Here is a 56350-nt window from a genome sequence, read left to right as displayed (position 1 = left end):
CCAGCGGGTGCAAAGCAAAACCATGTTCTCCACCGGCACCGTGGCGGCCGCGGTCCGGCCCAAGCTGGCGATGCTGGTGTCCCGGACCCCGGTGTACCGCGCGGTGCTGCGGCAGATCGCGTTCGGCAACCGGGGGATCCAGCTGCGGGCGGACCTGCTGTCGCATTGACCCCGTATTGACCCCAGACGCGGACCGGGGCACGTGAGTCGAGACCGTGCCCCGATCCGTCACTCCACGTGGGCTTTGACCGCGCGCAACCGGTCCGCCTGCTCCGCCGAAAGGGCCACCCGCAGCTTCTCCTGCGCCGCCACGATCCCGGCCGCGTCCAGGTCACCCGGGGCGAGCCGCACAAGCTGACTGGCGCGAACCAGTACGCCGTCCCGGTGCTCAGTGAGCGTCCACCGGCCGAGATGCGCCTCGACGGAGTCCGGCAACCGCAGCTGTTTGTACGCGATTTCGTTCGGCGGCAAGAGAACCCGAGCCAGCACCGGGCCGGGCGCTCCCCCTTCGATCGCCGGACCGACGTCGGCCGCCCGGCGGCTCAGGAACGCATAGACCGCTCCAGCCGGTCCCGCGACAAACTGCGAGGTCTCGACCGTCGTGGTCAGCCGAGCGATCTCGGCGCGGTTCTCCACCGCCCGCTTGAGAGTGCCGAGGTAGTCCCGGCTGCCGCGTTCCAAACCGGTCACGAGGGCACCGGTCTTCGGCAGGTCCTCCTCGGCGACAGCGAACTCATGCAGCATGCCGACCAGCGTCGTCCCGTCCGGTTGCGGCTCGACTGTCCATCTGCCGGTCCGCGCGTCGTCGGTTTCGCTGGCGAATTCGATCCGGGACGAGCCCGGTTCCCACTTCCGGCGAATCAGCCGGGAATTGACCAGACCGTCTCCATTGGCCGCCCAGACCTCGACAAGATCCTCGCGGTCGTGCCTTTCCCGGTATTCCGCGTGCACGGTCCGGCGGTGGACCGACGGCCACGCGGCCATGTCCAGCAGGGCCGCCCGCACCTGGCCGGCCGCGGCCGCGATCTCGATCCGGACATCGGTGGTGAACGTCTTCTTCACGGCGGCATTTCCCTTCGCGGACGAGGACCCGGATGACGCCGGGAAGTCTACGAAGAGCCGTTCAACGCACGGCAGAATTCGCGCGGCTGACCATTTTCACACTGCGGAGAAGCGCGCCGAATTACCGCGGAAAAAAGCCGGAGATTTATCCCTCAGGCGTGCCCGTCGTCGTCCGCCGCTTGCAGCTGCTCGTCGAGCTGGCCGCGCAGCGCGCGCAGCACCCGCAGCGTCGCCTTGAGGTCCGCGCTGGGAATCGGCTTGGCCAGCCCTTCCATCCACTCCCGTTCGATCGGGTCGAGGTCGTCGAGCGCCTGCTTGCCCTGCGGGGTCAGATGCACCAGCGGCGCGCGGCGGTCGCGCGGATTCGCCCCGACCTCCACCATCCCCTCGGCCTCCAGCCTGCCCACCGTCTGCTGCACGGCCTGCCTGCGCAGCCCGCGCTCCCTGGCCAGGTGGGCCACCGGGGACGGGCCGTCCTGCAGCAGACCCATCACCTGCCACCGCGCCGAGGTCAGGCCGACCTTCCCGGAGACCGCGTCACCCGTGCGGATGAACCGGCCGTTCACCGCGAAGACCTCGACCGCGATGTCGTTGAGCAGCTGTGCGTCTGGCGTGAGCCCGTGCATGGCCACACTCTAGCCTCCCCGGCCCGAGAAATCGACAAGGGCTTGTCAGATTTCGCCGGGGTCGCTACCGTCGTAAACGACAAGGGCTTGTCAATCTGCCGGAGCCGCCCACCGGACGGCGGCGACCGGAACGGGCTCGAGTCGATCCCTCCGGTGCACCGGCACCGGGAACCACGCACGGGCCGCGGCCCTCGAACACGAAGTTGGGCAAGCAATGACGAACTCCGCGCAAGCCGGACAGGCCACGGCGCGCGAGGACTCCGGGGGATTCACCCATCGGCAGATCCTCACCGCGCTGTCCGGCCTGCTCCTCGCCATCCTCCTGGGGGCGCTGGACCAGACGATCGTGTCCACCGCCATGCGGACCATCGCCGACCAGCTGCACGGGCAGACCGTGCAGGCGTGGGCGACCACCGGATATCTGGTCGCCTCGACCATCGCGATGCCGCTCTACGGCAAGCTGTCCGACATCTACGGCCGAAAACCGATGTACCTGGTCGCGATCGCCGTCTTCATCGTCGGCTCCATCGGCTGCGCCCTGTCCACCTCGATGGTGATGCTCGCCGTCGCCCGGATCGTCCAGGGTCTCGGCGGGGCCGGGCTGATGTCGCTGCCCACCGCGATCATCGGCGACATGGCGCCGATCCGCGATCGCGCCCGCTATTTCACCTACTCCACCGTGGTCTGGGTCGGGGCAAGCGTGATCGGCCCGATCGTCGGGGGCGTCTTCGCCGGCACCGCGTCCATCGCCGGGATCAGCGGCTGGCGCTGGGCGTTCCTCATCAACGTCCCGCTCGGCCTGCTCGCGCTGCTGACCGTGTACAAGCTGCTCAAGCTGCGGCATCAGCGAGTCGACCACCGCATCGACTACTGGGGCGGCGCGACGCTGGCGCTGGCCGTCATCCCGTTGCTCGTCGTCGCCGAACAGGGCATGACCTGGGGCTGGGGTTCCGGCATCTCGATCACGATGTACGCGCTCGCCGCCGTGGGCACCGTGCTGTTCGTCCTGCAGGAGCGGCGCATGGGAGAGGAGGGGATCCTTCCGCTGCACATGTTCCGCCGGGGCGGCATCACGCTGTGCCTCGCGGTCGCCTTCACCATCGGCGTGGGCATGTTCGGCACCGTCACGACGCTTCCGCTGTACCTGCAACTGGTGCAGGGCATGAGCCCGACCTCGGCCGGCCTGCTGATCATCCCGCTGATGGCGGGCGCGGTCGTCTCGCAGGGGACCGCGGGCGCGGTCATCAAGGCCACCGGCCGGTACAAGCCGATCGCGCTGGCCGGGCTCGGCTCGATGGCGGGCGGACTGCTCGGCCTGTCCTTCACCGGACCCGACACCCCGCTGTGGGTGACCATCCTCCTGGTCGCGTGGGTCGGGCTCGGCATCGGCGTCGCCATCACGACCATCATGCTGGCGGTGCAGAACGCCGCGCCCAAGAGCGAGCTGGGAGTGGCGAACGCGTCGGTGAGCCTGTTCCGCCAGCTGGGCGCCAGCATCGGGGTTTCCGCGCTGCTGACCGTCATGTTCACAGTGACCGCCGCCCGGGTCGGCGCGCTGTTCAGCGACACCACCGGCAACGATCCGTTCCATCAGGCACTGCGCGACCCGGACGTGATGAGCAAGCCAGCCAACAGCAAGCTGCACGAAGTCGCGCAGAACGCGAACGGCACCGGCATCGACCTGAACGACACCTCGTTCCTGCACCAGCTCGACCCGCAGCTGGCCCGTCCGGTGGTGGACTCGTTCGCCGCGGGCTGCCAGTCGATGTTCCTGGTCGCCAGTTTCGTGCTCTGGGTCGGCTTCTGCATGACCTGGTTCCTCAAGGAAATGCGCATCGAGGACCACGAGAAGCAGGCAGCCGAGCCCTCGCGCGCGGAAGCCTGACCCATTCCGCTCGACTCCGTCTCGAACATCCGCGGCTACGTTCGGGACGGAGTCACCAGGAAGCCATGTCCGGAAAACTCTCCGATAAAAGAGAGGACTTCGCCATGCCATTTTTCGCCGCGCCGAACGCTCGCGGAACGGAGTGTGCGCCATGATCGGCACCCTTCCCGCATTCCCATGGCACGCCATTGCCGAACACCGCAAGCGAGCGTCGGAACACGAGGACGGAATCGTCAACCTCGCTCTCGGAGAGCCGGTCGACCCGGTTCCGGACGTCGTGCAAAACGCACTGCGCTCGACGACCGACACCCCGGGCTACCCGCCGTGCGAGGGCATCCCGGAGCTGCGGAAAGCGGCCGCGGACTGGCTCGCGCGCAGGCACCGGGTCCCGGTCGATCCCGCCCACGTCATCGCCGCGGCCGGCGCGAAGGAACTGATCGCCTGGCTGCCCGCGATGCTGGGCACCGGGCCCGGCGACGTGGTCGCGCTGCCGGAGCTGTCCTTTCCGACCTACGAGGTCAGCGCGCGGCTCGCCGGCGCTTCGACCGTCGTCGCCGCGACGCCCATGGAGATCGCGGGAAGCCCGCCCCGGATCGTCTGGCTCAACTCGCCGTCCAATCCGGAAGGCCGGGTGCTTCCGGCCGCGAAGCTCCGGGAAATCGTCTGCTGGGCGCGGGAACGCGGGTCCATTGTGGTCAACGACGAGTGCTATCTCGAGCACAGCTGGGCAACCGAGCCGGCGTCGATTCTCGCGCCCGAGGTGTGCGGGGACGACCACGAGGGGCTGATCGCGGTCCATTCGCTGTCCAAACGGTCCAATCTGGCCGGGTACCGCGCGGGCTTCGCCACCGGAGATCCGCAGCTGATCGAAAGGCTGCTCACAGTACGAAGGCAGGCAGGACACGTCGTACCGGCGCCGGTGCAGGCCGCGATGATCGCCGCGCTCGGCGACGACAGCCATGTGGACCTCCAGCGCACGCGCTACCAGCGGCGGCGTGCCGTGCTGCGTTCGGCGCTGGAGTCGGCGGGCTTCCGGATCGACTGCTCGGAGGCTTCGCTTTTCCTGTGGGCGACCCGCGGCCAATCCTGCTGGGTCACCCTCAAGGAACTGGCCGAACTCGGCATTCTCGTCGCCCCAGGCGAATTCTACGGCCGGGCGGGCGCCAAGCACGTGCGAGTCGCGTTCACCGCGACCGACGAGCGCATCGACGCCGCCGCCCAGCGGCTCACCGCGGCATGACCGCTCATTGACTGACGACAGGCAGGGGAACCATGCAGCAGAGACACTGGTCAGACGATCCGCTGACTGACCTGAGCTACCAGCTTCACGGACAGCTGTTCGGAAGTTTCACCGGCCACATCATCAATACCTTCGTCGAAATCCGCATCGCCGACGTCCTCCACGGCGGGCCGATGTCGATCAGCGAGCTGTGCGCCGTGCTCGGGGCCGACCCCGTGAATCTGTCCAGCTTCCTTTCGGTGTGCGCGAACCTCGACCTGGTCCAGGCAGGCGAGGACGACACGGTCCGCCTGACCGAACGCGGACGGCTGCTGCGCTTCAACGCTTTCGACGCCAAATTCGCGCAATTCCTGACCGCGCCGGGAACGAACCGGATGTACGAACAGCTGCCCAGCCTGGTCCTCAGCGGCGCCCCGGCGCGCGGCCCCTCCGGCCGGAACCTGTACCAGCACTTCGAGGAGGACCTGACCGCGGGAGAAGCGTTCCAGGACGTGATGACGGAACTCTCCGGCGGATGCGTCGAGGGCCTGCTCGCCGCCTACGATTTCTCCCGGCACCGGAAGATCGTCGACCTCGGCGGCGGCAAGGGGGTGCTGCTGAGCAGCATCCTGCACCACACCCCTGGCCCGGACGGGCTGCTTTACGAGACGCCCAGCGTCATCGAGATGGCGCGGGCGTCGATCGAGCCGACGATCTCGCGGCGCATCGAATTCGTCGCGGGCAGCTTCCTGGAAAAGGTGCCCGCCGACGGCGATCTGTACCTTCTCAAGAGCATCTTCTGCGACTGGGGCGACCACGAGGTCGGCCGGATTCTCCGGAACTGCTATCGCGCTGTCCCCGAAGGAACCGCCCTGCTGGTGATCGACTGGTTCGGCCCCGACCGCTCGCCGACGGAACTCTCCTCCGACGAGTCCATTTTCCGCAATCTCTTCCTGCGCACCCTCTTCGGCGGCCGGGTGCGCTCGCAGCGGGAATTCCGCACGGCCCTCACCGGCGCGGGATTCCGGATCGACCAGGTGATCCCGGAATTCTCCGCCGGTTCCGCGTTCGGTCCCCCGTCGCCGTGGAATCTGATCGTCGCCCGGCGCTGACCCCCACCGCGACTCGAATCGACCTCGATTACCGGCATTTACCGTCATGCCATGAGCGACCCACAGAACGCCGTCGGCGAAGCAAGCACCGACGCTTACCGCCCGCTGATGTCACCCGAGCGCGCCGAACGCATCCGGCAATTTCACGAAGCCATGGTGAACACCACGAAGGCCGAGGACATCGAGACGACCTCGCTGTTCGGGCTGACCTTCGTGGTGCCGCCGGAGGTCAAGCGGATCGGCCCGCTCTCCAAACTGCTCGGCGAAGCCGTGCTGGCCGAGGTCAAGCGCGCGGACCGGGTGCTGGACATGGGAACCGGATGCGGCGTCAACGCCGTCATCGCCGCCACCAAGGCGACCGACGTCCTGGCCGTCGACATCAACCCGCATTCGATGAAGACGACGCACGAAAACGCGCTCCGCAACGGACTCGACGATCGCGTCGAGGTGCGCGAGAGCGATATTTTCAGCAATGTCGACGGCACCTTCGACCTGATCATCTTCAATCCGCCGTTCCGGTGGTTCGCCCCGAACACCATGCTGGAAGCCGCCACCTCGGACGAGAACTACCAGGCATTGACCAGATTTTTCCGCGAAGCGCGCCAGTATTTGGCCAAGCAGGGCCGGATGATCATTTTCTTCAGCAACGCCGGCGATCTCGCCTATCTGCAGCAGCTCATCGACACCGAGGGGTTCCGGCAGGAAGTCGTCTCCCAGGTCAGCCGGGTCGTCGAGGGCCTGGACATCAACTTCTTCGTCTTCCGCCTGTCGTAGGCGAGCGACGGAAACCAGGCACAACGCTCGTGCCCGGTCTCCCCGACGGGCGACCGGGCACAAGCGCCCCCGAGGGGGTAGCGGGGCTCAGGTTCGGCCGGCGCCGGCGCACTCCGCCGCCACCGCGCCTTCTCTTTTCTCCTTACCGGACAGCCGCTTTCTCGCACCCGAGAAGCCGTCGCGCGCGTCTTTCCCGCTCCCGCGGGAAGACGAACCCGGCCAGGAGCACCACTCCTCCGCAACCGCCGGTCGCCAGCAGCGCGACCGCCCGCCGAGGAGCGATTTCGTCGCCAATGCCTTGCCTGGCAACGAAGTACGCACCTTCCCCACCCCCGGCACCCACTCCGTCATCGACAAGACCTTGTCGATATAGACGGTATCGGAAGACCGCAACCTTGACAAGGTCTTGTCGAGTTTGTTAGGGTTCGGGCATCGGAAGGGCAATCGTGTCCTCGACCGCGACCACCGTCGAGGCCGTCGCCGGAACCAGCGCTCTCGCGCGGGAAACAATCCGGCGGGCCGTGTTCCGAAACCAGCCTGGGGGAACAAGTCACCACCAGCCCCGCTGTCCGTGGCCGGGATTCGCGCCGGATGCCGAGTGTTCCGGGCGAACTCGCCGAGAGAGAGGACTTCGACCGAGGAACCGCACTCGGCACCGCGAGCACCCACGATTACCGGAGACAAGCGCGAAGCCAGGCCGGATACCGGCAGAGCGGAAGTTCGGCCTGGGACGTTTCGCCGTTCCCCCAGGGTTGGAATATTCTCTCCGCAATTCCTGTCCGCTGTGATGCTGCTGGCCGCAATCATAAGTTTTTCTTCGATCAGGGGTGGCGAGCGAAACACCCGTACGCCCGCTTGCCGCGGTAGTGAAGGGCTTGTTCGCCTGCTACCCTTGACTGGGTCGGACTTAGCCATGGCCGCGACCGACCGCCAGGCCATTCCTGGGCGATCGTCGCAGGCCAGCAGCCGAGCCCCTGGGGGTGGGCCGTGAAACTCGACCTGGATACCGCGAAGGTGCTCCTGATCGAGAGACAGACACTTTTCCGCGAAATGCTGCAAGAAGTTCTCTCCATCGAAAACGATATTCAGATCATCGGCGACGCGGCGGACGAAGAATCCGCATTTTCCGCCATTGCGCAAAGCCGTCCGGACGTGGTCCTGGTGTCCCTGCGGGACCTGGGCGGGCTGTCCGGCATCATCGACCGGCTGCACACGGCGCATCCCGGCTGCCCGGTCATCGTCCTGACCGTGGCCGAGCAGCCCTTTCCCGCCGCCGACATCCTGGCCATGGGCGTGAACGGCTGCCTGGCCACGAACACCACGAGACAGGAACTGGTGATCGCGATCCGCTCGGTCATCGCGCGCGAGGACTGGTTCGTGCTGTCGGTGCCGAGGGAAAGCCTCGCCGCCCGCGGCGACCATCCCGGATCGCTGTCGGCCTCGCCGGCGAATCAGCTGTCGCGTCGTGAACTCGAAGTCCTCGAACAGGTTTCGGCCGGACTGAGCAACAATCAGATCGCCATCAGGTTATCCATCGCCGAGGGCACCGTCAAGCGGCACCTGCGGAACATCTTCGCGAAACTGGGTGCGGTGTCCCGGATCGACGCGGTGAACAAAGCGACGCTCGTTTTGCCTGTCGCGTGATCGCGTTCCCGGCGCTCCGGTCCGCCGCCGCGGGCCGGAGCGCTTCTTTTCCCCGGCGAATGGCCCGAAAGTGACATGCCCGGCGCGCCCGGTGGTACGCCGAAAGGCATCCTTGCCGGTGCCCGCGCGCCGCCGTTAGCCTCGATTCGACGGCACAATGCTCCCCCAGGAAAGGCCGGCTTAATGGAGTCGAGAGTATTAGGCCCCTTGCGGCTAATACACAACGAGCGAGACATCACCCCGCACGCGCCGAAGATCAGGCCCGTCCTCGCGCTTTTGCTGATGCACGCCAGACAGGTGGTCGGGGTCGACACGATCGTCGAGGAACTGTGGCAGGAGAACCCGCCGCGGAGCGCGGTCACGACGGCGCAGACCTACATCTACCAAATGCGGAAGACCTTCATCAACGAACTCGGCCGCAAGGCGGGCGAGCTGGTCATCCGGACCATTCCCCCCGGCTACGTTTTCGGCGGGGAAAACGAGCTGGACGTCACGCTTTTCGATCAGCTGGTCGGCGAGGCCCAGCGCTTCCGCGCGGCAGGCCGCCCGGAGGAATGCGCGAACCGTGCCCGGCGGGCGCTTTCGCTGTGGTCCGGGCCCGCGCTGGCCAACGTCGAAAAAGGGGAATTGCTGCAGAACTTCGCCACGCATCTGGAGGACAAGCGGCTCATGGCGCTGGAGCTGCGCATCGAGGCGGAAATGCTGCTCGGCCGGCATCGGGAACTGGTGTCCGAACTGCGCACGCTGGTCGCGCTGCACCCGTTCAACGAATGGTTTCACAGCCAGCTCATCACGGCGCTGAACGCGGGCGGCCGCCGCTACGAGGCGCTCGAGGCCTACCGCCAGGTCCGGACCCTGCTGGCCGACGAACTGGGGTTGACTCCTTCGATCGCTTTGCAACGCCTCCACCAGGACATCCTGGTGAACGGAATGCGCGACGACTCGCCGCTCGCGGTCCCCGGGCAACGAGCGGCCGGACGGCGCGAAGCACCGGTGCCCCGGCGGCAGCCGCAGTTCCGGCAGGCTTGCCCGAAGTAGATCGGCTGCCTGACGCGGCCTCCAGATCTCGCGGGCCAGGACCAAGAAACCGAAGCAGGCCTTCGGAAACCGAGGTGACCGCCCTCGCCGGGCGGCGAGGACGATCACCGGCGGGTCAGACCAGCAGCACCCGGCGGCCGCGGGTGTGCCCGGCCTGGCTGTCTGCGTGCGCCGCCGGCGCTTCGGCCAGCGGGTAGGACTTGTCGACCGGGATGTGGAGCTTTCCGAGCCCGATCAGGCGCACCGCCTCGGCCAGTGCCTCCGGCATGGTGCCGCCCACCCCGGCGAATCGGATGCCGAGCATGGGCGCCTCCAGGTCGGCGATGGTGAGCACCTTGTCCGGGTCTCCGGTCAGGTCGAGGAGCCCGCGGATCACGCCCGCGCCGTTGAGATCCAGGGCAGCGTCGACCTTGCCCAGCCGCCGCACCCGTTCGACCCATCCCTCGTCGTACGTGGTCGCGAGCGCGCCCAGGCTTCGCACATACTCCTGATTCGAAGGCCCGGCGGTGCCGATCACCTTGATTCCCTTGTCGCGAGCGATCTGCAGGACCGCGGATCCGACACCGCCCGCCGCGCCGCTCACCAGCAACGTCTGTCCAGAGTGGACACCGGAGAGCCGGATGGTCCGGAGCGCGGTCTCGACCACCGACGGGTACCCGGCCGCTTCGGCGAAGCTCAGCCCGGCGGGCAACGGCGCCCAGGACGACAGGACGGCGAACTCGGCGTAGGTGTTCGAGCCTCGGCCCAGCACCTCGTCGCCGACCGCGATCCCGGTGACGCCCTCGCCCACCTCGTCGACGACGCCGGACGCGTCCTGCCCGACGCCGGCGGGCAGTTCGATCGGGCGGATCCGCCGGAACTGGCCTTCCCGGGTCCGCCAGTCGTGCGGGTTCACCCCCGCCGCGCGCACGGCGACGCGGATTTGGCCAGGGCCGGCGTGCGGTTCGGGCACTTCTGCCAGGTGAAGGACGTCGGGGCCGCCGTATTCGGCGAAGCGCACTGCTTTCATGCCGCCGAACGTAACAACAACGGTTAGTGTTTTGCAACCGTTAGTGCTACGGTCGGCCGCAGCGAGCACAGCGCTCATCCGAATGGGAGTTCACCGTGCATCACCCCCGCATCGACGCTGGCATCGAAATGACGACCCGCGACGGCGTCACCCTCGTCGGCGATCTGTACCGGCCGGCCGAGGACGGCCGCTGGCCCGTGCTGCTGCACCGCACCCCTTACGACCGCGCGGGCGTGTTCCGCGTTTCCGGGCTCGTCGCCGATCCGGTGTGGCTGGCCCGGCAGGGCTTCGCGGTGCTGGTCCAGGACAGCCGCGGGCGGTTCGGGTCCGGCGGCCAGTTCGACTTCGTCACGCAGGAGTACAACGACTCCTCCGACGTCGTCGACTGGGCCGCGGAACAGCCTTGGAGCGACGGCAATATCGGGATTTACGGCTCGTCGTACCTGGGCATGACGGTGCTGCAGGCGGTCGCCGCGCGGAATCCGCGGCTCAAGGCCGCGGTCGGGCTGATCGGGACTGCCGACATGCGGCACACCGCGCGCCCGGGCGGGCTGTTCGAGTTGGGCTTTCTGACCCTGTACGCCCTCGAAATGGCGCAGGAAGGTCTGGACCACACCTCGTTGAGCACCGCCGAACGGGAGCAGGTGCGCAAGTCGCTCAACGAGGCCTTCGCGGATCGGCGCGCCGCGGTGAGCCAGTTGCCGCTGGACCGGATCGCCCCGCTGGCCGACCGCCGGGTCGCGCCGTTCTGGGCGGATTGGCTGCGTTCGCCGCACGATCCGTTCTGGGACCGGCCCACCCTGCTCACCGAACCGGAGCGGGTCGGCATTCCGTTCCTGCAGATCAGCGGGTACCGGGACTTCACCAGCCCCACCCAGTTCCGGCTCGCCGCCCGGCTGGCGGGCAATCCGCAGGCGAGCCTGATCGCCGGACCGTGGACGCACGCGGGCACTTACAGCGCGTTCGGCGACGTCGGCGCGCGAGTGCTGCCGAACGCGGCGGCCGGGGTGCCGACGTGGAGCCCAGTGCTAGCCGCGTTCTTCGACCGGCATCTCCGCGGCGGCGACGGCTCGGATTACCCGGCTGCCGCGCCTTATCTGTCCGAACGGGTCAGCTATTTCGTCGGCGGGTCGAATACCTGGGCGCACGCACCCGCGTGGCCGCCGGCCTCGACTGTCGAGGAATGGACGCTCTCCTCCGGCAAGCTGACCCGCGACGGCGGCCACGGCTCCGACACCTTCACTGCGGACCCGCACGACCCGTTTCCCACGCACGGCGGGGTGATCGCGTTCGAGGGAGATTCCGCCGCCGTGCCAGGCGGAATTCAGGATCAGCGTACAGTCGACGGACGCGAGGACGTGCTCGTCTACACCAGCGCTCCGCTGACCGAGGCGGTGACGATCGCCGGACAAGCAGAGCTGATCGCCTTCGTCACCAGCACCGCACCGGACGCGGATGTGTGCGTCACGCTGGTGGACGTCGAACCCGACGGTTTCGCGCTCAACGTTGCCGAAGGCGCGCAACGAGCCCGCTACCGCAACGGCGGCGACACGGACTGGCTCGACCCCGAAAAGCCCAGCCGGATAACGGTCACTCTCCACGACGTCGCCCACCGATTCGACCCCGGCCATCGCATCCGGATCCAGGTCGCCGGGTTCAGTTTCCCGCGCTACAGCCGCAATCTGCACACTCGCACAGTGCCGGAGTTCGGCACCCTCGACGAGGCGGTCGTCGCGCAGCACACCCTGCACCACAACGAAAAGTCCCCTTCCACGCTGCGCCTTCCGGTGCTCGGCGCATGACCAGTCAGGAGCTTTCCTTGCCCGAAATCGTTGTCCTCGCCCGTCTCCAGGCCAAGCCGGGGCTCGGTACCGAACTGCTCGCGCTGTTTTCCGAACTGGTGCCCGAAGTGCTGCGCACTGAGCCGGAAACGCTGCGGTACGCCTTTTACGTCGAACCCGATTCGGAGCCGTTGCGCGTGACAGTAGTCGAGAAGTACCCGACGCGAGCGGCCCTCGACGCGCACAACACCGGCGTGCTGACCACGTACCTGCCGAAGCTGCTCGAATTGCTCGACGGCGCACCGGAAACAGTCGAGCTGCGCCCGGCTGAGCTGGCGGTCTCGGACCACACTGGCCGGCTGAGCCTCTAGCACGAGACAATGGCGCTTCCGACAGAGCACGGGAGCGAATGTGGACGCAACGGTCGAGTGGGTGGATGCACGCGAAAGGCTGCCGGAGGACGGTATTCCGGTAGCTGCGGCAACGTCGGGCACCTATCCGGCCGGCGAGGCATTCTGGATCGTGCTCCCGATGCGTTTCGCGGCACATTACGTCGCGGCGGACGGGACCGAATACCGCGACTGCTTCGTCGACTCCGACCTCGTCGTCCGCCTGCCGCACGGCCGGCCCGGCAAGGAGCACGTCACCCACTGGGCGATGCTGCCGCCGTTGCCGGGCCTGACCGTGCGCCAGGTTCTGGGCACTTCCTACCCGGCAGCAGCGAAAGCCTGCTCCAGCCGCGGCAGGTAATCCACCAAATCCTGCCCCCAGCAACCAGCCGTGTGCTTGCCCTGACAGTTCGGCCCCCACGCCTTACCGTTGCCGTAATCCACGGCGTAGTAAGGATGTCCGGCCTTGTCGAGAGCCGCTTTCATGTTCTTCTGTGCGACCTCGGTGACCGACTCGGCGAACGCCGGTTCGTCCAGCACGACGTTGATCGGGTTGCCGTCACCCGCACCGGTGTAGAGCGAAACGCCGACACCGGCGAGCTTCCCCGCGTTCACGACCGGGCCGTGTGCCAGCGCCGCGGACATGTCGCCGGCCTCGTTGAGCGGCCCGAAGGCGGAGTCGGTCGGCACGGCCGGGCCGAACCCGCTGCCACCGGTCCCCTCGCCGGAGCCCGAAGTACCCGACATGGCGAAGCCGACATTGGACAGCGTGCCGCGGATCGCCGTGCGGACCCAGTACAGGTTGAAGTCGATCGCGCCGGACAGCGAAACGGCTTGGCTGAACAACTCGGGCCGGTCCTCGGCGTAGTGCAAAGCCCCGAAGCCGCCCATGGAAAGCCCGCCGACCGCCCGGCCGGACTTGGCCGCGACGGTGCGGAAGTTGGCGTCGATAAACGGGATCACCTGGTTGAGATGGAAGGTTTCCCAGTTCTGCGCCCCGGCCGCGGTGTCCTGCCGGACCCAGTCGGTGTACCAGCCGCGCAGCCCGCCGTCCGGCACCACGGTGATCACTTTCTGGCTGGCCAGCATCGCGGGGTACGCCAGATGCGGGTTGCTCGGATCGTCCCCGACCCCGTGCAGGAAGTAGAACACCGGGTAGCGCGTGCTGGTGTCGGTGTAGTAGCTGCTCGGGACGATGACGCGGATGTGGTGCTGTCCCGCGACCGCCGGAGTCGTCACGGTGAGAACGAAGTTGGTGGCAGTGCCCTGAGCCGTCCCGACCTGGGTGAGGCCGTAGCCGTCGGTCAAGGTCGGCGGGACGGCAGGGTCGGCGTGCGCGGCGGGGCCGGTGAAGGCGACGGCCAGCACCGCCGCGGCGGCGGACACCAGGGCGCGCGTACGCGTAAGCAACGGTCTCATGGTCACTTTCTCGGTAGCGGGACGGTTCACGGGTTCTGGGTCACGTGGAAACCGGCGCCGTAGGTGCCGGGGTGCGCGGCGTCGCGGGCGCGCAGGTCGGCGAGGATGTTCGCCGAGCTGGTGTAGACGTACTGCGGAACGCCCAGGATGACGGCCTTCGTGATGCCCGCCCACGGACCGGCCGCCTGGAAGTTGTTGCCCTGGCCGGGGTATGCGGTGCCGGGCACGTGCCAGATCGTCGGGCCGCCCGAATCGCCGCCCTGGTGCTTGGCCCACGACTGGTAGATGCCGTTGGAGTTGCTGGTGACGCGGCCGTACCAGACGCCGAGCTGGCCCGAAACCACCAGCTCGTTGTTGTTGTTCAGCGCGGCGCCGAGGAGGCGTTCGTTGTCCAGCGCCGGGTTCAGCGCGTTGGGGCTGGCCTGCCCGCCGGGGACCTCCAGCTCGCCGGTCTGCTTCAGGTACGGCCCCTGCGAGGAGAGCGTCACCGACGCCACCAGCTCGATGATCATGTAGTCCTTGGTCGGGTGGCCGGTCATCGAGCCTTCCCGGTCCTTGAAGTACCGCACGTAGCCGATCGGGCCGAACGCGACGTCGCCCCGGTCGTACACCGGTGCGATGTTCTCCGGGATGTCCCGGTCGGAGTACTTCTGCCCGGGCGCGTCGGCCAGGCAGTGCCCCGCCGAGACGGCGATCTTCCGGTCGTACTTGTCGGTGCCGACCGCCCCGATCGTGCAGAAGTGGTCGGGGCTGTTCGGGTCGAACAGGATCTGCATCGAGTTGAAGACCCGTTTCGCCGCCGCGGCCGACGCGGTGGCCGTCCCGGTGACCGCCAGGATGAGCACCGCGATCACGGCGAGGAGGAAACTGTTTCGTCGGGTGCGCACGCACGCTCCTTTGGTTTGTCGAGTTCGCAGCCTTCACGGTGCCTGGTACCGGCAGACGGCCACCGCCACCAGAAGCAGCAGCAGCACGCCCGCCAGCACCAGGCACCCGGCCCCGCCGCCGGCCGGACGGCGCTCCGCCTGCCCCACTGGCGGAACGCCGGGATGGCACTCGGCGTAGTGCCGCGCCCGCTCTTCGGCGGCCTGCGACCGGGTGAGCCAGGGCGTCCGGTAGCCGCATTCGCCGCACCAGTAGCGGAAATCGGCGGCCATGTCTCTCCGGGGACGAGGGGATCCGGTACCGCTGATCCTGGCGTTCGCGCAGGTCACCACACCAGAGCACAAGCCGGTCAGTCATGACCGGTCCGCGCGGTAAGCTCGCCGCAAGGCAAGCGAAAGCAGAGTGAGGGGTCTCCGCGGTGACGAGCCGGGCCGGCGTTCTGCTGCGCGAAATGCGCCGCCAGGCGGGGTTGACCCAGGAGCAGCTGGCGGAACGCTCCGAGGTCAGCGTGAGCACCATCCGGCGGCTGGAGAACGGCAAACCCATCGATCCGCGGATGGGCACCGTGAAGCTGCTCGCCGACGCGCTGGGCACCACGACGGCCGAACGCCGCGCGCTGCTGTCCGAGTTCGGCGCGTCCCCCGAGCCGGAGGAGATCGAGCCGCCGCGAACCCGGAACGCGCTGCCCGCGGCCGCCGCGCAGTTCGCACAGGTGGTCGCGTCTCGCTGGCAACGCGAGGAAGAGCAACGCCGCGTCCACGATCCGTACCCGCTGCCGGTGCGCTGGCAGCACGCCCCGGCGCGGCTGACCGACCGCTGGGACAACGTCCGCGGCGTCCGGCCGGGCGGCGTGTCCGAACCGCTGGACCTGACCGGCGAACTGGACGACATCGCCGAGGTCTACCAGCGCATCCCGTCCGGACGGCTGGTGGTGCTGGGCCGCGCCGGTTCCGGCAAGACCATCCTGACGCTGCGGTTCGTGCTGGCCCGTCTCCGGACCCGCACCGCCGCCGACCCGGTGCCGGCGATCTTCGACCTCGGCTCGTGGGACCCGGCGGCGCGCACCCTGCGGGACTGGCTGATCGAACGGCTGCCCCAGGACTACCCCGACTATCCCGGCCTGACCGCTTCGGTGGCCGCCGAACTGGTCGAATCCGGAAGCATCCTCCCGGTGCTGGACGGGTTCGACGAGATCGCCACCGGCTTGCACGCCGCCGCGCTGGCCGCGCTCAGCGCCACCTCGCTGCCGTTCCTGCTGACCAGCCGCCCGGACGAATACGCGCGAGCGGTCGCCGCGACCGACGTGCCGACCGCGGCCGCCGGCGTGGAACTGCTCGACCTCACTCCCGCCGACGTCGCCCACTATCTGCCCCGCACCACCCGCACCGGAAACCGGTGGGACCCGGTGCTCGCCGAGGTGCGCGCCTGTCCGGACGGGCACCTGGCCACCGCGCTGAGAACGCCGTTGATGCTGGTTCTCGCCCGGACCGTCTACAGCGATGCCCCCGGCCACGACCCAGCCGCCCTCCTCGACCGCACCCGATTCCCCACCTCGGACGCCCTCGAAGACCATCTGCTCGCCAGCTTCGTGCCCACCGTCTACCAGCACCGGCCCCCGCACCCGGCCCGCCCGCACCGGAACTGGGATCCCGAACGCGCCCAGCGGTGGCTGGGTTTTCTCGCCCAGCACGTGGGCCAGCTCGACGGCGGCCAAGACCTGGCCTGGTGGCGGCTGGGCGGTTCGCTGCGCCGTTCGTCGCGCATCCTCGCCGTCGTCCTGGCTTCGACGCTGGCCATCGCCGTGCTGAACTGGCTCGTCTTCGTCCCGCTCGACCTCGTCAGCCAAGGGACCGCGTTCACCCTCCGCGCCGGGCTGATGGACGGGCTCCTGATCGGCCCGATGGTCGGCCTCGCCTTCGGTCTGGTCTACGGCCTCGTGATCGTGTGCCGAGGACGAACGGTCGAACCCTCGCGCGTGCAGATCCGGTTGCGCGGGCGGCACCGAACCGGCAGGCAGTTCGTCCACGCGTACGCCACCCGGCTCGGTGCCGCCCTGCTGGGCGGGTTCGTGATCGGGCTCGGCTATGGCCCGGTGAACACGGCGCTGCACGGGCTGCTCTTCGGTTTTCCCTCGGACGGCAGGACAATCGTCGGGCAGATGCTCGTCCCGACGCTCGTCTACGGACTCATCTTCGGGCTGGCCGCCGGCCTCGTGTTCGGACTGATCGCCGCGCTGGAAATCCCGCTGGACGTCGGCTCGGCCGCCACCCCGCTCGGCCTGCTGGCCACCAACCGCACGACCGCGCTGCGGCAGCTGCTCATTCTCGTGCCGACCGTCGCGCTCACCATCGCCTTCGGCGGCTGGCTGCTGGTCGATCTCCTGCAACGACCACTGGGCCCGCTCCGATGGCCGCTGTCGTCGGGCCTGCTGATCGGCGCGGTCGGCGGTCTCGGCGGCGGACTCTCCTACGTGCTGGCGTTCACCGCCTGGGGACAGTGGGTGCTGCTGTCACGCCTCTGGCTGCCGCTGACCGGCCGGTTGCCCTGGGCGGTAACGACTTTCCTGGACGACGCGTACCAGCGCGGGGTGCTGCGACAAGCCGGGGCGGTGTACCAGTTCCGCCATGCGCGGCTGCAGGAGCACCTCAGCCGCGAGTTCCGGGCACCCGCCTGAATGTCCCCGGCGCAGCGGCCTCCACTTGCGCCGCGACCCGCAACAGCAGGTCCTCCCGGCCGGGCGCGGCGACGAGCTGCACGCCGATCGGCAGCCCCGCGGAACTGGTGTGCAGCGGAAGGGAAATCGCGGGCTGGCCGGTGAAGTTGGCGAACGGCGTGAACGGCGCGAACTGCTGAGCACGGCCCAGCGAAGCGAGCGGGTCCGCCGGGTCGGAGCCGAGCGCGCCGGACGGCAGCGGCGGTTCGGCCAGCGTCGGGGTGAGCAGCAGGTCGTGGTCCGCCCACCAGTCCACAACGGACCGGGCGAACCCGGCGACGCCCTCGATCGCGGCCTGCCGGTCCGCCGCGGCCACCTCGGCGCCCAGCACGCCGAGAGTCCAGTTGAGCGGTTCGACGTCCGCTTCGGTGACCTCGCGGCCCAGCTGGTGCCCGAGTTCGCCGAGCACCGAAGCCATGCCCGACGTCCAGAACGCCGCGAACAGCCCGTCCAGCGTCGAGTCGCCCAGCGCGGCCGGAAAACCGGGATCGACGTGGTGTCCCAGCGATTCCAGCAGCCGCGCGGCCGAACGCGCGGCCTCGGCGCAGTCCGCGTGCACCGGCGCACCGTCCGGCCGGGTGTCGAGCAGGCCGACGCGCAGCCGTCCCGGATCGACGCCCAGCTCGACAGGCGTGTCGTCACGCGCGATGCCCAGCAGCAGCGCGGTGTCGCGCACCGACCGCGTCACGGCCAGTTCGCCGATCAAGTCCCACACCGCACTCGCGCCCTGCCCGCTCGTCCGCGACGGCTTGAACCCGACCAGCCCGCAGCAGGACGCCGGAATACGGATCGATCCGGCGGCATCGGTGCCGTGCGCGGCGGGCACCATGCCCGCTGCCACCGCGGCCGCGGCGCCACCGCTGGATCCGCCGGGCGAAAGCGCGGTGTCCCACGGGTTCCGGGTCGCTCCCCACGCCGCGGAGTCCGCGGCGGGAACCGTGCCGAACTCGCTGCACGCCGTCCGCCCGGCGAAGACCAGCCCGGCCGCGCGGAAACGCGCCACCAGCGGGCTGTCCGCCGAGGCGGGCCGGGCCTGTGCCTTGAGCGCGACGTTCCCGTTGGTGCACACCTGCCCGGCGACGTCGGTGAACAAATCCTTGACCAGGAACGGAACCCCGGCGAGCGGTCCCACCGGATCCGCCTCGCGCGCCTGGTCGAAATACCGCAGCGGGACCGCGCCGAGGGCGGCATCGAACCGCTCGACGCGTTCGATCGCCGCCTCGACGAGTTCGCCTGCCTTCACCTCCCCCGACGCGACCAGCGCGGCCTGCTCGGTCACGTCGAGCCAACGGGTCTGTTCGGCGAGGGAGGTCACCTCTCCTTTTTAGCTCGCGCAGCGGACCAGCCACGGCAAACGCTGCCCGACCAGACGAGATCCGTGCCCAGGCGACCTCAATCAACTGGCTGGCCGCGCGGCCCGCACCCGCACCGCACTGCCCGCGCAAGCGATCACCGCCACCCCGCCCAGAATCGTCTGCCAGGTCAGCTGTTCGCCCAGGAACACCGCCGCCCACGCGAGGCTCAGCACCGGCTGCACCAACTGCACCTGGCTGACCTGAGTCATCGGGCCGAGGCCCAATCCCCGGTACCACGCGAAAAAGCCCAGATACATGCTCACCACCGCCAGGTACGCGAACGCGGCCCACTCGCCCACTGTCGCGTGTGGAGGGTGGCTAGCCATCGACATCACGGTCAGCGCGACCATCAGCGGCGAAGCGACCACCAGCGCCCACGAGACGGTTTGCCACGCGCCCAATTCCCGCGCGAGCAAGCCGCCCTCCGCGTAACCGACCGCGGCGGCCAAGACGGCACCGAAGAAAAGCGCGTCCGACCATTGCACTCCGCTGAGGCCGCCGCCCTGCAGGACAGCGAAGCCGATCGCGGCAGCGGCGCCGACGACGGCCAGGACCCAGAACGTCGCGGGCGGACGTTCGCGGGTGCGGAGGACCGCCACCACAGCCGTCGCGGCGGGGAGCAGCGCGATGACGACGGCGCCGTGGCTGGCGGAGGCCGTGGTGAGGGCGTAGGAGGTGAGCACCGGGAACCCGATCACCACTCCGCCCGCGACGACCGCGAGGCGGAACCACTGGGCGCCGCGCGGAAGACGTTGCTTGGTGACGATCAGCGCGACGGTGGCGAGCACCGCGGCGACCACCGCCCGTGCCGCGCCGATGAACATCGCCGAGAAGCCGTCGTTTTCCACCGCGACCCGGGTGAACGGCATCGTGAACGAGAAGGCCACGACGCCGAGCAGGCCCCACCAGAGGCCGGTCCGGGGTAGCGCCGGTGCTGCCGGGAGAGTAGCGCTATCCTTCAGTTTCATGTCCGACGATAGCAGCTCCCGGATCGCTTCGACCCTGCGCACGTGGATCGGCACCGCGCCGCCGGGGGCGAAGCTGCCGTCGTCGAGGGAACTGGTCGCGCGGTATTCGGCCAGTCCGGTGACTGTCCAGAAAGCACTGCGCAGCCTGTCTTCCCAGGGCCTGGTGGAAAGCGTGCCGGGCGTCGGCACCTTCGTCCGCGCGGCGCCCGCCACCGGATCCGGCGACTACGGCTGGCAGACCGCCGCGCTCGGCACGCCCAGCCACCGGCTGCTCAAACCGCCCGCGGCCCTGCAGCCGGTATCCACTAACTCAGTAGCGCTTCACTCCGGTTATCCCGACCCGGAACTGCTGCCGGAGCGCCTCGTCCGCAGCGCGTTTTCCCGGGCGGCCCGGACCGCCGCGCTCGTCGGACGGCCGCCGACCGCGGGCATCCCCGAACTGCAGGCCTGGTTCGCCGCCGAACTCCGCGCCGTGACGCCGGCCGGGATCGCCCCGGTCACGCTCCGGGACGTCGTGATCACGCCGGGCAGCCAGAGCGGCCTGGTCACCGCATTCCGCGCACTGGCCGGGCCGGGACAGCCGCTCCTGCTGGAGTCGCCGACGTACTGGGGAGCCATCCTCGCGGCGACGAAAGCGGGCGTCGCGGTCGTGCCGGTGCCGAGCGGCCCGAACGGACCGGACCCCGACGTGCTGGCCAGGACGTTCGAGCAAACCGGCGCGCGGGCGTTCTACGCGCAGCCCAGTTTCGCCAGCCCGACCGGCGCGCTGTGGCATCCCGACCTGGCCAGCCGCGTCCTCGACACCGTCCGCCAGCACGGCGCGTTCCTGATCGAGGACGATTCCGCGCACGATTTCGGCATCACCGCGGAACCCCAGCCGTTAGCGGGACGCGACGACGACGGCCACGTGGTCTACCTTCGGTCCCTCTCCAAGAGCGTCTCCCCCGCGATCCGCGTCGCCGCGCTCATCGCCCGCGGCCCGGCGCGCGACCGGATTCTCGTCGACACGCTGGCGGAGTCGATGTACGTCAGCACCGTGCTGCAGACCGTCGCACTCGACATCGTGACCCAGCCCGCGTGGCGCACCCACCTGCGCCGGGTCCGCCACCAGCTCAAGACCCGCCGCGACCTGCTCCTCGCCGGCCTCCGCGACCACGCGCCCTCGGTGCACGTGGAATCCGTGCCGCAAGGCGGCCTGAACCTCTGGGCGCGCCTGCCCGGAACGGTCGACCTGGCCCACGTCGTCCGCGACTGCGAGTCCGCCGGCGTGGTCATCGGCTCCGGCGACGAATGGTTCCCCGCCGAACCGACCGGCCGGTTCATCCGCCTCAACTACGCCGGCCCGAACCCCGGCGCGTTCGCCGACGCCGCACGGGTGATCCAGGAAGCAGTCGACACGAACACCGAAGGATAGTCCACAAAGGACTACTCCCGGAGCGCCGCCTTCTGCACCTTCCCCGACGGCGTCAACGGCAGGCTGGCCCGAAGCACAATCTGCCGCGGCACCTTGTAATCGGCCACCTTCCCCGCGCAGTACTCCTTCAGCTCCGCCTCCGTCACCGCCGAATCCTGAGCCGGGACAACGTAATACCGCCCGATCTCGCCCAGCACCGGATCCGGAACACCCACCCCCGCCGCCATCAGGACTCCGGGATGCGCGGCCAGAACGTTCTCCACCTCAACGGGATAGATGTTGAACCCGCCCTGGACGAACATGTCCTTGGCCCGGCCGTGCAACGTCAGGTAACCAGCCTCGTCCGTCTGAGCCATGTCGCCGGTGTGCAGCCAGCCGTCCGCGTCGATCGCGGCCGCGGTCTCCGCTGGCAGATTGTGGTAGCCAGCCATGATCGACGGCGTCCGGAACAACAGCTCGCCGGTTTCGCCAGCCGGCAGCGCAGCACCAGCCGACGAGGCGATTTTCGCTTCCACGTCCGGAAAAGGAACTCCGATCGACCGTTCAGTGGCTTCCGTGCTCGCACCCCACGGCGTCATCACGACGGCACCGGACACCTCGCTCAGCCCGTACAGATTCATCACCGTCGCGTTCGGAAAAGCCGCGGTAAGACGGTGCAGCAGAGCCGGTTCCGCGTTCGCGCCTCCGGTGACCACCACGCGGATCGCTGAAGTGTCGACGCCCGCGAAACGCTCGTGGTTCAACAGCAAGGTGTGCATCGTCGGCACGCCGACCCACATCGTCAGACCAGCCGTCCGGAACAGGTCGGCGGCGGCACCGGCGTCGAAGGACGGCAACAGCACCGACCGGCTCCCGGCGACCAAAGCGGCCAGGATGCAGCAGGTAATCCCGCTGACGTGGTTCAGCGGAACAGCCACCGGCAGCACGTCCGCGGCACTCAACTGCAGATGATCGGCTTCCATTGCGGCGGAAGCCAATTGGCCGCGATGGGTCAGCGTCGCCCCCTTGGGACGGCCGGTGGTGCCGGAGGTGTAGATGATCATCACCGGGTCGTCCTCGACCACCGCCGCCGAAGCCTCGTCCAGCGCCTCGCGATCCGGCTCCGCCGAGCCCAGATCGGCGAACGTCACGACGGACACCCCGGGCAGCCGCAGATCTCCCAGCAGGGCAAGGAAATCGACGTCGCCCGCCGAAGGTTCGGTGACCACCAGACGTGCACCGGAATCGGTGAGGATGTGCGCGAATTCCGTCTCCCGGTACCGCGGGCTCAACCCCACCACCGCCGCGCCGATTTTCGCGGCGGCGAAGTACACCGCGAGCCACTCCGGCGTCGTCCGCCCGTTGACCGCGATCCGGTCGCCGCGCCGCACGCCCCGCCGCAGGAAATCCGCGGCGATCCGGTCCGACCACGCGTCCATCTCGGAGAACCGGAGGTCGCGGGAGCCGGCCGTCCAGCCGACGGCGTCCGCGGCGGCGGTGCGGAGCAGGTCGTGAATACGCGTCATCACTCGTCCTCACTGGTCAGGTGGGCGGCGAGGAAGCCGAGCTGATCCGCGACGACCTTGTCGACCACAGGCGGATGGTAGACGGTGAAGTGATCCGCGTCGTAATGCTTCAGCACGGCCCGCGGCGCGTCTCCGGCCACGGCGGCGGCGATCGACGGGTCGATGAGGTTCTCGCGATCGCACGCGCAGATCAGCAACGGGCAGCGCACCCGCGAGGCCTGCGCGGCGGCGTTGTAGAACACCATGTCCAACCCGGAGGCGGCAGTGATCCGGTTGTCGAACTCGTACCCGTCCGGCGTGACCGACGCCCAGCCTTCCAGCGCGCCGGGCTGGTTGACGAACGCCAGCTCGCCGGGCCTGCCGACCAGCGCGACGTACCGGCGCGGCAAGCGCACCGCCGACCGCAGCAGGTCGGAGACGATCGGCCAGGTGAACCGCGCGAGGTGCCGCAGCCCGGCTCGCGCGACGACGGCCCGCCCGCTGAACACCGGGCACTGCACGACCGCCGCCGCCAGCGACGGATGCCGGGCCGCCGCCGCGAGCACGTGACTCGCACCGAAAGACGTCCCCCACAACGCGATCCGGGCGGCGTCGATCTCGGGCCGCGACCGGGCGAACGCCAGCGCCGCGTCGACGTCCTCGGCGTAGCGGCGCTGGCTGACCAGCTGCCGGGGCAGGCCGCCGGACTCGCCGAGATGCCGGAAGTCGAACGCCAGCACGGCGAAACCCGCCGCGGCGAACCAGGTTTCGTACTGGCCGAGCATCATCTCGTGCGTCGCGCCGCCGCCGTGCACGAGCACGACCGCCGGATGCGGCCCCGGCCGGTCCGGAAGGGTCAGCCAAGCCGCGCACTGGTCGCGGCCGGAACGGAACGCGGTGCGGAGGGTCATCCCGGTCTCCCATCAAGTACTGTGTACGTGAACTCAGCTAAACACGTACCTTGTACTTAATCAAGGAGAATCATGCCCGCACCGCGGAAGTTCACGCGCGCCCGGCTGCAGACCGCCGCACTCGCCCTGGTCGACGCCGCCGGACTGGACGGGCTCACGATGCGCAGCCTCGCGACCGAACTGGGCACCGGGCCGATGACGATCTACAACTACGTCGACGGCCGGGACGGGCTGGAACAGCTCGTCACCGAAGCGGTGATGGCGGAGGCGACCTGGCCGGACCCGTCGGAAGACTGGCGCGACGACGTCCGCGCGGTCGCCGAAGGAATGTGGCGGGCGGTGCGGGCGCATCCGCACGCCATCCCGCTGATCCTGACCCGACGCAGCTTCGACCTGCCGACGCTGCGCCCGGCCGAGGCGCTGGTGCGGGCGCTGGCCCGCAGCGGCCGCTCCGGGACCGAACTGCTGGTCGCGTTCCGCACCGTGTCCGCCTTCGTCACCGGCTCCGCCCAGGCCGAACTGGCCGGCCCGCTCTCGCGCGACGCGGACGTCACCGAGACCACCGACCGGATCGAAGACCTGGACGAAGCCGAGTTCGCCGGGCTCCTCGAAGTCGCCAAGGCAGCCGCGACGAGCGATCCGGAAGCCGAGTTCGCCGCCGGAATGCACATCGTGCTGGCCGGGCTGCAAGAAAAAACCCGGTGACCGCCCGAGGCGCCCGCCCAGGCCAAAGAGACCGGCGACGCTAACACCACTCATGACGGCGGGAACGAGACAGCCGTCTGTGAGGGGAACCCTGAGGGAATCAGATTCCCTCAGGGTTCCCCTCACAGACGACGAACCCCGCCTCCGCCGCTGGTCCCGGCGGGAGCCGGGCCGGGTTTCCCGCGTCGCTCAAGACAGGTGATGCACGTCCTGCAGCCCGTACACCGGCGTCTCCAAGCCCTCGAACCGCGCCTTCAGCTGCAACGCCAGATACAGCGAGTAGTGCCGGGACTGGTGCAGATTCCCGCCGTGGAACCACAACCCCTCCTGCTGGGTGGGCTTCCACATGTTGCGCTGCTCGCCCTCCCACGGGCCCGGGTCCTTCGTCGTCTCCGACCCGAGGCCCCAGCATTTGCCGACCCGGTCCGCGGTTTCCTGCCCGACCAGATCGGCGACCCAGCCGTTCATCGAGCCGTAGCCGGTCGCGTAGACGACGACATCGGCCTCCAGTTCAGTGCCGTCCGACAGCACCACCGAACCCGCGGTCAGATGGTCGACCTGGCCGTGCGCGAGCTTGATGCTCCCGTTCGCGACAAGTTCCGAAGCGCCGACATCGATGTAGTAGCCGGAGCCGCGACGCAGGTATTTCATGAACAGACCGGAGCCGTCGTCGCCCCAGTCGTGCTTGAACCCGGCCGCTTCGAGCCGCGCGTAGAAGTCCGCGTCGCGCTCGTGGATCGCTTGGTACACCGGGATCTGGAACTCCGGCATGATCCGGTACGGGATCGACGCGAAGATCAAATCGGCCTTCTCGGTGGTCACGCCCGCGGCCAGCGCGCGCTCCGAATACAGGTCCCCGAGGCCGAGGTCCATCAGCGAATCCGACTTCACGATGTGCGTGGACGAGCGCTGCACCATCGTCACGTCCGCACCGTGCTCCCACAGCGCCGCGCAGATGTCGTGCGCCGAGTTGTTCGACCCGACGACGACCGCCTTCTTGCCCGCATACGCATCCGGCCCCGGGTGTTGCGACGAGTGGTGCTGGTCGCCCTCGAACTCGTCCATTCCGGGGAACGACGGCACATTCGGCTTGCCGGACATCCCGGTCGCGAACACGACGTGCCGCGGCGTCAGCACCACCTGCTCGCCGTCGCGGTCCACCGTGACGTGCCACTGCTTCGCGCCGTCGTCCCACGCCGCCGAGGTGACCGCCGAGCGCGTCCAGTACGGCACCTCCATCAGGCGCGTGTACATCTCCAGCCAGTCCGCGATCTTGTCCTTCGGCGCGAACACCGGCCAGTTCTCCGGGAACGGCAGATACGGCAGGTGGTCGTACCAGACCGGGTCGTGCAGGCAGAGGTTCTTGTACCGCTTGCGCCACGAATCGCCGGGCCGGTCGTTGCGCTCCACCACCAGCGACGGCACCCCGAGCTGGCGCAGCCGGGCGCCGAGCGCGATCCCGCCCTGCCCGCCGCCGATCACGACGACGTAGGGCTGCTGGTCATACCCGAGCGTCTCCTGCTCCTCGGCCCGTTTCTCCGCCCACGACCGACGGCCGCGGACCACCCCGTGCTCGACGCCCTTCGGCCGCCGTTCCCGCTGAGACTCCTCGAAACCCTTCAGCTCGCGCAGGCTGGTCAGCAGCGTCCAGGCACCTTCGTCCTTCAGCCGCAGATGCCCCTTCGCGCGTCCGGCGGCGGTCTCGAACTCGATCCACGCTTCGGTGACGCCATTGGCCTCGGTCGCCGGTTCGGAGGTGCGGAATCCGCTCGGGTCAGTCGTCTCCAGACAGCCGCCGAGCAGGCCGGCCACCCCGTCGCGACCCTCGACGGTCTTGAGGTTCCAGGTGAACGAAACCAAGTCGCGCCAATAGGAATCGACGGCGAACAGCGCCGCGGCGGCCTCGACGTCGCGGGCGGTCAGCGCGGCCTCGAACCGGGCCAGCCAGTCCTCGACCCGGGCCTGCGGCGTACTCGCCTCCGCGATCCGGTCGACTGTCTGTGTCATCGCTACTCCTCGGACGTCGCTGTCGTGGTGTAGCGCCGATCACACTCCTCCCGCGAAGGGCGCGGCAAGGGTTGCAGCGAGTTGCACGCCGCCGGTGCATGGAAACATCGGCGCAGGTCACCTATGCTGGGCGGCTAACGCGACGGTGCGGGAGGTGACTGTGGTGGTGCACAGTGCGGTGCCTCCGGGCCGCAACCTGCCCACCCACGCCCGCGACCTCGTCCGGATGCACGAAGCGGTCATCGGCGGCAGCCGTCCCGCCGTGCCGCCGCGCCCGCTCGTGTCGCGCTCCTGGTCCCGAGTGCTGAGCCTCGGCCTCACCGCCGACGGGATGAACGCCCGCGATTCAGTACCCGGCGAAGAGGTCGAACGCCGCAGGCACGGCTCGCCGCTGCGGCACATCATCGAGGACCTCCGCCAGGTCGTCGGCGCGACGTCCGATTCGGCGCACATGCTGCTGGTGGTCACCGACGCGGACGGCATCATCCTGTGGCGCGAAGGCTCCTCCGCCGTCCGGCGGAAGGCGGACACGCTCGGCTTCACCGAAGGGTCCGAGTGGACCGAATCCCGCGTCGGCACCAACGCGATCGGCACCGCGCTCGCCGAGGCCGCGCCGATCGAACTGCTCGCCGGCGAACACTTCGAGCAGAACCAGCACCCGTGGTACTGCACCGCCTCGCCGATCCACGACCCGCGCACCGGCGAACTGCTCGGCGTCATCGACGTCAGCGGCCCCGCCCTCACCCTGCACCCGGCGATCGGCGCCCTCGTCGAAACCGGCAGGCGGCTGGCCGAGTCCGAACTCTGGCGCACCCACCGCCAGCGCCTCGAACGACTGCGCCAAATGGCTGAACCTGTCCTCGTTTCCGGACCCGCGCTGGTCGTGGACGAGGACGGCTGGGTCGCACACAGCGTCGGCGTCTCCGCCGGCGAACGCATCGCCGCCCCGAAGGCGGGTCAAGTCGTCGCCGTCCCCGGCCTCGGCGCCTGCCTCCCCGAACCGATCTCCGACGGCTGGCTCGTCCGCCCCGCCAGCACCGCCCGCGCCGTCCGGCTCGAACTCGACCTCACCCCCGCGCCCCTGCTGAGCCTCCAAGCAGGCGACACCGGCTGGCGGCGCCCAGTCACCAAACGGCACGCGGAAATCCTCGTCCGCCTCCACAAGGCAGGCCGCGAAGGCCTGTCCGCGGTCGCGCTGAGCCACGCCCTCTACGGCGACGCCGACCACCTGGTCACCGTCCGCGCCGAGGTCTCCCGCCTGCGCCGCCTGCTCGGCGCCATCGTCGACACCCGCCCCTACCGCCTGGCCGACGGCGTCCGGATGACTGTCCACGCAGGACAGTGACCAGCGGCGTCGCGGAAACCAGGCCCCCCGTGCGGCGTCGCCGAGGCGTCCGCTAATGTTTACGACACGTTGCACAGCAGCAAGCGCGATTAGCTCAGCGGGAGAGCGCTTCCCTGACACGGAAGAGGTCACTGGTTCAATCCCAGTATCGCGCACTCCAGTCCACCCCAGGCTGGTGCGTTGCACAACGGGCGATTAGCTCAGGGGGAGAGCGCTTCGTTCACACCGAAGAGGTCACTGGTTCGATCCCAGTATCGCCCACCGATTCTCGGGGCGAGCTATGCCCGCGGAACACGCGGGCCAGCTCGCCTCGAAGTGTTTTCTGGGGGTGCAACCCCCAGACCCCGCCCGGCGGGGCTTCGCCCCCCGGACCCCCCGGCCTCGGTTCCGTTCCGGCTGGACCATCCACAAAGGACCCCAGGCGCGCCGAATTGCCCGATTGATGCCCACGTGACCCTATCCGAAGGTCCGTGAAGGGAACCCTGAGGGAATCAGAGTCCGTGAAGGTTCCCCTCACGGACAACTCGACCCCACGCCCGCCGGGCAGTTGGTGCGCCAAGAGCGGCGCTGGCCGTGTCGGCTGCTTCGACGGGGACAGGCGAGCTTCAACGGCAACCGCACCCTGGCATTGCGGCTTCGTTTGGTGGGCGGGTTCAGGTTTGTTTTGCTTCCGTTAGGCGGGTCAGGATGGCCTCGGCGGTGGCGGTGATGGTTTTTGTTTGGCTTGCTTGAGTGAACCAGGCGTAGGTTGTTTTTCGCAGTGGGGTGCCTGCGGCGCACGCTTCTACAACGACTAGGCCGTAGCCTTCTCTCGCGGATGGGTTTACTACGCAGGCTGCGCTGCGGATGGCGGCGTTTAGTTCGGGTTGGCTGACGAAGCCGGGTAGGTCGATGACGGCAGCTAGGCCGAGGCGGTTGATTTCGGCTTGTACTAGGGCTTTCGTGGGGCCGTCGCCGTAGATGGTGGCCGTTAGGGCCGGTAGGTGGATTCTTGCGGCGGCGATGGCTGCCGGGAGGGTTTCTACTCGCTTGTCTGGGATGTGACGGCCGATGAAGATCGCTCGTGGTGGGGCGGTGAAGGTCGGGGGCGCTGTGTCTGCGAGGTCGATTAGGCCTGGGCTGATCAACGGGTCCGTGCGCAGGCCTGCGTTTTTTAGGCGGTTAGCGGAAAGTTGGGAGTGGCAGGTGGCGATGGGGCTTAGGCGGGCGGCTAGGCGTTGTAGTGCGGTGGCGATTCGGCCGGTGATTGGGCCTGCGTATTCGCGCCATTGTGCTGGTTCCCATACTTCTAGCCAGTCCGCGGCGATCGTGACGTTGCTGCCTGCCAGTGCTGCTCTTGTCGCTAGCGCGTTGGTGGTTGGCAAGGCGCTTACCAGGATCGCGTCGTAGGTGGTTCGGTGGTGGCGCAGGTGGGTGAAGAGTCCGCGGGCATAGCGGAGTGCTGGGCCGGGGCGGCGGGTGCCGTTGGCGTCGTAGAGGTCAAACGCGGCGCTGACTGCCACGATGCGGATTCCGTCGATGGACGGCGGCTCGGCATCCGGCCAGAACTGTCTTGTCAGGTAGGTCACCTCGTGGCCCGCGGCGGCGAACTCCTCGGCGAAGCGGCGGTACTGGCGTTCGCCGCCGCCCGTTGACCAGGGGAACAGGCAGTCGTAGGCGATCGCGATACGCACCACGGGGTTCCTCTGCTTCGACGGACGGCGCGAGTATTCACCCGGCCGCCAGATCCGGGACACCCAGGTCGTCCATGCTCTCCTCCGGGCGAGCGGCGGCCGGTAAATCCGGGCGACCGCTGTCTCGCCGCGGACACGTGGAGGACAGCACCATGGCGGGTACGAGTCGCCGGAACTTTCTCGGCATGGCGGGCGCTTCGCTCGCCGGGGCAGCGGCCGGAGGGCTGCTGCCCGGATCCATCGGGAAGGCGCTCGCGGTCGAACCGGCCCGCCGGTCGGGCACCATCGAGGACGTCGAGCACGTCGTGGTGCTCATGCAGGAGAATCGCTCCTTCGACCACTACTTCGGCACTATGCGTGGCGTGCGCGGCTACGGCGACCCCCGGCCGCACCTGCTGCCCGGCGGACGGCCGGTCTTCTACCAGCCGCCCGCGAAGGTGCGCACCTCCCGCTACAACGGCCGCGGTCTTCCCGACGACGCCGAGCACGTGCTGCCGTTCCCGCTCGACGCGCTGCGCACCAGCGAGCACATCGCCGGCACCGACCACAGCTGGGGCAGCGGCGAACCGCTGTGGAACGGCGGGCGCTACGACGGCTGGGTGAACGAGAAGCAGGACGTGTTCACCATGTGCTACCAGCAGCGTTCCGAGCTGCCCTACCACTACGCGCTGGCCGAGGCGTTCACCATCTGCGACGCCTACCACTGCTCGGTCCCCGCCGACACCGCGCCGAACCGGATCATGCTCTGGTCCGGCACCATCGACGCGCAGAACCGGCTCGGCACCAAACCGAACGGCCCCGGCCTCGACGAGCGGGCGGACACCAACGGCTACACCTGGACCACCTACCCCGAGCGGCTGCAGAAGGCGGGCGTCACCTGGAAGCTCTACCAGGGCGGCAGCGGCATCCCCGGCGAGCCGACGGACAACTACACGGACAACTCGCTCGAGTTCTTCGCGCAGTACCACCGCCAGGAAGGCGCGTCCGGCCCGCTGGTCGAGCAGGGCGTTTCGACGCACACGCTCAAGGAGTTCCGCGCCGACGTGCAGGCCGGGAAGCTGCCGCAGGTCACCTGGATCGTCCCGCCGTACAAGTACAGCGAGCACGCCGCCGCGTCCGCCAGCGACGGCGCGTACTACCTGAACCTCGTCCTCGACGCGCTGGTCTCGAACCCCGCGGTGTGGAGCAAGACCGTCTTCTTCATCAACTACGACGAGAACGACGGCCTGTTCGACCACGTCGTCCCGCCGATGCCGCCGCTGCTGAACCAGCCGGGCACGGACGGCCTGGTGTCGCGGTCGCTCACGGCGAGCCTCGCCGACGAGTTCCTCGACTTCGACAAGCTGCGCCCGAGCACCGGCACCGGCCCCAGCGGGCACCGGCTGACCGGCAAGCACCCGGCCGGGCTGGGTTCGCGGGTGCCGATGTTCGTCGTGTCGCCGTGGTCGCGCGGCGGCTGGGTCTGCTCGGAAACCTTCGACCACACCTCGGTGCTGCGGTTCCTGGAAGCCCGGTTCGGCGTGGCGGAGCCGAACATCAGCGCGTGGCGCCGTTCCGTCTCCGGCGACCTGACCTCGGCGTTCGACTTCTCCCGCCCTCAGGCCAAACCGGTCGTGCCGCCCACTCCCGCCCCGCTGCCGAGCAAGAACCAGCCGTTCTCGGTGAAGCTGCCGCAGACGATGCCGAAGCAGGAGCCGGGCGTCCGCCCCGCGCGAGCGCTGCCGTACCGGTTCGCTACGGGGGTCTCCGGCAAGCGCGACGGCCGCTCGATTTCGGTGCAGTTCACCAACAACGGCACCGCCGGCGCGCACTTCTACGCCTACGCGCACGGCGATTCGCCCCGCCGCTACACGGTCGCCGCGCACGACACCGTCACCGACATCTGGGAAGGCGCCCCGGGCACCGACGAGCACGGCAACTACGACCTGCGCGTGACCGGCGCGAACGGTTACCTGGCGCAGTTCACCGGCGTCACCGCGGACACCAGCGAGCCCGAGGTTTCGGTGTCCACGAACAACTACGGCGCTCCCCTGCTGACGCTCACCATCACGAACCCTGGCCGCCAGCGCCGGAAACTCAAGCTGCGCAACGATTACAGCCACGGCGCCGCCCGGACGATCGTGCTCGGCCCCGGCGAAACCCGGCGGGTCCCGTGCGAAACGGCGTCCTCGTTCGGCTGGTACGACCTCTCGCTGACCGACCCGGCCGCACCCGGGTACCTGCGCCGGTTCGCCGGGCACAACGAGACCGGACGGCCCAGCTTCAGCGACCCCGGCCCGCGCCGGTAACCCCGTCCGGGACAACGAAAACGCCCGGCCGGGTGGTTCCCGCCGGGCGTTTTCGCGGCCCGCTTGCTTCATCGATTCAGTCGTGTCACGGCCGGTGCATGCGTGCCGGCGACCTCGACTGCCCCGGATCGAACGCGGTGGTCCGGGCCTTCGCCCGCAAAGGCATTCAGGTGCCCGGCTGGCATCTCGCCGACGTCTGCTCAGGTCGGGGCCGCTCTTGCAGGTCAGCGGGGCGGGAGCAGGGTTTGTCCGTGAGGGGAACCTTCACGGACGACACACCCGGTTCGGTCTGCGCGCAGTCGACGCGTTGCACGCGGGCGAGTCCGGCGTCATGGTCGCGTTGCGCGGCACGGAGATCCGCGCGGTCCCGCTGGTCGCGGCTGGGCGGAAGACCGTCCCGCCGGAGCGGGTACCGCGAAGTCGAAGCGCTGCTCAGCTAACGCATCGGGTTAAAGTCCGGCGCATGAAGCGCGCATCGGTGGCCGACGGGCTCGACCTCTACCTGCCCGTATCCACCACCCGCCCGGCACACGCGCTCGAAACGGCATTGCGCGCCGCAGTCGTCGACGGCCGGCTTCCGGTCGGCACCCGCCTACCCGCCTCACGCGCGCTGGCCACCGATCTCGGCATCGCCCGCAGCACCGTTTCCGAGGTCTACTCGCGACTCGCCGCCGAAGGCTGGCTGGAGAGCCGCGTCGGAGCCGGAACGTGGATCGCCGGCTTCCCTCAGCAAGCGCAACCGGCTGCCGCGCAACAACAATCGCCGCCGGAGTACGAACTTCGCGGCGGTCTCGCCGACGCTGGCGACTTCCCGCGCAGCCAGTGGAGCGCGCAAACCCGGCGGACGCTGTCGGAAATGCCGGTCTCGGCGTTCAGCTACGCGCCGCCCGAGGGCGTGCCCGAACTCCGCGACACCCTCGCCGGCTACCTCGCCCGCACGCGCGGGGTCACCGCGACGAGCGTCCTGATCGGCAGCGGCTTCGGCGATCTCCTTTCCTTGACCTGCCGAAGCATCCGCGCCCGCGGCGGCAGGCGGATCGCCGTCGAGGAGTACGGACACGAACGGCACCGGCGCATCATCGCCGAGTCGGGGCTGGAGATCGTCCCGATCCCGGTCGACGCGGAGGGTGCCGACCTCGCGGACACCAAGGCCGACGCAGCCTTCCTCACGCCAGCCCACCAATTCCCGACCGGAGTACCGCTCTCGCCGGAACGCCGCCGAGCCGCCGTCGAATGGGCGAACAGCCACGACGCGCTGCTCCTGGAAGACGACTACGACGGCGAATTCCGTTACGACCGCCGCAGTATCGGCGCGCTGCAAGCCCTTGCGCCGGACCGGGTCGTGTACCTGGGCACGTCGAGCAAAGCCCTCGCCCCGGCCGTCGGCGTCGCGTGGGCGGTGGCCCCGACCGGGCTTCGCCCCGAACTGCTCCGGCAACGGAGTCTCAGCGGTGTCACGCCAAGCGGGCTGCACCAGCAGGTCCTCGCCCGTTTCCTCGACTCGCACGAATACGACCGCGCCGTCCGCCGACGCCGGGCCACCTTCCGGACCCGCCGCGAACTGTTCGCCCGGCTCCTCGCCGAACGCACCCCGGAGCTGCGGCCCGGCGGCCTCGCCGCAGGCCTGCAATGCCTGGTCGAACTCCCGGACCAGGCCGCCGAAGAACGTACGCTCGCCGCCGCGCGCCAGTTCGGCGTCGCCCTCGAAGGACTCGCTGACTACCGCGCACCCGGCGGCAACGCGGACCGCGCCGGGGTCGTCATCGGCTACGGCGCGGTGTCGTCCGCCCGAGCCACCCGCGCGCTCACCCTGGCCGCCGACGCACTGGCAAATGGACTGAGTTTACCGAGCTGAATTGGCCGGGAATCCGGTCCATTCGCGACCTAGCCTAGGTCCATGACACCGACGATCCCGATCCCCCAACGCCTCGATTTCGACGCGCTGGCCCCGATTTTCTCCCGTGCGATGAGCACTTTGGACGACGCCGCGACCCAGCAGCTCGACCACGCCGGCATCGACCCAGGCCTGCGCGAACTGGTCCGCCTCCGCGCCTCCCAGCTCAACGGCTGCGCCTACTGCGTCGACATGCACTCGCAGGCCGCCCGCAAGGAAGGCGTCGCCGCACAGCGGGTCGACGCGCTCGCCGTCTGGGCGGAATCCGGCCTGTTCACCGCCGCCGAGCGGGCCGCGTTCGCGCTCACCGAAGACGCCACGCGCCTCTCCGAAACGCACGTGCCCGAGCCGACCGTCTCCGCCGCGGTCGCCGCCTTCGGCGAAGAAGGCGCGGCGGCGTTGATCTCGCTCATCACCGCCATCAACATGTGGAACACGGTCGGCGTGACGACCCGCTGCTGGTCAGTCAGCCCGGCATGAACACCGCGATCCGGCGGCTCGCCACCGCGCAAGCACTGACCTCGGCGGGCGACGGCGCGGTGCTGGCCGTGTCCGCCGTCCACTTCACCACCCGGGTCGGCCTGCCGGCGGGAATCGTGGCGCTCGGGCTGTCGCTCGGCGCCGCGACGAGCCTGACCACCACCGTTCCGTTCGGGACGCTGCTGGACCGGATCGGCGCGCGTCGAGCACTCGCCGCAGCGACCGTCGCCGCGGTCGCGGGCCTGCTGTTGTTCGCCGTCGCGCACACTGTTCCGCTGTACATCGCCGCGTGCGCGCTCTTCGCCTGCGGGCAGAGCGCGCTCGCGGCGGGCCGCCAAGCCGTAGTCGCGACCGTCGTCGCTCCCGAAGGCCGTGTCCAGGCTCGCGCGCTGCTGCACACCGCTGTCAACATCGGCATCGGCACCGGATCCGGTTTAGGCGCGCTGGTCCTCGCCGCAGGCACCAACGCGGTCACCGTTTTCGTGGCAGACGCCGGATTGTTCGTCCTCGCCGCCGCGCTGTACCTGCACGCCGGACCGGACGCCCCCGCCGTACGCCAGCCCGGTTGGCCCGCCCTGCGCGACCGCCGCTACGTCACGCTCACCGTGCTGGCCGCCATCACCCAGCTGACCATGCCGATCCTCAGCGTCACCCTTCCACTGTGGATAGTCACGCGCAGCAGCGCTCCACAATGGACCTCCGCGGCAGTACTGCTGGCCAACACCGTCCTCGTCGTACTCCTCCAACTGCCGATCAGCCGACGGGTCCGCGACGCCCGCACCGCCCGCCGATCCCTCGCCGCAGCCGGAATCTTCCTGATCGCCGCGTGTACCGTGTTCGGCTCGCTCGGTGCTTCCGCACATCCGGTCGTCCTGGCGCTGGCCGGCGCGCTCCTGCTCACCCTCGCCGAAACAACCGCGTCCGCCGGCTCCTGGCATCTGGCGTTCAGCCTTGCCCCAGAAGGACATCAGGGCCAGTACCAAGCCCTGTTCGCCACCAGCACCGCACTCGCCCGCATCACCGGGCCGATCGTGCTGGTCCCGCTCGTGCTGACGTTCGGCTTCCTCGGCTGGACGCTCGCCGGGCTCGGCATGCTGGCCGCGGCCGCCGCGCTGGCGGTCATGGCCGTCCCTCAGCGGAAAGCGGACTGCCCGGTGATCGCCTGACCGATCACCAGCGTGTGCATCTCGACGGTGCCCTCGTAAGTGAGCACCGACTCGAGGTTGTTCATGTGCCGGATCACCGGGTACTCCAGCGAAATCCCGTTCGCGCCGAGGATCGTGCGCGCGGTGCGGCAGATCTCGATCGCCTCGCGGACGTTGTTCAGCTTGCCGAGGCTGACCTGTTCCGGCCGCAGCACCCCGGCGTCCTTGCGCCGTCCCAAGTGGATCGCCAGCAGCAACGCCTTCGTGTACTCCAGCGTCATGTCGACAAGTTTCTGCTGCGTCAGCTGGAACGCGGAGATCGGCTTCCCGAACTGCGTACGGTCCTCGGCGTAGGACATCGCCGCCTGCAAGCACGACCGTGCCGCGCCGACCGAACCCCACACGATGCCGAAACGGGCTTCGTTGAGGCAGCTCAACGGTCCCTTCAGCCCGGTGACCTCCGGCAGCACCGCGTCCGCGGGCAGACGCACGCCGTCCAGCACGAGTTCGCTCGTGATCGAAGCGCGCAGCGAAAGCTTGTGCTTGATCTCCGGCGCGGAGAAGCCCGGGGTGTCCGTGGGCACCACGAATCCGCGCACGCCCTCGTCGGTCTGTGCCCACACGACGGCGACATCGGCGACGCTTCCGTTGGTAATCCACATCTTCCGGCCGTCGAGGACCCAGTCGCCGCCGTCGCGCCGCGCGCGGGTGCGCATGCTGGCCGGGTCCGAGCCGGCGTCCGGTTCGGTCAGCCCGAAGCAGCCGATCGCCTCGCCCGCCGCCATCGACGGCAGCCACTGCTGCTTCTGCTCCTCCGAACCCCACTTCCAGATCGCGAACATCGCCAGCGACCCCTGCACCGACACCAGCGAGCGGATGCCCGAGTCGGTCGCCTCCAGCTCCAGGCAGGCGAGCCCGTACTCGGTCGCCGACATCCCGGCGCAGCCGTAGCCCTCCAGGTGCATGCCGAGCACCCCGAGCGACCCGAGGTCCTTGGCCAGCCCGCGGACGTCGGGCAGCTCGCCGCGTTCGAACCAGTCGCCGACGTACGGGTCGATCCGCTCGGCGCAGACCCGGCGGACCGCGGCCGCGATCGCCTTCTCGTCCTCGGTGAACAGGTCGCCGAGCCCGGCGGGGTCGCGCGGATCCAGCGGCGGCAGGGACTTCGTGGCGCTCATTTCTTCTCCTCTGCGAGCCAGCGGCGAATCTCGTCGCTGTGCTGCCCCAGCCGGGGCGGGGCGGTGTAGCGGGTGACCGGCGTGTCCGAATAGCCGATCGGATGACGGACCTGGGGCGGAGAGTCGCCGACCGGCACGGTGGGCGCGAGCCCGAGCGATTCCGCGAGCTTGAACCCGTCCGCGAGATCGCCCACCGGCCCGGCAGGCACGCCGGCTTCGGTCAGCTTCGCGGCCCAGACGACCACGGTGTCGGTACCGAGCCGCTGTTCGAGCGCAGCTCTCAGCTCCGGACGGTTGCGCACGCGTTCGGCATTCGTCGCGAACCGCTCGTCGTCGGCCAGCTCCGGAACGCCCAGCACCTCGGCGAGCCGGCGGAACTGCCCGTCGTTGCCGCACGCCAGCGCGAGCACGTCGTCCTTGCAGCGCAACGTTTCGTACGGCGCGATCGACGGATGCGAGTTGCCCATCCGGCGCGGCGCGCGTCCGGTCGTGAGGTACGAGGAAGCCTGGTTGGCCATCGAACCGAGCAAAGTGGACAACAGATTCACCTCGACCCGCTGCCCACGTCCGGTTTTCTCGCGGGCCCGCAACGCGGCGAGAATGCCGATGGTGGCGTCCTTCGCCGCGAGCACGTCGACCAGCGCGACGCCGACCTTCGCCGGTTCACCGTCCGCCTCGCCGGTGACGCTCATCAGGCCACCCATTGCCTGCACGAGGAAGTCGTAGCCGGGCAGGTCCGCGTCGCCACCGAAGCCGGAAATTGAGCAGTACACAACGCCGGGATTACCCACGCGGACGGATTCGTAGTCGAGCCCGCGCCGCTGCAACGCGCCGGTCCGGAAGTTCTCCACGAACACGTCGGCACGCTGGGCGAGTTCGCGCGCCAGCACCTGGTCGCCCGGATCGCCGAGATCGAGCACTACCGACTGCTTGGACCGGTTCGCGCATTCGAAGTACGAACTGGAGTGCGCGGTCCACGGCGGCCCCCACCCGCGGGTGTCGTCCCCGGAACCGGGCCGCTCGACCTTGATCACCGTCGCCCCGAGGTCGGCCAGGTTCACGCACGCCAGCGGACCGGCCAGCACCCGGCTGAAGTCCGCGACGACGACACCGTCCAGTGGCATGCTCACGAGCGCACCTCCTCGCTACGCATACTGGCATCAAAATACGTATTTACGCAACCTGCAGGTCCGGGTAGAGTTCCCGATCACCCGAGGAGAGAGCACCCGATGCCGACGCACCCCACGCCGGACGGCCGCCCGAGGCCGCACCACCGGATGATCGACCGGGTGTCGACCATCCTCGACCGGGCCGCGCGCTCCCGGAACGGGGTCACGCTCACCGAATTCGCCCGCGAACTCGACGCGCCGATGAGTTCGATCCAGGGCCTGGTCAACGGCCTCGTCGCCACCGGATACCTCGACGAGCACGACCGCCGCTACTCCCTCGGTCCCGCTCCGTTCCTGCTCATCCGGCTGGTCGGCCGCCCCACCGTCACCACGGTGTCGCACGAGGACCTCGAAGCGCTGCACACGGAAACCGGGATGACCGCGGTGCTGGCGATCATGGTGGGCAGCGACCTCTACTACGTCGACTACGCCTCGCACGACCCGCGCTACGCCTACCTCGCCGAAGGTTTCGTGCGCCGCTCCCCGATCCGGACGTCGACCGGCTGGATCTTGTTGGGAGCCATGGAAAACCGCGATCTGTGGCCGCAGATCGGCGCGTTGCCGCCCGCGGACGCCGAACTGGTCGAACGCTTCGTGCAGGACCTGACCCGGATCCGCGCCGAGGGCCTGGTCGCCGCGCCGAGCGCTTCCACCGAGGCCGACGGCGTGTCAGTCGCCGTGGTCGAGGACGGCCGGACGGTCGCCGCCGTCGGAATCATGGGCAGCCACACCGAAGTAGCCGAGCGCAAAGCCGAACTGATCGAGGTGCTGGGCCGGCACCGTCGTGAGTGGCAATCGCGGTTCTAACCGGGATCAACACTCACGAGCGCCGCCAGCACCCGGCCGTCCGCATCCATTTCGCGCTCCACCTCGGCCAGCTTCGCCGAGGCCCGCTGATGCGCACTGCGCCCGCGCGGCGCGAGATACACCCGCACCCGCCGCCGGTCCTCCGCATCCACCTCGCGATACGCCGCCGCCGTGGTCACCAGCCGGTCCACCACCCGGGTCAACGTCGGCCCGGTAACGAGCGTGCGCCCGGCCAGCTCGGTCATCGTCAGCCCGTCACCGGCCGCGAGCGCGTCCAGCACCAGCCAGCCGTCGAGGGTCAGCCCCTCGGTTTTGAGCAGCGGCTCGATCCGCAGCGTGACCGCCCGTGCGGTGCGGGTGAGCGCGCGGATCAACGACGCCTCGGCCGCCTGTGCCTGCCTCATCCGCCCGCCCTCGTTCCGCCCTTGCGCAAATGCCTTCGCATTGTAAGACTTCCAAATGGAAGCAAGTCAACCGGCAAAGAAGCCCGGAGCCGGCATGGGACTCGGAGTCGCCAGCCGCGCGAGCGCGCTGCGCGTCGCGCTGGTCGTCCCGCTGCAGGGACCGGCCGGCCTTTTCGGGCCTTCGTGCGAGGCGATCAGCGAACTCGCGGTCCGGGAACTCAACGACGCGGGCGGAATCCTCGGCCGCGAGGTGACGCTGGAGGTCGTCGACGGCGGCGCGGCCCCGGCCCAGGTCGCTTCCTCGGTACGCCGCCTGGTCGACGCAGGCGAGATCGACGCGGTCACCGGCTGGCACATCTCGTCAGTCCGCAACGCGCTCGCGCCGGTCCTCGCCGACCGCGTGCCGTACGTGTACACGTCACTGTACGAAGGCGGCGAAAGTCGTTCTGGCATCTACTGTTCCGGCGAAGTCCCGCGGGTGCAGATCCAGCCCGCGCTGCGGTGGCTGCGTGACAACTGCGGCGCGCGCACCTGGTTCGTGGCGGGCGACGACTACGTGTGGCCGCGCGGTTCCGCGGACGCGATCCGGCGCTACGCAAGGGAACTCGATCTCCAGATCGTCGGCGAAGCGTTCGTCGGGCTCGGTTCCGGAGACATGACGCGGCTCGTCCGGCGGGTGGAAACGTCGGCGTGCGACGGCGTGCTGATGCTGTTCGTCGGGCAGGACGCGGTGCGGTTCAACCGCAAGTTCGCCGCGCGCGGCCTCCACGAGCAGATGCTGCGCTTCAGCCCGCTGATGGAAGAAAACATGCTGCTGGCCAGCGGAGCCGAGGCGACGCGAAACCTCTTCGTGTCCGCCGCGTACTTCCGTTCGCTCGTCACGGCGGACGCGATGGACCTGCTCGGCCGCTACGTCCATCTGCACGGCCCGACCGCTCCGCCGCTCAACAACGCGGCCGAATCCTGTTACGAGGGCCTGCACACGCTCGCCGAACTCGCCCGCCGCGCGGGCACCCCGGACATGCGCGCGCTGAACGCCGCCATCGACGGCGTCGCCTACGACGGGCCGCGCGGCACCGTCGAATTCCACGGCCAGCAAGCCGCCCAGCACGTGCACCTCGCCGCCGCCCGCGGCTGCGACTTCGATCCGATCACCCGGCTCTGACCCGTCCCGTTCCGGTCTTGACGGCATCGCCGCGCGCACTTATTTTCACTTGACAGTATTTCATCTGGTACCAACTGAGGAGCGTGCGATGAACAACGTCGGCCTGCTCTACGTCGGGGCGGTACTGCTGGTCAACGGGCTGATGCTGCTCGGGCGCGTGCCCGCGCGGTCGGCCGCCGCGCTGAATCTGTTCGTGGGCGGGCTGCAGTGCGTGACGCCGACGGTGCTGATCATCCAGGCGCACGGGGATTCCGAAGCGATCCTCGGCGCGTCCGGGCTGTTCCTGTTCGGCTTCACCTACCTGTACGTCGGGATCGCGAACCTCGCCGGGCTCGAACCCGAGGGCATCGGCTGGTTCTCGCTGTTCGTCGCGGGCGCCGCGATCGTGTACGCCGGCTTGGCGTTCTGGCGGCAGGACGATCCGGTGTTCGGCGTCATCTGGCTCGCCTGGGCTCTGCTGTGGGGCCTGTTCTTCCTCGTGCTCGGGCTCGGCCGCGAGGAGCTGACCCGGTTCACCGGCTGGGCGACTGTCCTGTTGAGCCAGCCGACCTGCACGCTGCCCGCGTTCCTCGCGCTCACCGGCGGCTACCGCTCCACCACGGCCACCGCGATCGTCGCGGGCGCGGTCGCCGTCCTGCTCGTCGTCCTCGCCGCGGTGCTCGGCTTCCGCGGCCAGCCCCGTTCCGTCCACGACCGCGCCGCGGCCGCGGCCTGACCCATCCATCTGAAGGAGAAATCCCATGCGACACGGAGACATTTCCTCGAGCCCGGACACGGTCGGCATCGCGGTCGTGAACTACAAGATGCCGCGGCTGCATTCGAAGGCCGAGGTGCTGGACAACGCGCGCAAGATCGCCGACATGGTGGTCGGCATGAAGAGCGGCCTTCCCGGAATGGACCTCGTCGTCTTCCCCGAATACTCGACGCAGGGGATCATGTACGACGAGCAGGAAATGTTCGACACCGCGGCGACCGTCCCCGGCGAGGAGACCGCGATCTTCTCCGCGGCCTGCCGCGAAGCCGACACCTGGGGTGTTTTCTCGATCACCGGCGAACAGCACGAGGACCACCCGAACAAACCGCCGTACAACACCTTGGTGCTGATCGACAACCACGGCGAAATCGTGCAGAAGTACCGGAAAATCCTGCCGTGGTGCCCGATCGAGGGCTGGTACCCGGGCGACACGACGTACGTCACGGACGGCCCGAAGGGTCTCAAGATCTCGCTGATCATCTGCGACGACGGCAATTACCCGGAAATCTGGCGGGACTGCTCGATGAAGGGCGCCGAACTGATCGTCCGCTGCCAGGGCTACATGTACCCGGCGAAGGACCAGCAGGTGCTGATGGCGAAAGCCATGGCGTGGGCCAACAATTGCTACGTCGCGGTCGCCAACGCGGCCGGCTTCGACGGCGTGTACTCGTACTTCGGCCACTCCTCGATCATCGGTTTCGACGGCCGGACCCTCGGCGAAACCGGCGAAGAAGAGTACGGAATCCAGTTCGCGCAGCTGTCCCTGTCGGCGATTCGCGACGCGCGCGAGTACGACCAGTCGCAGAACCACCTGTTCAAACTGCTGCACCGCGGCTACTCCGGCGTGCACGCGGCCGGCGACGGCGACAAGGGCGTCGCGGACTGCCCGTTCGAGTTCTACCGCACCTGGGTCACCGACGCGCAGAAGGCGCAGGAGAACGTGGAAGCCATCACGCGCAGCACCGTCGGCGTCGCCGAATGCCCGGTAGGCGAACTGCCGGTCGAAAAGACCAAACAGGCCTGATTTTTCGCTGTTGAGGGCCGGTTTCGGTTCAGGGAAAGGACACCATGCCGTTCATCACCGACAGGTACCACGACCAGAACCGGAACCGGCAACCAGCCGCCCCGGCCCCTACCCCCGCCGCAGTGTCCACTCCGGACACCCCCGACGCGCTGGCCGAACGCCTGCGCGGCCGCGTCCTTGGCCAAGACCCCGCCATCGACGCGGTAGTCCGGGCGATCACCCTTGCCCGCGCCGGAGCCACCGAACCCGACCGTCCACCCGCGACAGTCCTGCTGCTGGGCCCCACCGGCGTAGGCAAAACCGAACTCGTCCGCCAGGTCGCCGCCGCCCTCCGCTCCGGCCCGGACGATCTGTGCCGAGTGGACATGAACTCCCTCGCCCAAGAGCATTACGCGGCGTCCTTCAACGGTGCCCCGCCCGGATACGCCGGAAGCAAAGAAGCCTTCACCGTCTTCGACCGATCCACAGTGGAGGGTGACCCCTACACCCCCGGCATCGTCCTCTTCGACGAGGTCGAAAAAGCCCACCCCACCGTTCTGCGCGCCCTCCTAGGCGTACTGGACAACGGAATCCTGCGCCTGGCGAACGGTCAGGAGAAAATCTCCTTCCGCAACAGCTACGTCTTCCTCACCTCGAACCTGGGCTCGAAAGAACTGGCCCGCCGCCGCGGCTCCCGCTGGCGCTCCCTCCTAGACCGCGGCCACACCCGACGAGCCGTAGTCGACAAAGCCCTCCAGTCCTTCTTCGACCCGGAATTCCTGAACCGCATCGACGAAACAGTGATCTTCGACGAGTTAGACCGCACCACCATCGAACAAGTCGCCCGCCTGGAAACCGACCTGCTGCGCACCAGGCTCCGCCGCCGAGGCGTCGACCTCCACGTAACCGAATCCGCCGTCCTCCTCCTAGCCGACCAGGGCTTCGACCCCGTATATGGAGCCCGCGGCCTGCGCCGCACCCTGCGCACCCACCTAGCCGCCCCAGTAGCCGCCGAAATCATGCGCGTACGCCCCACCGGCACCGCCCCGCTCCGAATCACCGCGACCGCCGCGTCCGAAACGATCCGCGCGACCGCCACCGATCCGGAGTCTTGACGCCGAGCGACCGCCTCTCTAAATTCTCCGGACATAGGACGTGGGACATCCCATGTCCGGAGCGAGAGGCGGTCCCCACCGGTGCTCCCGAAAACAGTCATGCTCGCGCTAACCGCGACAGTCCTGGCCCTCACCCCAGCCCCACCAGCCGCCGCGACCCCCAGCTGCACGTCGTCCACCCCGTACACCTCAGGCACCGAGGGCTACCACACCTTCCGCATCCCGGCCGCGATCCGCACCGCGAACGGCTCGCTGATCGCCTTCGCCGAAGGCCGCCGCGACTCCCCCGGCGATTCCGGAGCCATCCACACCGTCGCCAAAACCTCCCGAGACAGCGGCTGCACGTGGGGCGCCCTGCGCGTAGTCGACAGCAACGGCGAAGCCACCGCCGGAAACCCAACCCCCGTCGTAGCCCGCAACGGCGACCTGGTTCTGCTGACTGTCCACAACGGACCCGTCAGCGAAAAAGCCATCATGTCCGGCACCGTGTCCCCGCAAGACACCCGCCGGGTCTTCGTCCAGCGCAGCCCCGACAACGGCCGCACCTGGACCCCCGCCCGCGACATCACCGCCACCACGAAACTGCCGTCCTGGCGCTGGTACGCCACCGCCCCCGGCCACGCCACCCTGCTGCAACACGGTCGCTACGCCGGCCGGATCATCGTGCCCGCCAACCACTCCAGCGCTCCGCCGGCCGGTTCATCCGACGTCGGCACCGAAGCCAAGTACTACGGCGGCCACGATCTCTACAGCGACGACAACGGCCGCACCTGGCACATCGGCTTCACCGACGACCCGACCGACGGTGTGCTCGCCCCCAACGAAACCACCGCCACCGAACTGCCGGACGGCACCGTCTATTTCTCCAGCCGCAACCAGGGTTCCGCCCCAGCACACCGCCTGGACGCGTACAGCCGCGACGGCGGCCGCACCCTGACCCGCCCCTACCAGCCGCAGCCGACCATCACCGGCCCCAAGGTAGAAGGCTCCGTCCTGCAAACCCCGCGAGCCCTCCTGTACTCCGGCCCCTCCGACCCCGCCACCCGCCACACCATGCAGCTGAGGATCAGCCCAGACCACGGCCAAACCTGGCACCCGGCCACCGTGCTGGCCGACGCCCCCGCCGGCTACTCCGACCTGGTACAACCAGATCGCTCGACGGTCGGCGTCCTCTACGAAACCGGCGAAACCAGCGCGTACGAGAGGATCGATTTCCGCCGCCTGCCCCGGTGACCCCGGCCGCCCCCGTAAAATCGGCCGCATGACGGACCTGTGGCTACGCCGTTTCCACCCCGCCGACGACGCCCCCGCCCGTTTGGTGTGCCTGCCACACGCGGGCGGCGCGGCGCCGTTCTTCCACCCGGTGTCGAAGGCACTGGCCCCCGCCGTCGACGTACTGGCCGTGCAATACCCCGGCAGGCAGGACCGCATGGGCGAACCGGCCCTGCGCACCATCGAAGAACTGGCCGACGGCGTCACCCAGGCCCTGCTGGCGTGGCTGGACCTCCCGGTAGTCTTGTTCGGCCACAGCATGGGCGCGACGCTCGCGTACGAGGTAGGCCTGCGCCTGGAGTCCAGGGGAACACCGCCGGAAGCAGTAGTGATCTCCGGCCGCCGAGCCCCGTCCCGCCAGGTAAACGAAAAAGTCCACCTCCGAGACGACGACGGTCTGGTCTCCGAGATCGAAGGCCTGGAAGGCACCGACCCGAAGGTGCTGCGCGACCCGGAACTGCGAGAACTGTTCCTCCCCGCGCTGCGAGCGGACTACACGGCCATCGAGACCTACCGCCCCAGCCCAGGCCCGCTCACCGCACCGATCCACGCCCACACCGGAGACGCCGACCCCCACGCCCCGGTGGAGGACGTTCAGGCCTGGTCGTCCCACACCCGAGGAGACTTCACCCTGACCACCTACCCCGGGGGCCACTTCTACTTGATCAACCACGTCCCGGCGATCACGGACGCACTGCTGAAGCTGACCACGAGCGGGGTCTAACCCCTTCCCGCTGGTCGTTCCTCTTCACGAGCTGCTCCGCCGCAAGTCACTGCCTTCCTTCTGGTGCCCTGTGCCTCGCCCCGTCCGGTGCTCGACTGTGCCTCGCCTTCCTCTGGCACTCGGTCGCGCCTCGCCACTGCCCTCTCCCGACACTCGCCCATGCCCCGGCACCGTCCCCGCAGCACCCGACCATGCCTCGCCGCCGCAAGCTCCCCCTCCACAGCCCCGTAGGCTGCCGACCATGGAACTGCGCAGGATGTTCGCCGGTGTAGGCCGCAGCAAGGCCTTCGCCGCCTTCGGCCAAGCGATGATGCCCGCCGACCGCCTGCTCCTCCGCATCAGCGGCGGCCGCCTGGGCGTAGGCGCGGCAGTCGGACTGCGCACCCTCCTGCTCACCACCATCGGCCGAACCACCGGCGAACCACGCCAGGTCCCGCTGCTGTACGTCGAACGCTCCGGCGGATACGTAGTAATCGGCTCCAACTGGGGCGGCGAACACCACCCCGCCTGGACCGCGAACCTCCTGTCCCACCCCGACGCGACAGTCTCCGTCCACGGCCGCACCGTCCCCGTCCAAGGCCGCCTCCTGAAAGACGCCGAACGCCAGGAAATGTGGGACGCCGTCGCCTCCTACTGGCCCGCCTACGACCGCTACGCCGAACGCGCCGCCCACCGCGAGATCCGCGTGTTCCTCCTGGAGCGCGCCAACCCCGCCGCTTGACCGGGACCTGCACGACCCCGGCTCGCCCCGCCGCCTGATCAGGACCTGCACCACCCCGGCTCGCCCCGCCGCCTGACCGGAACCTGCACCACCCCGGCTCGCCCCGCTCCCTCATCCAGCCCGCTCGCGAGGCGACGCCCCACTTACCCACTCTGCGGAAGAGACCTCGCCGCCCCGCCGGTGCTGGCGCTTCCGCGCACAGTGCACCCACCCCACCCGGCCAACCGCGCCCTGCCGGTCCACAAAAGAAACCTCGCCACCCCGGCAAGCAGGGACCCCGGACCACAGTTCGCCCGTCCGCGAGGCCGCTCCCATCCCCGCCGCGGAAGAAGCTCCGCCGCTTTCGGCTACAGGTATCGGCGTTCCCGCATGCTCGTCCGCAGCCGATCCAGGCGCACCAACCTAGCGAAGCCGCGCGGCGATGCCGTCGAGCAGGCATTCGAGCCCTAGCTCGAACTGCGCATCCTCGGCCGCCGTCTCGGCGACCTTCCGCGCATCAGCCGAAGCAGCCGCCGCAGCCGCCGCGTCGGCCTCGGCCGCCTCGCCAGCGGCACCGCCAGCAGCACCGTGCCGTTCAGCCAGGAAGCACTCCCGCACCCGCACCAGCAGCGGATACTGCCCGTCCTCCGACGGGAGGTCGCCGAACCAGGCCCGCGCCTGCCGCTGCACGTCCACCACGTCGACGAACGCGTTGCGCTGCCACATCGCCCGCTCTTCCGCCCACTGCAGCGCCTGACCGGTGACGTACCCGTCAAGCAGCCGGGCGTATCCGAGCGCCGTCGAGAGGTCCTGACCCAGCCGGTCGAACGTCGCCAGCACGAACTCGGTCCGCCGGCTCACGTTCGGCCCCGCGGGAGGCCGCTGGTGCACAAGCCGCGCGTACCACGGATGCCGCTTCGTCATCGCCCACGTGTCGACCGCGACCGAGGTCAGCTCGCCCCGCCAGTCCTCGCCCGGGACCTCCGGGGTGGCCACCTCGCTGTTCGCCAGGTCGAGCATCAGGTCCACCAGACCGTCTTTGCTGTGCACGTAGCGGTAGAGCGACATCGGAGTGGACGCGCCCATCTCCTTCGCCACTGCCCGCATCGTGAGCGCCTCCGCGCCGCCGAGGTCAGCCAGGCGTACGGCCGCGTTGACGATGTCGACTCGTCCGAGGCCCCATCCGCGCTTCGGCGGCTCAGGCAACAGCCAAATCGGCGGTGTCGGCCCTTGATCTCCCATTCATCTCCCTGTCTCCAGCCCGCTTGCGTACATAGTACATCGTCATGTACAAAGTACACAAGATGTACGACGTACACGCCCTTGGGAGTGACGAGATGACTGCACGAATTCCTGTTCTGATCTGCGGCGGAGGGATCGCCGGGCTCACCGCGGCGCTGCTGCTGCACCGCGAGGGGGCAGCCCCGATGCTGGTGGAAAAGCACGCCGGCACGTCCCCGCAGCCGAAGGCTCGCCGGTTCAACCCGCGCAGCACCGAGGTGTTCCGGCTGCTCGGCCTGATGGACGAGGTCGAGCGGGCCAGCGCGCCGCTCGCGTCCTTCACCGGAATGCTCTCCGGCACGACGCTGGCCGACGCGACATGGCCGCAGGTCACCGGCTCGCTGCGCGAACGGCTGAAACAGCACGCGAAAATGCCCGATCTCAGCCCAGCGCCGAGCGTGCTGTGCCCGCAGGACGTGCTCGAACCGGTGCTCCGGCAGGCCGCGGTCGAGCGCGGCATCGCGATCCGATTCGGCACTGAACTGGTGTCGTTCGAGCAGGACGACGCCGGGATCGCCGCCGAACTGCGCCCGCCCGACGGCGATCCGTACCAGGTCAGCGCGGACTACCTGATCGCGGCGGACGGCGCGCGCAGCCCGATCCGCACCGCGCTCGGCATCACGCGCAGCGGCCACGGGCACCTGGCCGACAACCTCGATATCTGTTTCCGCGCCGACCTCGGCGACCTCATCCGGGACAAACCGTTCAACCTGTGCCGGATCGAGAACCCGGCGGCTTCCGGCGCGTTCGTGTCGGTCAACGGCACCGACCGGTGGCTGTTCTCCACCTCCGACTTCCCCGGTTCGGATTCCCTGAGCGAGGACGGCTGGCGCGAGCTGCTGCGCACTGTCGTCGGCGTGCCGGACCTCGAAGTCGAGGTGCTCAGCCGGATGCACTGGGAGTCGGGAATGTACGTGGCCGACCGGTTCTCCTCCGGCCGGGTCTTCCTGGCCGGCGACGCCGCGCACGCGATGCCGCCGATGGCCGCCGCCGGCGCGAACACCGCGATCGCGGACGTCACGAACCTCGCCTGGAAGCTCGCCGCGGTGCTGTCCGGCTCGGCAACGCCCGATTTGCTCGACAGCTATCACGCCGAGCGGCACCCGATCGGGTACGCGACCGCCGAGTTCTCCAGCATGGCCAGCGGCCATCTCGGCACCATGCTCGCCACGATCACCAGCGAAGACGCGCCACCCGTCGACCCGCTCGCCGCACTCTTCGGGGTGCAATACGAGGACGGCGCTTTCGTCCCGGACGGACGCGGTCCCGCGCCGACAGACCGGTACGGCCCCGCCGGTCGCCCGGGGACTCGCGTGCCGCACGCCTGGCTCGACGCCACGACGTCCACAGTGGACTTGGCGGGCCCCGGGCTCGCCTTGCTCACCGGGCCGGACAACGCCCGCTGGTCCGCCGAAGCCGACCAACTGGGTCTCCGGCTCATCCCGGTATCGGACGAGGCATGGCTGGCCGAGACAGAATTGCCTGCCGACGGCGCGCTATTGCTCCGGCCGGACGCTGTCGTCGGCTGGCACTCCAGGTCGGAGATCCCACTTGCCGACGCCTTGTCTCGCCTGCTCGGCACTCCCGTGGAGGCAACCGTGTGACCTCGTCGACGGTGCCCGGGTTCGCCCGCCCCGCGCACCGGATTTGCCCGGCCATCAACGCGAGAAAGGAGCTGTGACCAGACATATCTGAAAGCACGGACATCCGGGTGCCGGTACCTGCCAGCCCGCTTCGGCACCGGCCGGGTGCGATCCGCTGCCGTCTCTCCTACCCATGCCCAGCCGCGTCACCGTGCCAGCCCGCACTGTCGCGGTCCCCGGTGGGAGAGCGAGCGCCCGGCCGTAGCTAACGCCGGACGTGCGCCACCGCAACGCGCTGCTCACCGCCGAGGTGCTAGCGCGAAAACCGTCAGCAACCTGCGTTAGGAGGAGACCCGCCAGCAACCTGCACTGCCGTCCGGTGACGTCCGCAGTCGACGCTTCGTGCGCTCACCTCGGCAGGATCCCGTGGCCGTCGCATCAGGCGAGTTTCGCTCGCCGAACACCGTGGAAGAGCGGTCACGTCGAACAGTCGTCGGCAGCTATCGCCGCACGCAGCCCCGGCGACTGCTGTGTGAAGAAGCCGTCATGGAGAGCCGCCTCGTCAAGCAACCGGCAGCCGTGCGGCCTGAAACCACCGCCCGAATCAGGACCGAGCCAAGACCCCATCAGGAGGCAAGAAAACCGATGACCACCCTGCTCACTCGAACCGGGACGGGTCTCCCGCCCCATGCCGCACGACCTCCGCCTCGCCGGCGGAGAAGTCGATCACCGTGGTGGGTTCCACGCCGCAGTCGCCGGAGTCGATGACGGCGTCCAGCACGTGGTCGAGTTCTTCCTTGATCTCCCAGCCCTGGGTGAGCGGTTCGCCGGAATCGGGCAGCAGCAGCGTGCTCGACAGGATCGGCTCGCCCAGCTCGCCGAGCAGTTCCTGGGTCACCACGTGGTCGGGGATCCGCACGCCGACGGTCTTCTTCTTGGCGTGCAGCAGCCGCCGCGGGACTTCCTTGGTGGCCGGGAGGATGAACGTGTACGCGCCCGGGGTGCTGGCCTTGATGGCCCGGAACACCGCGTTGTCGATGTGCACGAACTGGCCGAGCTGGGCGAAGTCCTGGCAGACGAGCGTGAAGTGGTGCCGGTGGTCGAGCTTGCGGATGGTGCGGATCCGTTCCATCCCCTCCTGATTGCCGATGCGGCAGCCGAGCGCGAAGCACGAATCGGTCGGGTAGGCGATGAGCCCGTCGTCGCGCAGCAGGTCGACCACTTGGGCGATCGCGCGGCGCTGCGGGTTCTGCGGGTGCACGTCGAAGTAACGGGCCATTGCCCGAGCTTAGGCGTGCCCGCCGGGCCGGGCGCGCGGGCTCTCCGGAGGCCGGGCACAGTGGCGGGCGAGGAGGTACGTCCGTGCATGCTCTCTGGTCCACCGGCGGACAGTGGGAACTGCTGCCGCCGGTGCTGCTCGCCCTGCTGCTGAGCACGGTGATCGGCATCGAGCGCGAGGTCGGCAACAAGCAGGCCGGCCTGCGCACGCACACGCTGGTCGGCGTCGGGTCGGCGGTGTTCATGCTGGTGTCCAAGTACGGGTTCGCCGATTTGCTCGGCATCGAGCACGTGGCGCTCGACCCGTCGCGGATCGCCGCGCAGATCGTGTCCGGCATCGGCTTCGTCGGCGGCGGGCTGATCTTCGTGCGCCGCGACGCGGTGCGCGGCCTCACCACCGCCGCGACCGTCTGGCTCGCCGCGGCGGTCGGAGTCGCGTGCGGTGCCGGGCTTCCGGTGCTCGCCGTCGCGACGACCGCCGGGCTCGTCGTGATCACTCGCGGATTCCCGCCGCTTTCCCGGTTTGTCGCGCGCCATCGGCGGCAGCCGCCGATCCTCCGGTTGAGTTATGCCGACGGGCACGGGGTGCTGCGCGCCGTGCTCGCCACTTGCACCGATCGGGGCTGGGCCGTCCACCGGGTGGCGGTCGACCGCGAAACGGTTTCCGAAGAGGGACAACGGATCGCGGTCGTCACGTTGCTGTTGCAGGGACGCGGCGATCTTCCCGAACTCACCGCGGAACTGGCCGAATTGCCGGGCGTGCGCAGCACCGCGACGGGCACGGAAGATCCGCTCGAAGATTGACCCGCCCCAGGCTCCCCCGGACCGGCGGACTTCAGGCACACTGGAGGCAGTGCGGAAACCCCGGTGCGGCAAGAAAAACGAGCGCCGGGGAGAAACCATCCAAATGGGAGGTGAGAGCATGGCCCCCGGCGGTGGCGAGGACCTGATGTCCGTCCGGCCGTCCTTTGACTCGGCATGGCGCGGCTATCAGCGCGGCCAGGTCGAAGAATTCGTGACGTGGGTCGAGGCGGAATTCCAGCGGCTGGCCGCGGAACGCGACGCCGCGGCGCAGCACGCGGCCGAACTCGCCGAGCGCAATCGCGAACTGCGCGAGACCGTCGACCGGATCAGCCGCACCCCCATCGAGCCGGACGCATTGCAGGAACGTTCCCGGCGGATGGTCGAACTGACGCGCGAGGAAGCCGCGGAGATCACCGCCCGCGCCGAGGACACCGCCGCGCGGATCATCGCCGACGCCAAGGCGGAAGCCGTCCGCCTCACCGAAAAAGAACACGCGCTCGTCGAGGCCGTCTCCGCAGATCGCGAGCAACAGCGGCGAGAACACGAGGATCTGCTGCGCCGCGCGGTCGAGGAACGCAAGGCCGCCGACGAGGCTGCGGCGAAGGAACGTCGCCGGCTCGAAGAACACCTCACCCGCACACTGGCCGACCGCCGCACTGACGCACTCCGCGAAATCGCCGACCGCACCGCCACCGCACGCGCCGAAGCCGACGCGCATGTCCGCCAAGCCACCGACCATGCCGCCAGAGTGATCGCCGACGCCGAACGACGAGTCGCCGAACTCACCGCCGTCCAGCAACGGGTAAAGGCCGCACTGCGCGGTGCCCGAGAACTGCTCGCCACCGCGAACGCCGACCTCGCCCCGGACGGCACGCCCGTGCCGAACCAGCGGCGGACCTCCGCGCTCACCGACGTCACCGAGGTCACTGCGACCGGTTGAGCGGCACCTCGAACGAGCCGACCTCGGCTGCCTGGGGCATCGGGGTAACCGCCGCTGGCCGAGCAGCGCCCAAACGACTCATCTCGGCCGACTTCAGCCACCGAGGAGCCCGCCGCCGCCCGTGAGCCGTCTCGAACGACTCACCTCGACCGCGCTTGGCCGCCAAGGACCCCGCCGCCCGAGAATCGTCTCGCACCGGACGCCCCGGCCAGCGTTATCGGCCGAACGCCATCTCGAACGGCTCGCACCAGGTGCTCTCGCTCGCTGAGCCGCCACCCGACAATCGCCTTGAACGACTTGCACCGACTGTCCCGGGGCCACCGCTCCCAGCCGAACATCATCTCGAACAGCTCCCGCCAGCTGTCCGCGAGCGCCGAGACCCCTCACACAAGCCGCCGACGTCACCGCCACCGGTTGGGCGGCGCGAAACGACTTACGGCGACAGCCCTCGATCACCCGGCCTCGCCGACGGCCATCCCTAACGGCCGAGCAGTGCCCGAACCCTGTTGGCCGAGCAGCGTCCGAACGACTCACGCCACCTGCCCCCGGTCACTAAAGCCAACCTCGCCAGCCCAGCCGCACGCACGCCAGCCGCCCCGGTCGTCGGCTCGCGGCCCAGCAGCACCTCCAGGCCCTCACGTCGCGGCCCTCACGTCGCGGCCGCGCGCCCCTCCCACCACAACCACCCCCCCCACCCCCGCTCCCCTTCAACACACCAGCCCCGGATACACCGGGTGGGTATACTCGGCACTGAACCAACGGGGATGCCGAGAAAAAGGGACGATGTGCGATGACCGGCTACGGCAGTGAACGAGAGGCCTACCTCAAGCGCCTTCGCCGGATCGAGGGGCAGATCCGCGGCCTGCAGCGCATGGTCGAGGAGGACAAGTACTGCATCGACATCCTGACCCAGGTGTCCGCGGCGACGAAGGCGTTGCAGTCCTTTTCGCTGGAACTGCTCGACGAGCACCTGGCGACCTGCGTCGTCCAGGCCGCGGCCGCGGGCGGGGAGGAAGCGGACCTCAAGGTCCGCGAGGCCTCCGACGCGATCGCCCGGCTGGTGCGTTCCTGAGGCAAACGCAAAACGGGCCAGCAACGGGGAATCCCGTCGCTGGCCCGTTGGGCAGGTGAATCACGCCGCCCGGAACCGGCGCAAGCGCAGGCTGTTCGACACCACGAACACCGACGAAAACGCCATCGCCGCGCCTGCGATCATGGGGTTGAGCAGGCCGAACGCTGCCAGCGGCAGTGCCGCGACGTTGTACGCGAACGCCCAGAACAGGTTCCCCTTGATCGTGCCCAGCGTGCGCCGGGCGAGGCGGATCGCGTCTACTGCCGCGCGTAGGTCTCCTCGGACCAGTGTGAGGTCGCCGGCTTCGATTGCTGCGTCCGTTCCGGTGCCCATCGCCAGGCCGAGGTCGGCTTGGGCGAGCGCGGCCGCGTCGTTGACGCCGTCGCCGACCATAGCCACCACTCGGCCCTCGGCCTGCAGGCGCTTCACCACGGCCACCTTTTCCTCGGGCAGCACCTCGGCCACGACCTCGGTGATGCCCGCGGCGTCCGCGATCGCCCGTGCCGCGCCGGCGTTGTCGCCGGTCAGCAGTACTGGCTGCAGGCCCAGCGCGCGCAGCTCGGCGACGGCCTGTGCTGAGGTCGGCTTGATCGTGTCCGCGACCACCAGCACACCCCGTGCGACGCCGTCCCACGCGACGAAGACTGCCGTCGCGCCTTGTTCTTCCGCGGCGGCCTTGGCCTCGGCCAGCCGGTCGTCGACCTTGACGCTCCAGTCGGCCAGGAACGCGGCCCGGCCGGCGAGGACGGCTGCGCCCTCCACGAGGCCGGTGACGCCCAGGCCCTCGGTGTTCCGGAACTCTGTCGCCGGCGGAAGGTCGCCGATCCGCTCCCGAGCACCGTCCGCAATCGCTTTCGCGATCGGGTGCTCCGAAGCGTGCTCGACCGCCCCCGCATAGCGCAGCAGTTCGCGTTCCGTGACGCCTTCGCCGACGTGGACGTCCACCAGGCTCATTCGCCCGGTCGTGACGGTCCCGGTCTTGTCGAGCACCACGGTGTCGACCCGGCGAGTGGACTCAAGCACCTCCGGTCCCTTGATGAGGATCCCGAGCTGCGCGCCTCGCCCGGTGCCGACCAGCAGCGCGGTCGGCGTCGCTAGCCCGAGCGCGCACGGGCAGGCGATGATCAGCACGGCGACCGCCGCGGTGAACGCCTCGGTGGCGTTTCCGCTGGTCAGCAGCCAGGTGATCAGCGTTCCCAGCGCCAGCACCAGCACGATCGGCACGAACACCGCCGAGACGCGGTCGGCCAGCCGCTGCACCGCGGCCTTGCCGTTCTGTGCCTCCTCGACGAGCCGGGCCATCTGCGCGAGCTGGGTGTCCGCGCCGACCCGGGTCGCCCGCACCGCGATCCGGCCGCCGACATTCACCGTCGCTCCGGTCACGCCGTCACCCACCGCGACCTCGACCGGTACGGATTCCCCGGTAATCATGCTGACGTCGACTGCCGAGCCACCCTCGGTAACCACGCCGTCCGTGGCGATCTTCTCGCCCGGCCGCACCACGAACGTGTCCCCGACGCGCAGCTGTTCCACCGGGATCCGCTGCTCGCGACCGTCACGCAGGACCGTCACGTCCTTCGCGCCGAGTTCGAGCAGAGCCCGAAGCGCGGCCCCGGAACGACGCTTCGACCGCGCCTCGAAATAGCGCCCGGCCAGGATGAACGTGGTGACGCCCGCCGCGACCTCGAGGTAGATGTTGTCGGTCCCCGAACCGCCGGAGACGCTGAACTCGAAGCCGTGCCGCATGCCGGGCATTCCCGCCATCCCGAAGAACAGCGCGTACAGCGACCACAGCGTGGCGGCCGAGACGCCGAGCGAGATCAGCGTGTCCATGGTCGCCGCGCCGTGCCGCAGGTTGGTCCACGCGGCGCGGTGGAACGGCCACGCTCCCCAGACCACGACCGGTGCGGCGAGCGTGAGCGACAGCCACTGCCAGTTCGTGAACTGCAGCGCGGGGACCATCGCCAGCACGATCACCGGCACCGTGAGGATCGCCGAGTAGAGGAGCCGGTCGCGCAGCGGGCGCGTCTCGTCCTGCTCGGGCGCTTCCGGCTTCTCCGGTTCCGGCGCCTGCGCCGTGTAGCCGGTCGCTTCGACGACGCCCACCAGCTCGTCGACCGAAACGGTGGAGGGGTATTCGACGTGCGCCTTCTCGGTCGCGTAGTTGACGCTCGCTGTGACGCCGTCGACCTTGTTGAGCTTCCTCTCGACCCGAGCAGCACACGACGCGCAGGTCATCCCGCCAATGGCGAGTTCGACTGACTGCACGGGGGCTGGTGTCGTGGTGCTCATGTCACTCCTTTTTACGCGACGACCTGGTAGCCGGCCTCAGCGACGGCAGCCTCGACGGCTTCGCGCGAAAGCGGCTCTGCACTGGTGACCTTCACTGCGCCGGTGGCGAGGTCGACGTCGACTGTCTGCACGCCGGTCAGACCGCCTACCTCCTCTTTCACCGATCCAACGCAGTGCCCGCACGTCATGCCTTCGACGGTGTAAGTCGCTTCAGTCATCGCCACACTCCCTATCGTGCTCTCCGCTGATGTCTCCTTTATACCCCTAGGGGGTAGCGGCATGCCAGGGGACCCTCGCGTGAACCCGGTTACCCGCCGGGAGAGACTGCACGGATGCGGAAGATCTATGCGATCGGGATCGGTGCCGGCGATCCGGAACACCTCACGGTGCAGGCCGTCGACCGGCTCAATCGCGTCGACGTGTTCTTCGTGCTCGACAAAGGCAGTGCGAAAGCCGACCTCGTGCAGCTGCGTCAGGAGATTCTGGAGCGGTTCGTGAACCGGCCGGGGTACCGCGTGGTGAGCGCGAAGGACCCGGACCGCGACCGGACGCCCGCCGACTACCGCACCGCGGTCGCCGACTGGCATCAGCTCCGCACTGACGTCTACGAGCGGCTGATCCGCGACGAGCTGGCCGACGGCGAGACCGGTGCGTTTCTCGTCTGGGGCGATCCGGCGCTGTACGACAGCACCATCGCGTTGATCGAGGCCGTGCTGGCGCGCGGGAACGTGGCGTTCGAGTACGAGGTCGTGCCGGGGATCAGCAGCATTTCCGCGTTGGTGGCGCGACATCGGACGACGATGAACCAGATCGGCCGCGCCGTGCAGCTCACGACGGGCCGCCGGCTGGCGGACGGCTGGCCGAGTGACGCGGACGACGTCTTCGTGCTGCTCGACGCCCACACCACGTTCGATCAGTACGCGGGCCAGGGGTTGTGGATCTATTGGGGCGCGTACGTCGGGACTCCGGACGAGATTTTGCTGTCGGGACCGCTGGATGACGCGTTGGCGGCGAAGATCCGGGAGACGCGTGCCGCGGCACGGGAGCGGCACGGGTGGATCATGGACACGTATTTGCTGCGCCGGCCGGAGTGAGTGCGGCGGGCCGGTCTTCCGGCTCGCTGTTTTTGGGTATGAGAAAAGGGGCGGGGCTCCGGGAAAACCCTTTTCGGGTTCTCGACCGGGGCCCCGCCCCTTCTTCTCATGTTGAGTTCGGCGGTGTCCTACTCTCCCACAACCCTTCGGTTGCAGTACCATCGGCGCAGTCAGGCTTAGCTTCCGGGTTCGGAATGGGACCGGGCGTTTCCCTGACGCTAAAACCACCGAAACACTCCGAAACAACACACACCCGTCACCTGTCGTGACAGCCGGTGTGGTGTTTCAGAACCGTAGAGTGGATGCGTAACATCTTCGTGGGCAAGTCCTCGGCCTATTAGTACCAGTCAACTCGACAACACATTACTGTGCTTCCATTTCTGGCCTATCAACCCAATCGTCTCTTGGGGGCCTTAACCCACATGGGGTGGGATACCTCATCTTGGAACAGGCTTCCCGCTTAGATGCCTTCAGCGGTTATCCCTTCCGA

At 69.1% G+C, this 56350-nt stretch carries 50 protein-coding genes, 2 tRNA genes and 2 rRNA genes (1 of these 54 cut by a window edge); 33 read left to right on the top strand and 21 right to left on the bottom strand.

Annotated features, from left to right (window positions below; genetic code table 11):
* On the top strand, window positions 1-169 hold the 3' end of the coding sequence (locus tag ACFSVL_RS15835; RefSeq protein WP_378304783.1) for an FAD-dependent oxidoreductase. Its footprint begins 1052 nt before the window's first position; only the last 169 of its 1221 coding nucleotides appear in the window; its start codon lies off the left edge, out of view; it ends in the stop codon at window positions 167-169.
* A 59-nt stretch (window positions 170-228) separates the two neighbouring features.
* Here ACFSVL_RS15835 and ACFSVL_RS15830 read toward each other — a convergent pair whose 3' ends face one another.
* Together ACFSVL_RS15830 and ACFSVL_RS15825 are read right to left on the bottom strand one after the other, a co-directional pair.
* Window positions 229-1062, bottom strand: coding sequence for an SRPBCC family protein (locus tag ACFSVL_RS15830; RefSeq protein ID WP_378304781.1), 834 nt, complete (start codon window positions 1060-1062; stop codon window positions 229-231).
* A gap of 152 nt (window positions 1063-1214) precedes the next feature.
* Entirely contained in the window at window positions 1215-1688 is a 474-nt protein-coding gene (locus tag ACFSVL_RS15825) for a MarR family winged helix-turn-helix transcriptional regulator (protein ID WP_378304780.1), read from the bottom strand.
* Between the two features lie 214 nt (window positions 1689-1902).
* On the opposite strand from ACFSVL_RS15825, the gene ACFSVL_RS15820 reads away from it, so the two are divergent.
* From ACFSVL_RS15820 to ACFSVL_RS15795, 6 genes are all read left to right on the top strand, one after another.
* Window positions 1903-3573 (top strand): MDR family MFS transporter, encoded by a 1671-nt coding sequence (locus tag ACFSVL_RS15820; protein ID WP_378304778.1) that lies wholly within the window; start codon window positions 1903-1905, stop codon window positions 3571-3573.
* A 151-nt stretch (window positions 3574-3724) separates the two neighbouring features.
* Window positions 3725-4813 carry a succinyldiaminopimelate transaminase gene (gene dapC, locus ACFSVL_RS15815; protein ID WP_378304776.1) on the top strand — a complete coding sequence of 363 codons (1089 nt, stop codon included), beginning with the start codon at window positions 3725-3727 and terminating at the stop codon, window positions 4811-4813.
* 32 nt (window positions 4814-4845) lie between these two features.
* A complete protein-coding gene (locus tag ACFSVL_RS15810; RefSeq protein WP_378304774.1) occupies window positions 4846-5904 on the top strand; it encodes a methyltransferase in 1059 nt (352 codons plus the stop codon).
* A gap of 51 nt (window positions 5905-5955) precedes the next feature.
* On the top strand, window positions 5956-6678 hold the full coding sequence (locus tag ACFSVL_RS15805) for a HemK2/MTQ2 family protein methyltransferase (protein WP_378304772.1): 723 nt from the start codon (window positions 5956-5958) through the stop codon (window positions 6676-6678).
* Between the two features lie 987 nt (window positions 6679-7665).
* Entirely contained in the window at window positions 7666-8322 is a 657-nt protein-coding gene (locus tag ACFSVL_RS15800; RefSeq protein ID WP_378304770.1) for a LuxR C-terminal-related transcriptional regulator, read from the top strand.
* A gap of 75 nt (window positions 8323-8397) precedes the next feature.
* Complete coding sequence (locus ACFSVL_RS15795; protein ID WP_378304768.1) at window positions 8398-9360, top strand: AfsR/SARP family transcriptional regulator; 963 nt, start codon at window positions 8398-8400, stop codon at window positions 9358-9360.
* A gap of 115 nt (window positions 9361-9475) precedes the next feature.
* On the opposite strand, the gene ACFSVL_RS15790 is transcribed toward ACFSVL_RS15795, so the two are convergent.
* Window positions 9476-10369: an NADP-dependent oxidoreductase gene (locus tag ACFSVL_RS15790; protein WP_378304766.1), complete on the bottom strand. Its 894-nt coding sequence runs from the start codon at window positions 10367-10369 to the stop codon at window positions 9476-9478.
* Between the two features lie 95 nt (window positions 10370-10464).
* Here ACFSVL_RS15790 and ACFSVL_RS15785 point away from each other — a divergent pair, with 95 nt between their 5' ends.
* Genes ACFSVL_RS15785 through ACFSVL_RS15775 form a run of 3 tightly spaced genes read left to right on the top strand, consistent with a single transcriptional unit; the run spans window position 10465 to window position 12900 of the window.
* Window positions 10465-12171: a CocE/NonD family hydrolase gene (locus ACFSVL_RS15785; protein ID WP_378304764.1), complete on the top strand. Its 1707-nt coding sequence runs from the start codon at window positions 10465-10467 to the stop codon at window positions 12169-12171.
* A 17-nt stretch (window positions 12172-12188) separates the two neighbouring features.
* The gene (locus ACFSVL_RS15780; RefSeq protein WP_378304762.1) at window positions 12189-12521 is read left to right on the top strand and encodes a putative quinol monooxygenase; all 333 of its coding nucleotides are present in this window, start codon (window positions 12189-12191) and stop codon (window positions 12519-12521) included.
* Window positions 12522-12561: 40 nt separating this feature from the next.
* The gene (locus tag ACFSVL_RS15775) at window positions 12562-12900 is read left to right on the top strand and encodes an AQJ64_40280 family protein (RefSeq protein WP_378304760.1); all 339 of its coding nucleotides are present in this window, start codon (window positions 12562-12564) and stop codon (window positions 12898-12900) included.
* Here ACFSVL_RS15775 and ACFSVL_RS15770 read toward each other — a convergent pair.
* The 3 genes from ACFSVL_RS15770 to ACFSVL_RS15760 are packed head-to-tail and all read right to left on the bottom strand — an operon-like array spanning window position 12858 to window position 15115.
* Entirely contained in the window at window positions 12858-13958 is a 1101-nt protein-coding gene (locus tag ACFSVL_RS15770) for an alpha/beta hydrolase (protein WP_378304759.1), read from the bottom strand. The genes ACFSVL_RS15775 and ACFSVL_RS15770 overlap by 43 nt on opposite strands.
* 26 nt (window positions 13959-13984) lie before the next feature.
* Window positions 13985-14845: a hypothetical protein gene (locus ACFSVL_RS15765; RefSeq protein WP_378304757.1), complete on the bottom strand. Its 861-nt coding sequence runs from the start codon at window positions 14843-14845 to the stop codon at window positions 13985-13987.
* Between the two features lie 33 nt (window positions 14846-14878).
* On the bottom strand, window positions 14879-15115 hold the full coding sequence (locus ACFSVL_RS15760; protein ID WP_378304755.1) for a hypothetical protein: 237 nt from the start codon (window positions 15113-15115) through the stop codon (window positions 14879-14881).
* 146 nt (window positions 15116-15261) lie between these two features.
* On the opposite strand from ACFSVL_RS15760, the gene ACFSVL_RS15755 reads away from it, so the two are divergent.
* Entirely contained in the window at window positions 15262-17517 is a 2256-nt protein-coding gene (locus ACFSVL_RS15755; protein WP_378304753.1) for a helix-turn-helix domain-containing protein, read from the top strand.
* Here ACFSVL_RS15755 and ACFSVL_RS15750 read toward each other — a convergent pair.
* Both ACFSVL_RS15750 and ACFSVL_RS15745 read right to left on the bottom strand, forming a co-directional pair.
* Entirely contained in the window at window positions 17489-18871 is a 1383-nt protein-coding gene (locus tag ACFSVL_RS15750; RefSeq protein ID WP_378304751.1) for an amidase, read from the bottom strand. The genes ACFSVL_RS15755 and ACFSVL_RS15750 overlap by 29 nt on opposite strands.
* Window positions 18872-18952: 81 nt before the next feature.
* The gene (locus ACFSVL_RS15745; RefSeq protein ID WP_378304749.1) at window positions 18953-19879 is read right to left on the bottom strand and encodes a DMT family transporter; all 927 of its coding nucleotides are present in this window, start codon (window positions 19877-19879) and stop codon (window positions 18953-18955) included.
* On the opposite strand from ACFSVL_RS15745, the gene ACFSVL_RS15740 reads away from it, so the two are divergent.
* On the top strand, window positions 19878-21293 hold the full coding sequence (locus ACFSVL_RS15740) for an aminotransferase-like domain-containing protein (RefSeq protein ID WP_378304747.1): 1416 nt from the start codon (window positions 19878-19880) through the stop codon (window positions 21291-21293). The genes ACFSVL_RS15745 and ACFSVL_RS15740 overlap by 2 nt on opposite strands.
* An 11-nt stretch (window positions 21294-21304) precedes the next feature.
* On the opposite strand, the gene ACFSVL_RS15735 is transcribed toward ACFSVL_RS15740, so the two are convergent.
* Both ACFSVL_RS15735 and ACFSVL_RS15730 read right to left on the bottom strand, forming a co-directional pair.
* Window positions 21305-22798, bottom strand: a complete 1494-nt coding sequence (locus tag ACFSVL_RS15735; RefSeq protein WP_378304746.1) for a class I adenylate-forming enzyme family protein — start codon at window positions 22796-22798, stop codon at window positions 21305-21307.
* Window positions 22798-23688, bottom strand: a complete 891-nt coding sequence (locus tag ACFSVL_RS15730; RefSeq protein ID WP_378304744.1) for an alpha/beta hydrolase — start codon at window positions 23686-23688, stop codon at window positions 22798-22800. The genes ACFSVL_RS15735 and ACFSVL_RS15730 overlap by 1 nt, the downstream gene beginning before the upstream one ends.
* Window positions 23689-23760: 72 nt before the next feature.
* On the opposite strand from ACFSVL_RS15730, the gene ACFSVL_RS15725 reads away from it, so the two are divergent.
* A complete protein-coding gene (locus ACFSVL_RS15725) occupies window positions 23761-24393 on the top strand; it encodes a TetR/AcrR family transcriptional regulator (RefSeq protein WP_378304742.1) in 633 nt (210 codons plus the stop codon).
* Between the two features lie 189 nt (window positions 24394-24582).
* On the opposite strand, the gene ACFSVL_RS15720 is transcribed toward ACFSVL_RS15725, so the two are convergent.
* On the bottom strand, window positions 24583-26400 hold the full coding sequence (locus ACFSVL_RS15720) for an NAD(P)-binding domain-containing protein (protein ID WP_378304740.1): 1818 nt from the start codon (window positions 26398-26400) through the stop codon (window positions 24583-24585).
* 154 nt (window positions 26401-26554) lie between these two features.
* Here ACFSVL_RS15720 and ACFSVL_RS15715 point away from each other — a divergent pair, with 154 nt between their 5' ends.
* The 3 genes from ACFSVL_RS15715 to ACFSVL_RS15705 all read left to right on the top strand — a co-directional run bounded on the left by ACFSVL_RS15715 (window position 26555) and on the right by ACFSVL_RS15705 (window position 28006).
* A complete protein-coding gene (locus tag ACFSVL_RS15715; protein WP_378304738.1) occupies window positions 26555-27745 on the top strand; it encodes a transcriptional regulator in 1191 nt (396 codons plus the stop codon).
* Between the two features lie 83 nt (window positions 27746-27828).
* Window positions 27829-27900 (top strand) — tRNA-Val (locus tag ACFSVL_RS15710).
* Window positions 27901-27934: 34 nt separating this feature from the next.
* Window positions 27935-28006, top strand: a tRNA-Val gene (locus ACFSVL_RS15705).
* Window positions 28007-28398: 392 nt separating this feature from the next.
* On the opposite strand, the gene ACFSVL_RS15700 is transcribed toward ACFSVL_RS15705, so the two are convergent.
* Window positions 28399-29418, bottom strand: a complete 1020-nt coding sequence (locus tag ACFSVL_RS15700) for a glycosyltransferase family 4 protein (RefSeq protein WP_378304737.1) — start codon at window positions 29416-29418, stop codon at window positions 28399-28401.
* Window positions 29419-29570: 152 nt separating this feature from the next.
* On the opposite strand from ACFSVL_RS15700, the gene ACFSVL_RS15695 reads away from it, so the two are divergent.
* The 4 genes from ACFSVL_RS15695 to ACFSVL_RS15680 all read left to right on the top strand — a co-directional run bounded on the left by ACFSVL_RS15695 (window position 29571) and on the right by ACFSVL_RS15680 (window position 35246).
* Entirely contained in the window at window positions 29571-31706 is a 2136-nt protein-coding gene (locus ACFSVL_RS15695) for a phosphocholine-specific phospholipase C (protein ID WP_378304735.1), read from the top strand.
* Between the two features lie 463 nt (window positions 31707-32169).
* A complete protein-coding gene (gene pdxR / locus ACFSVL_RS15690) occupies window positions 32170-33561 on the top strand; it encodes a MocR-like pyridoxine biosynthesis transcription factor PdxR (RefSeq protein ID WP_378304733.1) in 1392 nt (463 codons plus the stop codon).
* Window positions 33562-33603: 42 nt separating this feature from the next.
* A complete protein-coding gene (locus tag ACFSVL_RS15685; RefSeq protein ID WP_378304731.1) occupies window positions 33604-34080 on the top strand; it encodes a carboxymuconolactone decarboxylase family protein in 477 nt (158 codons plus the stop codon).
* Entirely contained in the window at window positions 34077-35246 is a 1170-nt protein-coding gene (locus ACFSVL_RS15680; protein WP_378304729.1) for an MFS transporter, read from the top strand. Before ACFSVL_RS15685 ends, ACFSVL_RS15680 begins: the two co-directional genes overlap by 4 nt.
* Here ACFSVL_RS15680 and ACFSVL_RS15675 read toward each other — a convergent pair.
* Entirely contained in the window at window positions 35213-36403 is a 1191-nt protein-coding gene (locus ACFSVL_RS15675) for an acyl-CoA dehydrogenase family protein (protein ID WP_378304728.1), read from the bottom strand. The two genes, ACFSVL_RS15680 and ACFSVL_RS15675, sit on opposite strands and share 34 nt — an antisense overlap.
* Window positions 36400-37527 carry a CaiB/BaiF CoA transferase family protein gene (locus tag ACFSVL_RS15670; protein ID WP_378305379.1) on the bottom strand — a complete coding sequence of 376 codons (1128 nt, stop codon included), beginning with the start codon at window positions 37525-37527 and terminating at the stop codon, window positions 36400-36402. The genes ACFSVL_RS15675 and ACFSVL_RS15670 overlap by 4 nt, the downstream gene beginning before the upstream one ends.
* 105 nt (window positions 37528-37632) lie before the next feature.
* Between ACFSVL_RS15670 and ACFSVL_RS15665 the strand changes: the two genes are divergently transcribed.
* Window positions 37633-38379, top strand: coding sequence for a helix-turn-helix domain-containing protein (locus ACFSVL_RS15665; RefSeq protein WP_378304726.1), 747 nt, complete (start codon window positions 37633-37635; stop codon window positions 38377-38379).
* On the opposite strand, the gene ACFSVL_RS15660 is transcribed toward ACFSVL_RS15665, so the two are convergent.
* On the bottom strand, window positions 38376-38783 hold the full coding sequence (locus tag ACFSVL_RS15660) for a MarR family winged helix-turn-helix transcriptional regulator (RefSeq protein ID WP_378304724.1): 408 nt from the start codon (window positions 38781-38783) through the stop codon (window positions 38376-38378). The two genes, ACFSVL_RS15665 and ACFSVL_RS15660, sit on opposite strands and share 4 nt — an antisense overlap.
* A gap of 94 nt (window positions 38784-38877) precedes the next feature.
* Here ACFSVL_RS15660 and ACFSVL_RS15655 point away from each other — a divergent pair, with 94 nt between their 5' ends.
* The 7 genes from ACFSVL_RS15655 (at window position 38878) to ACFSVL_RS15625 (ending at window position 45537) form a co-directional block, all read left to right on the top strand.
* Window positions 38878-39948: a substrate-binding domain-containing protein gene (locus ACFSVL_RS15655; protein ID WP_378304722.1), complete on the top strand. Its 1071-nt coding sequence runs from the start codon at window positions 38878-38880 to the stop codon at window positions 39946-39948.
* 88 nt (window positions 39949-40036) lie between these two features.
* The gene (locus ACFSVL_RS15650; protein WP_378304721.1) at window positions 40037-40663 is read left to right on the top strand and encodes an AmiS/UreI family transporter; all 627 of its coding nucleotides are present in this window, start codon (window positions 40037-40039) and stop codon (window positions 40661-40663) included.
* Between the two features lie 25 nt (window positions 40664-40688).
* A complete protein-coding gene (locus ACFSVL_RS15645; protein ID WP_378304719.1) occupies window positions 40689-41726 on the top strand; it encodes an aliphatic amidase in 1038 nt (345 codons plus the stop codon).
* Window positions 41727-41770: 44 nt separating this feature from the next.
* On the top strand, window positions 41771-42820 hold the full coding sequence (locus ACFSVL_RS15640) for an AAA family ATPase (RefSeq protein WP_378304717.1): 1050 nt from the start codon (window positions 41771-41773) through the stop codon (window positions 42818-42820).
* A gap of 99 nt (window positions 42821-42919) precedes the next feature.
* On the top strand, window positions 42920-44053 hold the full coding sequence (locus tag ACFSVL_RS15635) for a sialidase family protein (RefSeq protein ID WP_378304715.1): 1134 nt from the start codon (window positions 42920-42922) through the stop codon (window positions 44051-44053).
* Window positions 44054-44081: 28 nt separating this feature from the next.
* Window positions 44082-44816, top strand: a complete 735-nt coding sequence (locus ACFSVL_RS15630; protein ID WP_378304713.1) for a thioesterase II family protein — start codon at window positions 44082-44084, stop codon at window positions 44814-44816.
* Window positions 44817-45057: 241 nt separating this feature from the next.
* Window positions 45058-45537, top strand: coding sequence for a nitroreductase family deazaflavin-dependent oxidoreductase (locus ACFSVL_RS15625; protein WP_378304711.1), 480 nt, complete (start codon window positions 45058-45060; stop codon window positions 45535-45537).
* A 402-nt stretch (window positions 45538-45939) separates the two neighbouring features.
* Here the strand turns inward: ACFSVL_RS15625 and ACFSVL_RS15620 are convergent, their stop codons facing one another.
* Window positions 45940-46758, bottom strand: a complete 819-nt coding sequence (locus ACFSVL_RS15620) for a TetR/AcrR family transcriptional regulator (RefSeq protein ID WP_378304709.1) — start codon at window positions 46756-46758, stop codon at window positions 45940-45942.
* Window positions 46759-46853: 95 nt separating this feature from the next.
* On the opposite strand from ACFSVL_RS15620, the gene ACFSVL_RS15615 reads away from it, so the two are divergent.
* Window positions 46854-48401, top strand: coding sequence for an FAD-dependent monooxygenase (locus tag ACFSVL_RS15615; protein WP_378304707.1), 1548 nt, complete (start codon window positions 46854-46856; stop codon window positions 48399-48401).
* Window positions 48402-49038: 637 nt separating this feature from the next.
* Here ACFSVL_RS15615 and ACFSVL_RS15610 read toward each other — a convergent pair.
* Window positions 49039-49659 (bottom strand): L-threonylcarbamoyladenylate synthase, encoded by a 621-nt coding sequence (locus ACFSVL_RS15610; protein WP_378304706.1) that lies wholly within the window; start codon window positions 49657-49659, stop codon window positions 49039-49041.
* A gap of 83 nt (window positions 49660-49742) precedes the next feature.
* Here ACFSVL_RS15610 and ACFSVL_RS15605 point away from each other — a divergent pair, with 83 nt between their 5' ends.
* The 3 genes from ACFSVL_RS15605 to ACFSVL_RS15595 all read left to right on the top strand — a co-directional run bounded on the left by ACFSVL_RS15605 (window position 49743) and on the right by ACFSVL_RS15595 (window position 52474).
* Window positions 49743-50462: an MgtC/SapB family protein gene (locus ACFSVL_RS15605; protein ID WP_378304704.1), complete on the top strand. Its 720-nt coding sequence runs from the start codon at window positions 49743-49745 to the stop codon at window positions 50460-50462.
* 118 nt (window positions 50463-50580) lie between these two features.
* Entirely contained in the window at window positions 50581-51402 is an 822-nt protein-coding gene (locus ACFSVL_RS15600) for a DivIVA domain-containing protein (protein WP_378304702.1), read from the top strand.
* A 790-nt stretch (window positions 51403-52192) separates the two neighbouring features.
* Window positions 52193-52474 carry a metal-sensitive transcriptional regulator gene (locus tag ACFSVL_RS15595; RefSeq protein WP_009081418.1) on the top strand — a complete coding sequence of 94 codons (282 nt, stop codon included), beginning with the start codon at window positions 52193-52195 and terminating at the stop codon, window positions 52472-52474.
* 60 nt (window positions 52475-52534) lie between these two features.
* On the opposite strand, the gene ACFSVL_RS15590 is transcribed toward ACFSVL_RS15595, so the two are convergent.
* A complete protein-coding gene (locus ACFSVL_RS15590; RefSeq protein ID WP_378304700.1) occupies window positions 52535-54766 on the bottom strand; it encodes a heavy metal translocating P-type ATPase in 2232 nt (743 codons plus the stop codon).
* Between the two features lie 11 nt (window positions 54767-54777).
* On the bottom strand, window positions 54778-54984 hold the full coding sequence (locus tag ACFSVL_RS15585) for a heavy-metal-associated domain-containing protein (RefSeq protein WP_378304698.1): 207 nt from the start codon (window positions 54982-54984) through the stop codon (window positions 54778-54780).
* 114 nt (window positions 54985-55098) lie between these two features.
* Here ACFSVL_RS15585 and cobF point away from each other — a divergent pair, with 114 nt between their 5' ends.
* Complete coding sequence (cobF, locus tag ACFSVL_RS15580; RefSeq protein ID WP_378304696.1) at window positions 55099-55860, top strand: precorrin-6A synthase (deacetylating); 762 nt, start codon at window positions 55099-55101, stop codon at window positions 55858-55860.
* Window positions 55861-55975: 115 nt separating this feature from the next.
* On the opposite strand, the gene rrf is transcribed toward cobF, so the two are convergent.
* Together rrf and ACFSVL_RS15570 are read right to left on the bottom strand one after the other, a co-directional pair.
* A 5S ribosomal RNA gene (gene rrf, locus ACFSVL_RS15575) occupies window positions 55976-56092 on the bottom strand.
* 85 nt (window positions 56093-56177) lie between these two features.
* Window positions 56178-56350 (bottom strand): 23S ribosomal RNA (locus tag ACFSVL_RS15570); the annotation flags it as partial.

Source organism: Amycolatopsis silviterrae (assembly GCF_042684085.1).
Lineage (GTDB): Bacteria > Actinomycetota > Actinomycetes > Mycobacteriales > Pseudonocardiaceae > Amycolatopsis > Amycolatopsis silviterrae.
The sequence above is the reverse complement of the archived record's forward strand: the minus strand, read 5'-3'. Positions and strand labels throughout refer to the sequence as shown.

Bases quoted from the DNA above. Each gene is read 5' to 3' on its own strand.
- ACFSVL_RS15825 (WP_378304780.1), bottom strand. From the start codon at position 1,688: ATGCACGGGCTCACGCCAGACGCACAGCTGCTCAACGACATCGCGGTC.
- ACFSVL_RS15820 (WP_378304778.1), top strand. From the start codon at position 1,903: ATGACGAACTCCGCGCAAGCCGGACAGGCCACGGCGCGCGAGGACTCC.
- dapC (WP_378304776.1), top strand. From the start codon at position 3,725: ATGATCGGCACCCTTCCCGCATTCCCATGGCACGCCATTGCCGAACAC.
- ACFSVL_RS15810 (WP_378304774.1), top strand. From the start codon at position 4,846: ATGCAGCAGAGACACTGGTCAGACGATCCGCTGACTGACCTGAGCTAC.
- ACFSVL_RS15805 (WP_378304772.1), top strand. From the start codon at position 5,956: ATGAGCGACCCACAGAACGCCGTCGGCGAAGCAAGCACCGACGCTTAC.
- ACFSVL_RS15795 (WP_378304768.1), top strand. From the start codon at position 8,398: ATGCCCGGCGCGCCCGGTGGTACGCCGAAAGGCATCCTTGCCGGTGCC.
- ACFSVL_RS15790 (WP_378304766.1), bottom strand. From the start codon at position 10,369: ATGAAAGCAGTGCGCTTCGCCGAATACGGCGGCCCCGACGTCCTTCAC.
- ACFSVL_RS15770 (WP_378304759.1), bottom strand. From the start codon at position 13,958: ATGAGACCGTTGCTTACGCGTACGCGCGCCCTGGTGTCCGCCGCCGCG.
- ACFSVL_RS15760 (WP_378304755.1), bottom strand. From the start codon at position 15,115: ATGGCCGCCGATTTCCGCTACTGGTGCGGCGAATGCGGCTACCGGACG.
- ACFSVL_RS15740 (WP_378304747.1), top strand. From the start codon at position 19,878: ATGTCCGACGATAGCAGCTCCCGGATCGCTTCGACCCTGCGCACGTGG.
- ACFSVL_RS15745 (WP_378304749.1), bottom strand. From the start codon at position 19,879: ATGAAACTGAAGGATAGCGCTACTCTCCCGGCAGCACCGGCGCTACCC.
- ACFSVL_RS15735 (WP_378304746.1), bottom strand. From the start codon at position 22,798: ATGACGCGTATTCACGACCTGCTCCGCACCGCCGCCGCGGACGCCGTC.
- ACFSVL_RS15730 (WP_378304744.1), bottom strand. From the start codon at position 23,688: ATGACCCTCCGCACCGCGTTCCGTTCCGGCCGCGACCAGTGCGCGGCT.
- ACFSVL_RS15725 (WP_378304742.1), top strand. From the start codon at position 23,761: ATGCCCGCACCGCGGAAGTTCACGCGCGCCCGGCTGCAGACCGCCGCA.
- ACFSVL_RS15720 (WP_378304740.1), bottom strand. From the start codon at position 26,400: ATGACACAGACAGTCGACCGGATCGCGGAGGCGAGTACGCCGCAGGCC.
- ACFSVL_RS15695 (WP_378304735.1), top strand. From the start codon at position 29,571: ATGGCGGGTACGAGTCGCCGGAACTTTCTCGGCATGGCGGGCGCTTCG.
- pdxR (WP_378304733.1), top strand. From the start codon at position 32,170: ATGAAGCGCGCATCGGTGGCCGACGGGCTCGACCTCTACCTGCCCGTA.
- ACFSVL_RS15685 (WP_378304731.1), top strand. From the start codon at position 33,604: ATGACACCGACGATCCCGATCCCCCAACGCCTCGATTTCGACGCGCTG.
- ACFSVL_RS15680 (WP_378304729.1), top strand. From the start codon at position 34,077: ATGAACACCGCGATCCGGCGGCTCGCCACCGCGCAAGCACTGACCTCG.
- ACFSVL_RS15675 (WP_378304728.1), bottom strand. From the start codon at position 36,403: ATGAGCGCCACGAAGTCCCTGCCGCCGCTGGATCCGCGCGACCCCGCC.
- ACFSVL_RS15670 (WP_378305379.1), bottom strand. From the start codon at position 37,527: ATGCCACTGGACGGTGTCGTCGTCGCGGACTTCAGCCGGGTGCTGGCC.
- ACFSVL_RS15665 (WP_378304726.1), top strand. From the start codon at position 37,633: ATGCCGACGCACCCCACGCCGGACGGCCGCCCGAGGCCGCACCACCGG.
- ACFSVL_RS15660 (WP_378304724.1), bottom strand. From the start codon at position 38,783: ATGAGGCAGGCACAGGCGGCCGAGGCGTCGTTGATCCGCGCGCTCACC.
- ACFSVL_RS15655 (WP_378304722.1), top strand. From the start codon at position 38,878: ATGGGACTCGGAGTCGCCAGCCGCGCGAGCGCGCTGCGCGTCGCGCTG.
- ACFSVL_RS15650 (WP_378304721.1), top strand. From the start codon at position 40,037: ATGAACAACGTCGGCCTGCTCTACGTCGGGGCGGTACTGCTGGTCAAC.
- ACFSVL_RS15645 (WP_378304719.1), top strand. From the start codon at position 40,689: ATGCGACACGGAGACATTTCCTCGAGCCCGGACACGGTCGGCATCGCG.
- ACFSVL_RS15640 (WP_378304717.1), top strand. From the start codon at position 41,771: ATGCCGTTCATCACCGACAGGTACCACGACCAGAACCGGAACCGGCAA.
- ACFSVL_RS15635 (WP_378304715.1), top strand. From the start codon at position 42,920: ATGCTCGCGCTAACCGCGACAGTCCTGGCCCTCACCCCAGCCCCACCA.
- ACFSVL_RS15630 (WP_378304713.1), top strand. From the start codon at position 44,082: ATGACGGACCTGTGGCTACGCCGTTTCCACCCCGCCGACGACGCCCCC.
- ACFSVL_RS15625 (WP_378304711.1), top strand. From the start codon at position 45,058: ATGGAACTGCGCAGGATGTTCGCCGGTGTAGGCCGCAGCAAGGCCTTC.
- ACFSVL_RS15620 (WP_378304709.1), bottom strand. From the start codon at position 46,758: ATGGGAGATCAAGGGCCGACACCGCCGATTTGGCTGTTGCCTGAGCCG.
- ACFSVL_RS15615 (WP_378304707.1), top strand. From the start codon at position 46,854: ATGACTGCACGAATTCCTGTTCTGATCTGCGGCGGAGGGATCGCCGGG.
- ACFSVL_RS15610 (WP_378304706.1), bottom strand. From the start codon at position 49,659: ATGGCCCGTTACTTCGACGTGCACCCGCAGAACCCGCAGCGCCGCGCG.
- ACFSVL_RS15600 (WP_378304702.1), top strand. From the start codon at position 50,581: ATGGCCCCCGGCGGTGGCGAGGACCTGATGTCCGTCCGGCCGTCCTTT.
- ACFSVL_RS15595 (WP_009081418.1), top strand. From the start codon at position 52,193: ATGACCGGCTACGGCAGTGAACGAGAGGCCTACCTCAAGCGCCTTCGC.
- ACFSVL_RS15590 (WP_378304700.1), bottom strand. From the start codon at position 54,766: ATGAGCACCACGACACCAGCCCCCGTGCAGTCAGTCGAACTCGCCATT.
- ACFSVL_RS15585 (WP_378304698.1), bottom strand. From the start codon at position 54,984: ATGACTGAAGCGACTTACACCGTCGAAGGCATGACGTGCGGGCACTGC.
- cobF (WP_378304696.1), top strand. From the start codon at position 55,099: ATGCGGAAGATCTATGCGATCGGGATCGGTGCCGGCGATCCGGAACAC.